The 57,671-nt window shown below is 38.6% G+C and carries 49 protein-coding genes, 11 tRNA genes and 1 other annotated feature (1 of these 61 running past the window's edge); of the genes, 11 read left to right on the top strand and 49 right to left on the bottom strand.

The annotated features are described in order from the left end of the window. Window positions 1-396: 396 nt before the first annotated feature. From clpB to rluD, 3 genes are all read right to left on the bottom strand, one after another. Window positions 397-2,970 carry an ATP-dependent chaperone ClpB gene (gene clpB, locus CBE70_RS05945; protein ID WP_100158627.1) on the bottom strand — a complete coding sequence of 858 codons (2,574 nt, stop codon included), beginning with the start codon at window positions 2,968-2,970 and terminating at the stop codon, window positions 397-399. Between the two features lie 146 nt (window positions 2,971-3,116). Continuing rightward, window positions 3,117-3,848 (bottom strand): purine nucleoside phosphorylase YfiH, encoded by a 732-nt coding sequence (yfiH, locus tag CBE70_RS05950; protein WP_100158628.1) that lies wholly within the window; start codon window positions 3,846-3,848, stop codon window positions 3,117-3,119. Then, a complete protein-coding gene (gene rluD / locus CBE70_RS05955; protein ID WP_075672439.1) occupies window positions 3,849-4,826 on the bottom strand; it encodes a 23S rRNA pseudouridine(1911/1915/1917) synthase RluD in 978 nt (325 codons plus the stop codon). It lies immediately after the preceding gene. Window positions 4,827-4,961: 135 nt separating this feature from the next. On the opposite strand from rluD, the gene bamD reads away from it, so the two are divergent. The 3 genes from bamD (at window position 4,962) to pheA (ending at window position 7,767) form a co-directional block, all read left to right on the top strand. After that, the gene (gene bamD, locus CBE70_RS05960) at window positions 4,962-5,696 is read left to right on the top strand and encodes an outer membrane protein assembly factor BamD (RefSeq protein WP_075672429.1); all 735 of its coding nucleotides are present in this window, start codon (window positions 4,962-4,964) and stop codon (window positions 5,694-5,696) included. 271 nt (window positions 5,697-5,967) lie between these two features. Beyond that, window positions 5,968-6,303 (top strand): ribosome-associated translation inhibitor RaiA, encoded by a 336-nt coding sequence (gene raiA, locus CBE70_RS05965; RefSeq protein WP_100158629.1) that lies wholly within the window; start codon window positions 5,968-5,970, stop codon window positions 6,301-6,303. Window positions 6,304-6,457: 154 nt separating this feature from the next. After that, window positions 6,458-6,574, top strand: a sequence feature (Phe leader region). A 35-nt stretch (window positions 6,575-6,609) separates the two neighbouring features. Further along, on the top strand, window positions 6,610-7,767 hold the full coding sequence (pheA, locus tag CBE70_RS05970; protein WP_100158630.1) for a bifunctional chorismate mutase/prephenate dehydratase: 1,158 nt from the start codon (window positions 6,610-6,612) through the stop codon (window positions 7,765-7,767). Window positions 7,768-7,839: 72 nt separating this feature from the next. Here the strand turns inward: pheA and CBE70_RS05975 are convergent, their stop codons facing one another. After that, window positions 7,840-9,180: an anaerobic C4-dicarboxylate transporter gene (locus tag CBE70_RS05975; protein WP_100158631.1), complete on the bottom strand. Its 1,341-nt coding sequence runs from the start codon at window positions 9,178-9,180 to the stop codon at window positions 7,840-7,842. Between the two features lie 412 nt (window positions 9,181-9,592). Between CBE70_RS05975 and CBE70_RS18365 the strand changes: the two genes are divergently transcribed. Beyond that, window positions 9,593-9,748 carry a hypothetical protein gene (locus CBE70_RS18365; RefSeq protein ID WP_198585698.1) on the top strand — a complete coding sequence of 52 codons (156 nt, stop codon included), beginning with the start codon at window positions 9,593-9,595 and terminating at the stop codon, window positions 9,746-9,748. 289 nt (window positions 9,749-10,037) lie between these two features. Here CBE70_RS18365 and tyrA read toward each other — a convergent pair whose 3' ends face one another. The 7 genes from tyrA to ffh form a co-directional block, all read right to left on the bottom strand. Continuing rightward, window positions 10,038-11,162 carry a bifunctional chorismate mutase/prephenate dehydrogenase gene (tyrA, locus tag CBE70_RS05980; RefSeq protein ID WP_100158632.1) on the bottom strand — a complete coding sequence of 375 codons (1,125 nt, stop codon included), beginning with the start codon at window positions 11,160-11,162 and terminating at the stop codon, window positions 10,038-10,040. Window positions 11,163-11,189: 27 nt separating this feature from the next. Then, window positions 11,190-12,284 carry a 3-deoxy-7-phosphoheptulonate synthase gene (locus CBE70_RS05985; RefSeq protein WP_100158633.1) on the bottom strand — a complete coding sequence of 365 codons (1,095 nt, stop codon included), beginning with the start codon at window positions 12,282-12,284 and terminating at the stop codon, window positions 11,190-11,192. A gap of 407 nt (window positions 12,285-12,691) precedes the next feature. Next, window positions 12,692-13,045 (bottom strand): 50S ribosomal protein L19, encoded by a 354-nt coding sequence (gene rplS, locus CBE70_RS05990; RefSeq protein WP_023580978.1) that lies wholly within the window; start codon window positions 13,043-13,045, stop codon window positions 12,692-12,694. A gap of 52 nt (window positions 13,046-13,097) precedes the next feature. Continuing rightward, window positions 13,098-13,850, bottom strand: a complete 753-nt coding sequence (trmD, locus tag CBE70_RS05995; RefSeq protein WP_006534750.1) for a tRNA (guanosine(37)-N1)-methyltransferase TrmD — start codon at window positions 13,848-13,850, stop codon at window positions 13,098-13,100. A gap of 38 nt (window positions 13,851-13,888) precedes the next feature. After that, a complete protein-coding gene (rimM, locus tag CBE70_RS06000; protein ID WP_100158634.1) occupies window positions 13,889-14,434 on the bottom strand; it encodes a ribosome maturation factor RimM in 546 nt (181 codons plus the stop codon). A gap of 18 nt (window positions 14,435-14,452) precedes the next feature. Next, a complete protein-coding gene (gene rpsP / locus CBE70_RS06005) occupies window positions 14,453-14,701 on the bottom strand; it encodes a 30S ribosomal protein S16 (protein ID WP_098943928.1) in 249 nt (82 codons plus the stop codon). Between the two features lie 137 nt (window positions 14,702-14,838). Continuing rightward, window positions 14,839-16,200 (bottom strand): signal recognition particle protein, encoded by a 1,362-nt coding sequence (gene ffh / locus CBE70_RS06010; RefSeq protein ID WP_023580979.1) that lies wholly within the window; start codon window positions 16,198-16,200, stop codon window positions 14,839-14,841. A gap of 173 nt (window positions 16,201-16,373) precedes the next feature. Between ffh and CBE70_RS06015 the strand changes: the two genes are divergently transcribed. Beyond that, entirely contained in the window at window positions 16,374-17,174 is an 801-nt protein-coding gene (locus CBE70_RS06015) for a cytochrome C assembly family protein (RefSeq protein WP_100158635.1), read from the top strand. Window positions 17,175-17,208: 34 nt separating this feature from the next. Further along, window positions 17,209-18,483: an HlyC/CorC family transporter gene (locus CBE70_RS06020; RefSeq protein ID WP_100158636.1), complete on the top strand. Its 1,275-nt coding sequence runs from the start codon at window positions 17,209-17,211 to the stop codon at window positions 18,481-18,483. 44 nt (window positions 18,484-18,527) lie between these two features. Here the strand turns inward: CBE70_RS06020 and CBE70_RS06025 are convergent, their stop codons facing one another. The 26 genes from CBE70_RS06025 to gpt all read right to left on the bottom strand — a co-directional run bounded on the left by CBE70_RS06025 (window position 18,528) and on the right by gpt (window position 38,474). Continuing rightward, complete coding sequence (locus CBE70_RS06025) at window positions 18,528-19,277, bottom strand: hypothetical protein (protein ID WP_100158637.1); 750 nt, start codon at window positions 19,275-19,277, stop codon at window positions 18,528-18,530. Window positions 19,278-19,470: 193 nt separating this feature from the next. Then, entirely contained in the window at window positions 19,471-19,986 is a 516-nt protein-coding gene (gene luxS / locus CBE70_RS06030) for an S-ribosylhomocysteine lyase (RefSeq protein WP_006534759.1), read from the bottom strand. A gap of 162 nt (window positions 19,987-20,148) precedes the next feature. Continuing rightward, a complete protein-coding gene (gene gshA, locus CBE70_RS06035; RefSeq protein WP_100158638.1) occupies window positions 20,149-21,729 on the bottom strand; it encodes a glutamate--cysteine ligase in 1,581 nt (526 codons plus the stop codon). Window positions 21,730-21,914: 185 nt separating this feature from the next. Next, window positions 21,915-21,991 (bottom strand) — tRNA-Arg (locus tag CBE70_RS06040). 51 nt (window positions 21,992-22,042) lie between these two features. Then, window positions 22,043-22,119 (bottom strand) — tRNA-Arg (locus tag CBE70_RS06045). Window positions 22,120-22,170: 51 nt separating this feature from the next. Beyond that, window positions 22,171-22,247, bottom strand: a tRNA-Arg gene (locus CBE70_RS06050). A gap of 51 nt (window positions 22,248-22,298) precedes the next feature. Next, window positions 22,299-22,375: transfer RNA gene (locus CBE70_RS06055), tRNA-Arg, on the bottom strand. A gap of 51 nt (window positions 22,376-22,426) precedes the next feature. Next, window positions 22,427-22,503: transfer RNA gene (locus CBE70_RS06060), tRNA-Arg, on the bottom strand. A gap of 51 nt (window positions 22,504-22,554) precedes the next feature. Then, window positions 22,555-22,631: transfer RNA gene (locus CBE70_RS06065), tRNA-Arg, on the bottom strand. A gap of 55 nt (window positions 22,632-22,686) precedes the next feature. Continuing rightward, window positions 22,687-22,763, bottom strand: a tRNA-Arg gene (locus tag CBE70_RS06070). A gap of 89 nt (window positions 22,764-22,852) precedes the next feature. Then, window positions 22,853-22,929 (bottom strand) — tRNA-Arg (locus CBE70_RS06075). A gap of 89 nt (window positions 22,930-23,018) precedes the next feature. Then, a tRNA-Arg gene (locus CBE70_RS06080) sits at window positions 23,019-23,095 on the bottom strand. Window positions 23,096-23,184: 89 nt separating this feature from the next. Beyond that, window positions 23,185-23,261: transfer RNA gene (locus tag CBE70_RS06085), tRNA-Arg, on the bottom strand. A gap of 9 nt (window positions 23,262-23,270) precedes the next feature. Further along, window positions 23,271-23,363, bottom strand: a tRNA-Ser gene (locus CBE70_RS06090). Window positions 23,364-23,829: 466 nt separating this feature from the next. Then, the gene (gene csrA, locus CBE70_RS06095) at window positions 23,830-24,018 is read right to left on the bottom strand and encodes a carbon storage regulator CsrA (RefSeq protein WP_004244778.1); all 189 of its coding nucleotides are present in this window, start codon (window positions 24,016-24,018) and stop codon (window positions 23,830-23,832) included. 221 nt (window positions 24,019-24,239) lie between these two features. Continuing rightward, window positions 24,240-26,867, bottom strand: a complete 2,628-nt coding sequence (gene alaS / locus CBE70_RS06100; RefSeq protein WP_100158639.1) for an alanine--tRNA ligase — start codon at window positions 26,865-26,867, stop codon at window positions 24,240-24,242. An 895-nt stretch (window positions 26,868-27,762) separates the two neighbouring features. Then, window positions 27,763-28,833 carry a recombinase RecA gene (gene recA / locus CBE70_RS06105; protein WP_099075159.1) on the bottom strand — a complete coding sequence of 357 codons (1,071 nt, stop codon included), beginning with the start codon at window positions 28,831-28,833 and terminating at the stop codon, window positions 27,763-27,765. 107 nt (window positions 28,834-28,940) lie between these two features. Next, on the bottom strand, window positions 28,941-29,447 hold the full coding sequence (gene pncC / locus CBE70_RS06110) for a nicotinamide-nucleotide amidase (protein ID WP_100158640.1): 507 nt from the start codon (window positions 29,445-29,447) through the stop codon (window positions 28,941-28,943). A gap of 36 nt (window positions 29,448-29,483) precedes the next feature. Next, on the bottom strand, window positions 29,484-30,683 hold the full coding sequence (gene lplT, locus CBE70_RS06115; RefSeq protein ID WP_100158641.1) for a lysophospholipid transporter LplT: 1,200 nt from the start codon (window positions 30,681-30,683) through the stop codon (window positions 29,484-29,486). After that, on the bottom strand, window positions 30,683-32,842 hold the full coding sequence (aas, locus tag CBE70_RS06120) for a bifunctional acyl-ACP--phospholipid O-acyltransferase/long-chain-fatty-acid--ACP ligase (RefSeq protein ID WP_100158642.1): 2,160 nt from the start codon (window positions 32,840-32,842) through the stop codon (window positions 30,683-30,685). The genes lplT and aas overlap by 1 nt, the downstream gene beginning before the upstream one ends. 103 nt (window positions 32,843-32,945) lie before the next feature. Beyond that, window positions 32,946-33,458, bottom strand: coding sequence for a shikimate kinase AroL (gene aroL / locus CBE70_RS06125; RefSeq protein ID WP_100158643.1), 513 nt, complete (start codon window positions 33,456-33,458; stop codon window positions 32,946-32,948). Window positions 33,459-33,603: 145 nt separating this feature from the next. After that, complete coding sequence (locus CBE70_RS06130; protein ID WP_100158644.1) at window positions 33,604-34,857, bottom strand: glutamate-5-semialdehyde dehydrogenase; 1,254 nt, start codon at window positions 34,855-34,857, stop codon at window positions 33,604-33,606. 11 nt (window positions 34,858-34,868) lie between these two features. After that, window positions 34,869-35,972, bottom strand: a complete 1,104-nt coding sequence (gene proB / locus CBE70_RS06135; protein ID WP_036911879.1) for a glutamate 5-kinase — start codon at window positions 35,970-35,972, stop codon at window positions 34,869-34,871. Window positions 35,973-36,087: 115 nt separating this feature from the next. Further along, window positions 36,088-36,489 carry a sigma factor-binding protein Crl gene (gene crl / locus CBE70_RS06140; protein WP_100158645.1) on the bottom strand — a complete coding sequence of 134 codons (402 nt, stop codon included), beginning with the start codon at window positions 36,487-36,489 and terminating at the stop codon, window positions 36,088-36,090. Window positions 36,490-36,560: 71 nt separating this feature from the next. Further along, window positions 36,561-37,811, bottom strand: a complete 1,251-nt coding sequence (gene frsA / locus CBE70_RS06145; protein WP_100158646.1) for an esterase FrsA — start codon at window positions 37,809-37,811, stop codon at window positions 36,561-36,563. A 201-nt stretch (window positions 37,812-38,012) separates the two neighbouring features. Beyond that, a complete protein-coding gene (gene gpt, locus CBE70_RS06150; RefSeq protein ID WP_006534780.1) occupies window positions 38,013-38,474 on the bottom strand; it encodes a xanthine phosphoribosyltransferase in 462 nt (153 codons plus the stop codon). Window positions 38,475-38,827: 353 nt separating this feature from the next. Between gpt and pepD the strand changes: the two genes are divergently transcribed. Together pepD and CBE70_RS06160 are read left to right on the top strand one after the other, a co-directional pair. Then, window positions 38,828-40,285: a beta-Ala-His dipeptidase gene (pepD, locus tag CBE70_RS06155; RefSeq protein WP_100158647.1), complete on the top strand. Its 1,458-nt coding sequence runs from the start codon at window positions 38,828-38,830 to the stop codon at window positions 40,283-40,285. A 295-nt stretch (window positions 40,286-40,580) separates the two neighbouring features. Beyond that, a complete protein-coding gene (locus CBE70_RS06160) occupies window positions 40,581-42,743 on the top strand; it encodes a TonB-dependent siderophore receptor (RefSeq protein ID WP_100158680.1) in 2,163 nt (720 codons plus the stop codon). Window positions 42,744-42,833: 90 nt separating this feature from the next. On the opposite strand, the gene dinB is transcribed toward CBE70_RS06160, so the two are convergent. Beyond that, entirely contained in the window at window positions 42,834-43,889 is a 1,056-nt protein-coding gene (gene dinB / locus CBE70_RS06165) for a DNA polymerase IV (protein WP_100158648.1), read from the bottom strand. A gap of 232 nt (window positions 43,890-44,121) precedes the next feature. Here dinB and CBE70_RS06170 point away from each other — a divergent pair, with 232 nt between their 5' ends. Then, on the top strand, window positions 44,122-44,994 hold the full coding sequence (locus CBE70_RS06170) for a glycerophosphodiester phosphodiesterase family protein (RefSeq protein ID WP_100158649.1): 873 nt from the start codon (window positions 44,122-44,124) through the stop codon (window positions 44,992-44,994). Window positions 44,995-45,086: 92 nt separating this feature from the next. On the opposite strand, the gene nqrM is transcribed toward CBE70_RS06170, so the two are convergent. The 8 genes from nqrM to CBE70_RS06210 all read right to left on the bottom strand — a co-directional run bounded on the left by nqrM (window position 45,087) and on the right by CBE70_RS06210 (window position 52,264). Beyond that, window positions 45,087-45,314: a (Na+)-NQR maturation NqrM gene (gene nqrM / locus CBE70_RS06175; RefSeq protein ID WP_023580998.1), complete on the bottom strand. Its 228-nt coding sequence runs from the start codon at window positions 45,312-45,314 to the stop codon at window positions 45,087-45,089. Between the two features lie 19 nt (window positions 45,315-45,333). Then, a complete protein-coding gene (locus CBE70_RS06180; RefSeq protein ID WP_100158650.1) occupies window positions 45,334-46,356 on the bottom strand; it encodes an FAD:protein FMN transferase in 1,023 nt (340 codons plus the stop codon). Between the two features lie 80 nt (window positions 46,357-46,436). Continuing rightward, window positions 46,437-47,663, bottom strand: a complete 1,227-nt coding sequence (gene nqrF, locus CBE70_RS06185; protein WP_100158651.1) for an NADH:ubiquinone reductase (Na(+)-transporting) subunit F — start codon at window positions 47,661-47,663, stop codon at window positions 46,437-46,439. Between the two features lie 16 nt (window positions 47,664-47,679). Next, on the bottom strand, window positions 47,680-48,276 hold the full coding sequence (gene nqrE / locus CBE70_RS06190) for an NADH:ubiquinone reductase (Na(+)-transporting) subunit E (RefSeq protein WP_006534792.1): 597 nt from the start codon (window positions 48,274-48,276) through the stop codon (window positions 47,680-47,682). A 5-nt stretch (window positions 48,277-48,281) separates the two neighbouring features. Further along, window positions 48,282-48,911, bottom strand: coding sequence for an NADH:ubiquinone reductase (Na(+)-transporting) subunit D (locus CBE70_RS06195; protein ID WP_023581002.1), 630 nt, complete (start codon window positions 48,909-48,911; stop codon window positions 48,282-48,284). Beyond that, window positions 48,904-49,689: a Na(+)-translocating NADH-quinone reductase subunit C gene (locus CBE70_RS06200; RefSeq protein ID WP_100158652.1), complete on the bottom strand. Its 786-nt coding sequence runs from the start codon at window positions 49,687-49,689 to the stop codon at window positions 48,904-48,906. The genes CBE70_RS06195 and CBE70_RS06200 overlap by 8 nt, the downstream gene beginning before the upstream one ends. Then, window positions 49,682-50,920 (bottom strand): NADH:ubiquinone reductase (Na(+)-transporting) subunit B, encoded by a 1,239-nt coding sequence (locus CBE70_RS06205; RefSeq protein ID WP_100158653.1) that lies wholly within the window; start codon window positions 50,918-50,920, stop codon window positions 49,682-49,684. Before CBE70_RS06205 ends, CBE70_RS06200 begins: the two co-directional genes overlap by 8 nt. 3 nt (window positions 50,921-50,923) lie before the next feature. Then, on the bottom strand, window positions 50,924-52,264 hold the full coding sequence (locus CBE70_RS06210) for a Na(+)-translocating NADH-quinone reductase subunit A (RefSeq protein ID WP_100158654.1): 1,341 nt from the start codon (window positions 52,262-52,264) through the stop codon (window positions 50,924-50,926). A gap of 415 nt (window positions 52,265-52,679) precedes the next feature. Between CBE70_RS06210 and CBE70_RS06215 the strand changes: the two genes are divergently transcribed. After that, window positions 52,680-53,447, top strand: a complete 768-nt coding sequence (locus CBE70_RS06215) for a L,D-transpeptidase family protein (protein ID WP_100158655.1) — start codon at window positions 52,680-52,682, stop codon at window positions 53,445-53,447. Here CBE70_RS06215 and CBE70_RS06220 read toward each other — a convergent pair. Further along, window positions 53,418-54,185: a class II glutamine amidotransferase gene (locus tag CBE70_RS06220; RefSeq protein ID WP_100158656.1), complete on the bottom strand. Its 768-nt coding sequence runs from the start codon at window positions 54,183-54,185 to the stop codon at window positions 53,418-53,420. The two genes, CBE70_RS06215 and CBE70_RS06220, sit on opposite strands and share 30 nt — an antisense overlap. A 52-nt stretch (window positions 54,186-54,237) precedes the next feature. Next, a complete protein-coding gene (gene lpcA / locus CBE70_RS06225; RefSeq protein ID WP_006534804.1) occupies window positions 54,238-54,816 on the bottom strand; it encodes a D-sedoheptulose 7-phosphate isomerase in 579 nt (192 codons plus the stop codon). Between the two features lie 238 nt (window positions 54,817-55,054). On the opposite strand from lpcA, the gene fadE reads away from it, so the two are divergent. Beyond that, complete coding sequence (gene fadE / locus CBE70_RS06230) at window positions 55,055-57,502, top strand: acyl-CoA dehydrogenase FadE (RefSeq protein ID WP_100158657.1); 2,448 nt, start codon at window positions 55,055-55,057, stop codon at window positions 57,500-57,502. A 115-nt stretch (window positions 57,503-57,617) separates the two neighbouring features. Here the strand turns inward: fadE and lysA are convergent, their stop codons facing one another. After that, a protein-coding gene (lysA, locus tag CBE70_RS06235; protein ID WP_100158658.1) for a diaminopimelate decarboxylase crosses the window boundary here: on the bottom strand, window positions 57,618-57,671 show its 3' portion. 1,188 nt of this gene lie beyond the right edge of the window; the window shows 54 of its 1,242 coding nt (coding positions 1,189-1,242); its start codon lies beyond the right edge, outside the window; its stop codon occupies window positions 57,618-57,620.

A 57,671-nucleotide genomic window follows, 5' to 3' on the forward strand; every position in this document is an offset into this window, starting at 1 on the left:
TCTGCGTTGTTGCGAGGAGGTGCATTCTACATCTTCCTCATTCAGTGTCAAGCGTTTATTTTCAAGGCTTTTCACTTTTTTCTTTGTTCTCTCGGCTAACTCACTTAGCGTGGTTTGCCGTGACAACGAGGGCGCATTATAGGGAGTTTTCTGAATGTGACAAGTATTATTTTAAAAAAAACCTCCGATAGCGCACTTAATAATCAAAGTAGCTTTTTTGGTGTAAATAATAGACAACCTCTGTATAAAAAAGTTTCAAATATAAAAACACCATTTGCAGATTATCTTCATTCTGCCCTACTAAAACACAAACCATAAAAAAAGAGGCTTATATAAGCCTCTTTTTCAGTTTCACGGCATCTCTTATTTATCATAATAAATAGAGAGGATACTCTATTACTGTTTTGCAATTATCTTATTGTCATCTAAATCTAAGATAATCTCTTTACCCGGTAATAATTTGCCAGACAAGATGTCTTGGGCTAATGGATTTTCAACCTCTTGCTGGATAGCCCGTTTTAATGGACGAGCACCATAAATTGGGTCAAATCCAACTTCGCTCAATTTCTCTAATGCAGCCCCAGTGATAGTAACGTGATAACCACGCTCTTCTAAACGCTGGTATAAACGGCGCAACTGAATTTGAGCAATCGCTGCAATGTTTTCTTTACCTAATGGGTGGAATACCACAACTTCATCAATACGGTTGATAAACTCTGGTCTGAAATGATGGCCAACAACATCCATCACAATAGTTTTCATTTCAGGATAATCAATTGTCCCGAAACGCTCTTGAATTAAATCAGACCCCAAGTTCGATGTCATAATCACAACTGTATTACGAAAATCGACTGTTCTACCTTGTCCATCTGTTAAACGACCATCATCCAATACTTGTAATAAGATATTGAATACGTCTGGATGCGCTTTTTCAACTTCATCTAATAAGATGACTGAATAAGGGCGACGGCGAACTGCTTCTGTTAAATATCCACCTTCTTCGTAACCAACATATCCTGGAGGCGCACCCACTAAACGAGAAACGGAGTGTTTTTCCATAAACTCAGACATATCGATACGAACCATTGCATCATCACTATCAAACAAGAAGTTCGCTAATGCTTTACACAACTCAGTCTTACCCACCCCCGTAGGTCCTAAGAATAAGAACGAACCTATTGGGCGATTAGGATCAGATAATCCAGCACGGCTACGACGGATAGCATTAGATACTGCACTTACAGCCTCAGCCTGGCCAATAACACGTCTATGTAGCTCTTGTTCCATTCTTAGCAGTTTTTCACGTTCCCCTTCTAACATTCTAGATACAGGAATACCTGTCCAACGAGCTAAGATTTCAGCAATTTCAGCATCAGTGACTTTATTACGTAACAGCTTCATATGCTTATCTTCAGCTTTATTAGCTTCAGCAAGCTGTTTTTCTAACGTCGGAATTTGTCCATATTGGATTTCTGACATTTTCGCCAAATCACCACTACGGCGAGCTTGTTCTAATGCGATACGAGCCTGCTCTAATTCAGATTTAATATGTTGAGTACCAGTAAGCTCTGCTTTTTCTGCTTTCCACTCTTCTTCTAAAGCAGAATACTCTTTCTCTTTTTCAGCAAGCTCTTCATTTAGCATCTCTAAACGCTTTTTACTTGCATCATCAGACTCTTTCTGCAGTGCTTGTTGTTCAAGTTTCAACTGAATAATACGTCTATCAAGCCTATCTAATGCTTCCGGTTTTGAATCCATCTGCATACGTAGGCTTGCACCTGCTTCATCAATTAAATCAATCGCTTTATCTGGCAACATACGATCAGAAATATAGCGATGAGATAAAGTCGCCGCAGCAACAATCGCAGGATCTGTAATTTGAACATGATGATGAAGTTCATAACGTTCTTTCAGACCACGTAAAATAGCGATAGTGTCTTCAACTGTTGGTTCAGCCACATACACTTTTTGGAAACGACGCTCTAATGCTGCATCTTTTTCAATATATTGACGATATTCGTCAAGTGTTGTTGCCCCCACACAGTGTAATTCACCACGAGCTAATGCAGGCTTTAACATATTTCCCGCATCCATAGCACCGTCAGCTTTACCTGCGCCAACCATCGTATGTAATTCATCAATAAACAGAATGACACTGCCTTCCTGCTTAGATAAATCATTTAAAACAGCTTTTAAACGTTCTTCAAATTCACCACGGTATTTAGCACCTGCTAATAACGAGCCCATATCTAAAGAAAGTACACGTTTATTCTTTAAACCTTCAGGGACTTCACCATTAACAATACGTTGAGCCAAACCTTCAACAATAGCCGTTTTACCTACACCCGGTTCACCAATAAGCACAGGGTTGTTTTTAGTACGGCGTTGTAGAACTTGAATGGTTCTTCTTATTTCTTCATCACGACCAATAACAGGATCGAGTTTGCCTTGTTCTGCTCTTTCCGTTAAATCCACAGTATATTTTTTCAATGCCTGACGTTGGTCTTCTGCATTTTGATCGTTCACTGTTTCTCCACCACGTATTTTTTCAATCGCTATCTCAAGACTTGCTTTATTCGCTCCGGCTGCTTTTAGCATGTCAGCAACTTGACCACCTGTTTCCATGGCAGCTAAAAGAAAGAGCTCTGACGAAATAAATTCGTCACCTTTTTTCTGTGCTAATTTATCGCACAAATTAAGGTGCTTAATTAAATCATTTGAGGGATGAACCTCTCCACCAGCACCTTCGACTTTAGGTAATCGAGACAAAGCATCATTAATTCGCTCATTAAATTGCGATGCATTAACACCTACAGATGTTAATAGAGGGCGAATTGAGCCACCTTGTTGATTAAATAACGCACTCAGTAAATGTATGGGTTCTATAAATTGATTATCGTTCCCAAGTGCCAATGACTGGGCGTCTGCGAGAGCTTGCTGGAATTTGTTGGTTAATTTATCCAGACGCATAACACCTCCAAGTAAAATTTAAAGTAAAATTCGTAACTGGAGAATAGATGAGGTCATTTTGACAATATTCAAGCTCAAAATAAAAATTTTGAGCAAAAATATTCATCAATATTTGTGATAAGTGAGAAAAAACGTTGAGAGGAAGTTTATTTAATCCAGATTAATGATGCCATTCGCCCAGTTACATGCTCTCGTCTATAAGAAAAGAAGCGCGATGGATCAGTTACAGTACAAAAATTGCCACCATAAATCTGGATTACTCCACTTTCCTGTAAGATTATTCTCGCTAACATATAAATATTAGCTAAGTATTTACCATTGTGGGGAATAAATGCGGTCTCAAAGGCAATATTTTTTTCTATAAACGCCAAACGGACTTCTGCACCAACCTCAAAAGCAGTTGGCCCAATAGCAGGTCCTAACCATGCCATAATTTGATCTTTAGGTGCTTTAAACTGCGCAAGTGTATTTTGTAATACACCGTGGCAAAGCCCTCGCCATCCACCATGAGCTGCGCCAACTTCTGTTCCATCAACAGTTGTAAAAAGGACTGGCAAACAATCTGCCGTCATAATCGCGCAAACTTTTTTCACAGTAGAGGTGTAAAGGGCATCACCTTGTATTTCATTATTTTTCTCAGTATTTAGCGTAACAACATGGGTGCCATGAACTTGTTCAAGCCATAGTGGCATTTCAGGCAGTTGAGCTTGCTGACAAAGTCTGCGTCTATTTTCTTCGACATCAGATAATTTATCACCGACATGAGTACCTAAATTGAGACTGTTATAAGGCGGCAGACTAATCCCCCCTTCCCTCAAGGTACTGCAAGACCCAATATTTTCAGGTTGTGGCCAATCTGGAAAAATCAATGAAGTCATTTACCAATCCATTTCATCTTTAAACTGTTCAACGTCAGCTTTTAGCACATCGATAAGCTTAACCATATCATCAGGCAATGGTGCATGCCATTCCATTTCAATGCCTGTTATTGGATGATAAAGACGTAGCATCGTTGCGTGTAGCGCTTGTCTATCAAATAAACGTAACGTTTCACGTAATTCATCTGAAGCCCCTTTTAAAGGACGAGGTCTTCCTGCATAAAGCTGATCACCAATTAAAGCATGGTGAATATGTGCCATATGAACACGAATTTGGTGAGTACGACCAGTTTCTAAACGTAAACGTAAACGCGTATGAGCACGGAAATGCTCCATAACTCGATAATGTGTTACTGCTGGTTTACCCATTGGGTGCACAGCCATATGTGTGCGTTTAGTTGGATGTCGAGAAATAGGTTCATTCACTAACCCTCCCGCAGTCATTCTTCCTGTTGCAACCGCTTCATACTCACGCGTGATTTCACGACGTTGTAAAGCTTCTACTAAATGCGTTTGAGCAGGAACTGTTTTTGCAACAACCATTAAACCTGTTGTATCTTTATCCAATCGATGGACAATACCTGCACGAGGTACATTAGCAATCTCTGGATAGCGATAAAGTAATGCGTTTAATACGGTGCCATCAGGGTTACCAGCACCAGGATGTACAACAAGATCTCTTGGCTTATTGATAACTAAAATATCATCATCTTCATAGACGATATTTAACGGAATATTCTGAGGCTCCCAACGAACTTCCTCTTCAATTAAGGCATCGACTTCAATTTTTTCACCGCCAAGCATTTTTTCTTTTGGCTTATTGATGATTTTATCGTTAACCTGCACTCTATTGTCTAAGATCCACTCTTTTATACGAGATCTTGAATAATCAGGGAACATTTCGGCCAAAGCTTGATCTAAGCGTTGACCCAGCTGTGAATCTGCGACTGTAGCATTAAGTCGTATTTGTTGAGACATAAATAATTTTCTATTAATTAAGTTAGTGTTTTGACGGCACAGCCGTTTCATTTAAAATGAGTTATAGTGTAACCGATTTCAGGGGAGCTTCACGGAGAGACTCCCCAAACCTATTCAGAGGATAATCAATACGTGATGAGACGCATTAAATACCTGGTGGCAGCGGCCACTGTAAGCCTGTTACTTGCTGGCTGTTCGAGTTCAGACAAAGACGCTACTGCCGATATGTCGCCTTCTGAGCTTTACTCAACCAGTCAGGAAAAATTGCTAGATGGCAATTATGGAGCGGCTATCAAACAATTAGAGTCTCTCGATAATCGCTATCCTTTTGGCCCTTACTCGCAACAAGTTCAACTCGATCTGATTTATGCTTATTATAAATCAGCGGAACTACCAATGGCGATTTCTGCAATCGACCGTTTTATGCGATTAAACCCAACCCATCCTAATATCGACTATGTTCTTTATATGCGTGGCTTAACGGCTCAAGCATTAGATGATAGTGCATTACAAGGATTCTTTGGTATTGATCGTTCAGACCGTGATCCTCAACATGCAATCGTGGCATTTAAAGATTTTAGTCAATTAGTTCGTTACTATCCAGACAGCCTTTATGTCGCCGATGCAACCAAACGTCTAGTCTTTCTTAAAAACCGTTTAGCGAAGTATGAGCTTTCTGTTGCGAAATTCTATACTAAACGAGGGGCTTATGTCGCGGTTATTAATAGAGTAGAGCAAATGATGCGCGATTATCCTGATACACAAGCTACTCGTGACGCGCTTGTTTATATGGAAAACGCTTATAAAGAATTAGGTCTGACACAAGAAGCAGAAAAAGTAGCTTCACTGATTGCAGCCAATCCAGCCTAACTAAAACATCACCATCAAAAACAGCAGCTTATCGCTGCTGTTTTTTTATTCTTTTCTAGCTAAATTGTCTTTACTTTTCATCAGCCCAACCTTCCTAATATGACTGAATAAATGCAACTTAACAAGCGGTCTTTTTCAGCTATTTATCATTTGTCACGTTTCTATTACTAGTTACACATACATCTAACAAAAAGTGATTTTGATCATGTTTTAAATTGTGTATCACGATATTCTGAAGTTATCGAAGACGGAGTAATAAAGAGGTAACTATATGATTATAAATATTACTAGCAAACAAATGGAAATTACCCCAGCACTACGTGAACACATTGAAAGCCGTCTAACTAAACTTAATAAATGGCAGGTGAATTTAATCAATCCTCATATTATTCTTACGAAAGATCCTAAAGGCTTTAGTGTTGATGCCAGCATTCATACACCAAATGGGCAATTGGTCGCTAATGCACAACACACTGATATGTATGTTGCAATTAATGAATTACTCGCAAAACTTGAACGTCAATTAAACAAAGTTCAGCATAAAAACGAATCTCGTCGGGCGAATAACAGCCTGAAAGAAGAGAATTTACTTGTCGATGAAATGTAAATAGTAAAGCAAGATTAAAAATTAGAATAAATCACTGACTCAAAACGCCTCTGCGCATCCTCGTGATGCGCTTTTTATTGTATTTTTCTTGACTCCTTTCACATCATCATGTTTGATAGCGATATGTTAAATAATTTACCAATCAATATAATGAAAAAACATTTACATTTGCCTTTCTTCTTTTTCTTTCTACTCTTTCATTAAGAGGCTTTGTCATTTTAGAAAGAAAAGTAAGAACGACAATAGCCTCCAGATTGGAGGCTTTTTTATTTATGATGGCATGACATAACGGTATAGGGCTTAAACATGGAAAAACTCGATTTATCAGCAATCAGAGATAAAATTACAATGTTAGATTCAGAATTACTAACGTTGTTAGCAAACAGACGCCAATTATCTGCTGATGTTGCTCAATTTAAATTGAATACACATCGCCCTATTAGAGATAAAAATCGTGAGCGTGAATTACTTGATTTATTAATTGAAAAAGGAAAAAACGTTGGGTTAGATGGTTTTTATATTAGTCGTATTTTTCAAATGATCATTGAAGACTCTGTATTAACGCAACAAGCCATTCTACAACAACATCTTAATGCAACACCCAATGAATCAGCCAGAATTGCTTATTTAGGCCCCAAAGGCTCTTATTCACATGTTGCTGCTCGTCAATATGCAGCCCGCCATTTTGATAGCTTCGTTGATTGCACTTGTCAGAAATTTGACGACATTTTTACGCTTGTCGATACAGGCCAAGCTGATTACGGTTTACTGCCAATTGAAAATACCAGTTCAGGGGCAATTAATGATGTTTACGATTTACTGCAAACAACATCAATCTCTATTGTTGGAGAAATTCGCATTCCTATTAATCATGCGCTTTTAACCAGTGTTGATAGCAGTACAGAAGAATTGCAAACTATTTATAGTCATCCTCAACCCTTCCAACAATGTAGCCATTATTTAAATCAGTATCCAAACTGGAAAATTGAATATTGCGAAAGTACAGCAGCCGCAATGGAAAAAGTGGCTCTTGCACAATCACCATCTGTTGCCGCTATTGGTAGTGAAGCCGGTGGTTCTCTTTATGGTTTAAAACCTTTAGCTAATAATTTAGCAAACCAGCAAATAAACGTAACACGCTTTATTGTTATTGCACGAAAAGCCATTGATGTTTCAGAGCAAGTACCCGCTAAAACAACCTTCTTAATGGCAACTGGGCAACAAGCAGGTGCATTAGTTGATGCATTAATGATTTTAAAAAAATACGATATTATTATGACGAAACTCGAGTCTCGTCCTATTAATGGCACTCCTTGGGAAGAGATGTTTTATATTGATGTTCAAGCAAATTTACGTGATATCAATATGCAAAAAGCCTTACACGATTTATCACAAACAACGCGTTCATTAAAAATACTAGGCTGTTACCCTTCAGAAAATGTTGTTCCTGTTGAAGTGAAATAACCTTGCTCAAAAAGAAAAGCCAGATAGCATATAACTATCTGGCTTTTTTTATGTTTTTAATTTTAAAATTAATTATAAGAAACCATACATCGCAGCGAATATCCAACCAAAGACGCAAGAAACAGTTACACCAATTAATCCCGGTAGAATAAAGCTGTGATTTATAACAAAACGCCCTATTCGAGTTGTGCCAGAACGGTCAAATTGAATTGCTGCTAAATCACTAGGATAAGTTGGCAGAATATAATAACCATAACAAGCTGGTGCAGATGCAATAATATAAGCAGGATCAACACCAATACCCAATGCTAAAGGAACAATGGCTGCTAAAGCTGCCGCTTGGGAGTTAACAAACTTAGATACCAATAATAAGACAACCGCATAAGCCCAAGGATATTCTCGTACTAGTTGTCCCAATGCTGCTTCTATTTCTTTCATATGTGCAGAGAACATTGTCTCTGCCATCCAAGCAATACCATACACAGCAACAATTGCTATCATCCCTGAACGAAATACTTCATTTTTAGAAATAAGAGAAGGGTTGGTTTTACAGATAATAATAATTGATGCACCAGCTAATAACATAAACATCTGAATAACGAGCACCATAGATAATGGTTTTCCATTAAATACAGGGCGTATTTCAGAGAAAGCACCTAATATTGCCACAACAGCAATTGCACCTAAGAAAATCCACATTGCTACCCAGTTTTTCATAGGGAGCTTTTTATCTAGAAGTGTTGCTGTATCACCATAAACATAATCATGGTTTTCAGGAACTGAAACAAATTCTTGGAAACGTTGGTCTTTATCTAAATCTTTTCCTCTAAACCAGCTAAAGATACCAATGGCTAAAATACCGATAAAAGTAGAAGGAATAGTAATTGCTAATAAATCTAAAAACTCAAGATGTTTACCATTAAAAGTCACATCACCGAGCATTGCGACTAATGTAACAACGGCAACGGAAACTGGACTGGCAATAATCCCCATTTGGGAGCCAATTGTACTTGCAGCCATTGGTCTTTCAGGGCGAATATTATTTTTAATCGACACGTCATAGATAATTGGCAATATGGTATAAACAACGTGTCCAGTACCACATAATATTGTCAGAGTACAAGTTACAAGTGGTGCAACAATAGAAATATATTTTGGATTTTTACGTAATAATTTTTCTGCTATTTGCAACATAACATCTAATCCACCAGATGCTTGTAATGTTGCTGAAGCAGAAACAACGGCAATAATAACTAACATTACATCAACTGGTGGTTTTCCCGGAGGAAGGTTAAAAATAAAAACTAAAATAACCAGACCTACACCACCTAATAGACCTAATGCAATTCCTCCCTTCCTAGCCCCATAAAATAGACACACTAATATAATGGCGAGTTGTATTAAAAAATCCATAAATTACCCCTTGAAAAACACGTCGAAATATAAATAAAAAATAATACAATTAAATTTTTAGCACTTATTGCAAAAAAAAGAGTTTATAAAATATAATTTACGATAATTGTTACACTCGTTTTTTTGATCATTGTTATAGTTTTCACAATACCTTTTAATTTCATTCAGTTTTAAGATCTCATCTACAAATAATTTTTAATAAAAAGACAATATTGAACATTAATTGTTATTTAATTAAACCCAGCAATAACAATTAAATAACAACAAATATAAAACAGATTAGTCTATTAATAATAATAGATATTTATCTCATTGTTTTTAAATGTATATTTATATCTTCCTACTTTTATTTCCTGAATAAAAATAGGTGATTTTTATCTATTATTAAATTCTAAAATAGCAGAGAACGAATATGAATACTTTTATCATACTGATTTTAAGTCTATTTTTTACTAATAACGTTGATGAAATTAAATCACAAGAGGGTTATTACACTTACTCATTAACACCTCAATCAGATTTGAACCGTTGCACAGTAAGTCCATGTCCTGATCCTAAAGATTATTAATTTGTAGCATATTGTTTATAAGGGATTTTTTATGAAAAAATATATCTATTAGTACTCTCATCTTTATTCACTAGTTATCTGAGCGCTCATATTTATGAAGATATAAAAGAAAATAAATTATCAACAAATGAATATTCTCAAAATAATAGCAATACCTCTGATCCTAGCGGTTGTGTTTGGCCACCTTGTGATGATGAGTGGTGATAAGCTAAACATGAGTTAATTAATAAAATAAAAAGGCCGAACAATTTACTTTATTGCTCGGCCTTTTATATAACAAATAATTTAACTAGATTCGGCTATCATTCGCTTTTTGTAATAAGACACCACTCTCTTTCATAAATTGAGAAGCATAATCACCAAACCAATCACTCACATTATTAAATGAATGAACAAACTCACTCTTTGCATTTATATCTAATAAGTCGATAGCTTGACCTAACGAGTGATGATATCGACGAATTAATTCAATATTCTCTTTCGATGACAAAATAATATCAGCATAAAGTTGAGGATCCTGAGCAAATAAGCGCCCTATCATTGCCAACTCTAAGCGATAAATAGGAGATGAGAGTCGCAGTAAACTGGCTAAATCAACTTTTTCTTTTGCTAAATGCTGACCATAAGCAAAAGTAGTAAAATGTCGAAGTGCTTGAATAAAGCTCATGTTTTTATCATGTTCTTCTGGCGTAATAGCCTCAATTCTTGCACCCCATACCATTAACTGCTCTAACAACCAGTCAAATGCTGTATGGTTTCGCCCTTCGCAGTACGCTATAACCTGTTTTGCTAAACTAGGCACATCAGGGCCAAACATTGGATGAAGACCTAACACTGGTCCATTATGTGCCTTTAACATCACTTCTAAAGGGGCTTTCTTGATCGAGGCTAAATCGACTAATAAGCAATCTTTAGGTAATGGAGGTAATTGTTCAATAACTTCAACGGTTAAATGAATAGGAACACTAATTATTACCATTCCTGCATTATCAAAAATAGCAGGTGATTTAGTTTGCCATTCATCAGCTTCTAAGCTTTCAACTTGATAGCCAGAGAGTGTAAATAAACGAGAAAATAGTTTACCCATTTTCCCATTTCCTCCCACAATAACGATTTTACCAAGTTGAGGATTAAGCGTTTTAAATCCCTTATCATTCTCTTTAGTATAGGATTCTCGCATTACTCGGCGTAATACATCTTCAATCAAATCTGGGGAAATTCCCATCATTTGTGCATCATTACGACGAGAAGCAAGCATGGCGGCTTCTCTATCAGGTGCATAAATTGGTAAGCCATGACGGTTTTTAACTTCTCCCACTTCAGCTACCAACTGCATTCTTTTTGCGAGTAAAGAAAGCAGTGATTTATCTACCTGATCAATTTGCTCACGCAAACCTTGTAATTCCTCAGCCATCTATGCTTGCCTCTTTTTTCTTTATGATTAACTAACTTTTTTTAATTGAGCTTCACGCTGAACCAAAATCGGGGAAAGTTGAGCATGTAAATTTCTTAACACTGACTCCGTTGTTTCCCAACTAATACACGCATCTGTTACTGAGACACCATATTTCATTTCACTACGAGATTGCTCTGACGATTGATTGCCTTCATTAATATGGCTTTCTAACATAATGCCAGTGATAGATTCATTACCTTTAGTGATTTGTTCAATTACAGAATCAACCACCGCCGTTTGACGACGGAAATCTTTATTAGAATTACCATGGCTACAATCAATCATTAATGATGGTTTTAATCCTGCTTTTACCATTTGAGCTTCACATTGAGCAACATCTTCTTCATGGTAGTTTGGTGTTTTGCCACCACGTAAAATGACATGACCATCAGGGTTACCTTGTGTTTGCAATAAACAAACCTGCCCTGATTGATTAATTCCCATAAACCGGTGTGGCATAGAAGCCGCTTTCATCGCGTTAATCGCAGTATCTAAATTACCATCTGTTCCATTTTTAAATCCAACTGGCATTGAAAGTCCTGATGCCATTTCACGGTGAGTCTGAGATTCTGTTGTTCTAGCTCCAATTGCAGACCAACTAAATAAATCACCTAAGTATTGTGGATTGTTAGGATCTAACGCTTCAGTCGCCAGTGGTAGACCTAATTGCACAAGTTCAGTCAATAGCTTACGGGCAATATGTAACCCTTTTTCCATCTCAAAGCTACCATCCATAAATGGATCACTGATTAAACCTTTCCAACCAACAGTTGTACGAGGTTTTTCAAAGTAGACACGCATCACAATATACAGACTATCACTTAATTCAGACGCTAAGACTTTCAGGCGTTTTGCGTAATCTAACGCAACATCGACATCATGAATGGAACAAGGCCCACATACCACGAGTAAGCGAGGATCACGACGTTGGACAATTTCAGAAATTGTTTGACGTGACTGAGCAATGGCATGCAGATCATTGCGACTCAATGGGTATTTTTGTTTTAACTCTTCTGGAGTAATTAAAACCAGCTCTTCGCTGATATTCACATTATTGAGTGCGTCTTTTTGCATGATCATAATCTTTACCTTTTTTGTATCTGTCATTGTGATTTTTGTGTGTCTGAAAGATAAGATAACATGCAATGTAAAGAAATCAATCCGTATTTTTAATAATTTTGACAATATTGTAATTTAATATTTACACTTGATATTTATTGCAAAAATAAACAATAAATAACAACTAGTTATAATAACAAGATGGAGTGTAAATAATGTGATAAAGATTAGATTAAAATACTATTTTGTAAGAATATGTTTACAGCTTATCTTTTAATGAATCTCGACATAAGAAGAATAAATAAGATAGGGTTATAGAGACAGAAAAGATAAAAACTAACAAACAATATTTTCAACATGAAGAGATATAAAAAAAGGTCAGCAAATGCTGACCTTTTAACAATAACTTTCGGATGTGCGAAAGCGTATTATTTAGCGTTAAGACGCTCTTTGATACGAGCAGCCTTACCTGAACGCTCACGCAGGTAGTACAGTTTAGCTTGACGAACCGCACCACGACGTTTCACAGTGATGCTATCTACGACTGGAGAGTGAGTTTGGAATACACGCTCAACACCTTCGCCATTAGAAATTTTACGAACAGTGAATGCAGAGTGCAGACCGCGGTTACGAATAGCGATAACCACGCCCTCGAATGCCTGCAGACGTTTTTTAGAACCTTCAACAACCCATACTTTAACTTCTAAAGTGTCACCAGGACGGAATGAAGGAACATCTTGCTTCATCTGTTCTTGTTCGATTTGTTTAATAATATTGCTCATAATAACTCTCTTACCCTAGGTAAACTGATATTAATGACATCTTGTGTCAGACTTACTCTGCTGTTCCTGACAGATGTTCCCGTTGGAACTCTGTTAACAGCACTCTTTGCTCGTCAGTCAGAGCTAGGCTTTCCAGAAGCTCAGGTCTTCTTAGCCAGGTTCGACCCAGTGATTGTTTCATGCGCCAGCGATTAATATGGGCATGGTTGCCTGACAGTAAAACTGCAGGAACTTCCATACCATCTAAAACCTCCGGACGAGTATAGTGAGGATGATCCAGTAAACCTTCAGCAAAAGAATCTTCTTTCGCAGAGGCTGCGTGTCCGAGAACACCCGGTACAAAGCGCGCTACTGCATCTATCATTATCATGGCAGGTAATTCCCCACCACTTAATACGTAATCACCAACAGACCACTCTTCATCGATTTCAGTCTGAATGACACGCTCGTCTATACCTTCATACCGACCACAAACCAGAATTAATTTCTCATTTGTTGCCAGTTCACAAACCCCTTGTTGATCGAGTTTGCGTCCCTGAGGTGATAAATAAATCACCTTTGCTCCATCACCTGCCGCAGCTTTTGCTTGATGAATGGCTTCCCTTAAAGGTTGAACCATCATCAACATACCGGGACCACCGCCATAAGGACGATCATCAACGGTATTGTGTCTGTCGTATGTAAAATCTCGGGGATTCCAACATTCTACATTGAGCAGACCATGCTTCACTGCCCGACCAGTCACCCCGTACTCGGTTATAGAGCGGAACATTTCTGGAAATAGGCTAATTACCCCAATCCACATTTTTGTGTCCCACTATTGAGAACCGTTAACCGGATAATCTAAAAACCAGGATCCCAATCAACGATAATTTTTCTCGCTGAGAGATCGACTTTCTTGATAACCTGCCCATCAAGAAACGGAACTAACCGTTCCCCGATACCGAACGCATCTTTCAGATTCGCTTTAATCACCATGACATCATTTGAGCCAGTTTCCATCATGTCTGTAACGACACCTAGATCGTAGCCTTTATCCGTTTCTACATGGCAACCCATCAGATCTTTCCAGTAATATTCACCTTCAAGTTCTGGAAGTTGCGAAGCATTCACGACAATTTCAAAATTAGTCAGGAAATTGGCCGCATCTCTGTCATCAATACCTTTTAGCTTGACAATAATATCTTGGTTGTGATGTTTCCAACTTTCAATTTCAATGGTTTCCCACTGTCCATGACGCTGAATAAACCACGGTTGATATTCAAAAATGTTTTCGGCGTGTTCGGTGGAGGAAAAAACTCTGAGCCAACCACGGATCCCGTAAGGTGAGCCCAACTTACCCATAACAATAGGTTCTACAGGCTCTTTTAAGGTTTTTTGTTCGCTCATTGTTACCACCGCGACAGATTAAGCGCTTTTCTTCGCTGATTTGATCAGGGCAGCAACACGTTCTGAAACAGTTGCGCCTTGAGCAACCCAGTGTTCAACACGGTCTACGTCTAAACGTAATTCTTCTGCATTACCGGTTGCCAGTGGGTTATAAAAACCTACACGTTCAATGAAACGACCATCACGCGCATTGCGGCTATCGGTTACTACTACTTGGTAAAACGGACGCTTTTTTGCGCCGCCACGAGCTAAACGAATTGTTACCATAACATCCTCATTAGTTAATAAAACAACCAGACGCCATCGAGGAACGGAGTCCGGTTGTCATATAAAAAGCCCGAAAAGTTTACTCACTTTGGCGAAAAAAGCAATCCAAAGCACGTTTTTTTTCAGGCTTTTTGATTTTATCGGCCTGGAAATCCAGGTGGCATCATACCTTTCATGCTACGCATCATCTTAGCCATGCCACCTTTTTTCATTTTTTTCATCATACGTTGCATATCATCAAACTGTTTTAATAAACGGTTGACGTCTTGCACTTGTGTTCCTGAGCCCGCTGCAATACGGCGTTTTCTGGAACCTTTGATGATTTCTGGTTTTTGGCGTTCTTTTTTAGTCATGGAATTAATAATCGCTTCCATTTTCACTAAAATTGAATCATCCATTTGTGATTTTACTGCATCTGGCACCTGAGACATACCCGGCATTTTGCTTAACATACTCGCCATGCCGCCCATGTTCTTCATCTGCTTTAATTGATCTAAGAAATCATTTAGATCAAAGCCATCACCTTTTTTAAGTTTTGTAGCTAGCTTTTCAGCTTGTGCTCTATCAACTTTGCTTTCAATGTCTTCAATTAAAGACAGAACATCACCCATGCCTAAAATACGAGAGGCAATACGATCTGGGTGGAAAGGTTCTAAGGCTTCTGTTTTTTCCCCAACACCGAGGAATTTAATTGGCTTACCGGTGATATGGCGAATTGATAATGCCGCACCACCACGCGCATCACCATCAACTTTGGTTAATACAACCCCTGTTAATGGCAATGCTTCATTAAATGCTTTTGCTGTATTTGCCGCATCTTGACCCGTCATGGCGTCAACAACAAACAGGGTTTCAACTGGATTAATGGCTTTATGGAGAAGTTGGATCTCTTCCATCATACCTTCATCTACGTGCAAACGACCTGCTGTATCCACCAGCAATACATCATAGAATTGAAGTTGCGCATGTTTTAATGCATTACTTGCAATTGTGACTGGATTTTCTTGAACAGTAGAAGGGAAGAAATCAATGCCAACCGTTTCGGCTAACGTTTCAAGCTGTTTAATCGCTGCTGGGCGATAAACGTCAGCAGAAACAACAAGAACTTTTTTCTTCTTTTTCTCTTTTAAGAATTTACCTAGTTTTGCGACACTGGTTGTTTTACCGGCACCTTGTAAACCTGCCATTAACACAACAGCCGGCGGTTGTGCTGATAGATCAAGGTCGGTATTCACTTCCCCCATCGCATTGACGAGTTCATTTTGAACAATCTTTACAAATTCCTGACCCGGTGTCAGGCTTTTGTTAACTTCATGCCCTACTGCGCTCTCTTTGACGCGCGCAATAAAATCACGAACCACAGGTAAGGCAACGTCAGCTTCTAATAAAGCCATACGTACTTCACGCAGTGTCTCTTTAATGTTTTCTTCGGTCAGTCTTCCTCGACCGCTTATATTGCGCAATGTGCGCGATAGTCTGTCACTTAAATTCTCAAACATTATCTTAGCTCAGTGTTAAAGTTGGGCTTATCGGTCATGTATGCCACCGATTATATCACGATGACTCGCGGATCTCTGCATAGAGATTTAAGCTTAATGACTTCAATAGTTGGAGCCGTATGCTCCTAGCGCTATACTAGGAAGTTATTCAAACAATATATGTAAGCGAAACTATGCCCGTTATATCAATCTCTATCGTCGCTGTCTGCGCTTATTTACTCAGTCTGGTGCTGTTTTTGCCCGGTCTGTTACGAAAAGAGCAGAATGGATACCGTGGATTAGCTCTACTATTTGCGGTAATTGCACTTGTTGCCCATGCTATTTCATTAAAATTTTTAATTTTCCGTCCTCACAGCGGACAGAATCTTTCACTCACCAATCTAGGTGCGATTGTTAGCTTAATGGTCTGCATTATCATGACGATTGTAGCTTCTCGTGGCCGTGCATGGTTCTTACTGCCTATTGTTTATTGTTTTGCAATAGTCAATCTTGTTATTGCAGCACTGATGCCGGGTGAATTTGTTACACATCTTGAAAGTAGCACATCACTCTTTATTCATATTGGGCTGGCTTTATTAAGCTATGCCACACTGTTAATCGCCGCTTTATATGCATTACAACTTAGTTGGCTCGACTATCAACTAAAAAATAAGAAACTAAAATTCTCACCTCAAATGCCACCATTAATGTCAATTGAGCGTAAAATGTTTCATATCACACAAGTGGGTGTGGTATTACTGACACTAACCTTATGTACAGGTTTGGTGTATATGGATAATATTTTTGGTAAAGAAAATATCCATAAATCTATTTTCTCTATCATAGCTTGGTTTGTTTACATTATTTTATTATGGGGACATTTCCGAGAAGGATGGAGAGGAAAGAAAGTCATTATCTTTAATTTGATTGGCGCTATTATTTTGACATTAGCTTTTTTTGGTAATCGTTTATTACAAGAGTTAGTGCTTAATTAATTTTCTATTTTCGGGTAGCAAAAGGATCTCAATTTTGGAGCATGTGTCGACAACTACGCTCATTATCATACTTGTATGTATGATTATTGCCTCAGCTTATTTTTCTGGGACTGAAACCAGTATGATGACGATTAATCGCTATCGCCTTCGTCATGCTGCGAAACAAGGAAATCGCTCTGCAAAACGTGTGGAAAAATTATTACAACGTCCTGACAGATTGATTAGTTTAGTATTGATTGGCAATAATCTGATTAATATTGTTGCGTCTGCACTAGCGACCATTGTTGGTATGCGTTTATATGGTGATGCAGGTGTAGCAATAGCCACGGGTGTGCTGACCTTTATTATCCTTATTTTTGCCGAAGTGCTTCCAAAATCAATCGCGGCACTTTATCCAGAGCGTGTTGCTTATCCAAGTAGTGTTATTCTTTCTCCTTTGCAAAAACTGATGCTGCCTATTGTTTGGTTTTTTAATAAAATCACATTAATACTCATGCGCATTTTTGGTATCAAATCCCCAGTAATACAGGGAAATGCAGTCTCAAAAGAAGAGTTAAGAACTATCGTTAATGAATCTAAGTCAAAGCTTTCGCAAAGAAATCAGAATATGTTGCTGTCGATTTTAGATTTAGAAAAAGTGACGATTGGCGATATCATGGTGCCAAGAAATGAGATTTTTGGTATCGACGTCAATGACGAATGGAAATCTATCATAAGACAGTTAACTCATTCTCCACATGGTCGAATTGTGCTTTATCGCGACACTCTTGACGATGCAATTGGTATGTTGCGAGTGCGAGAAGCTTATCGTTTAATGACAGAGAAAAAAGAATTTACCAAACAAATTCTGATGAAAGCTGCCGATAAAATCTACTTTATTCCAGAAAGCACGCCATTAAACCTACAACTCGTCAACTTCCAACGTAATAATGAAAAAGCGGGTGTTGTGGTTGATGAATATGGTGAAATTCAAGGTTTAGTGACCGTTGAAGATATTCTTGAAGAGATTGTTGGTGACTTTACTACCTCAATGTCCCCATCTTTAGCTGAAGAAGTTATTCCTCAAAAAGACGGTTCATTATTAGTCGATGGCACAACAAATATCCGAGATATCAATAAAGCTTTTGGTTGGCATTTACCTGAAGATGAAGCTCGAACGATCAACGGTGTCATTATTGAAGAGCTGGGTGACTTACCTGTTGAAGGTAATAAAATAAAAGTGAGTGACTACGAATTTGAAATACTTGAAGTTCAGGATAACGTCATTAAAAAGGCATTAATTCGCCACCTTTCAATCCCACATCATTAGTGAATACAAAATAAGCGCCTTCTAAGGCGCTTATTTTTTGCTGTTTATCCTAGTTCAAATCGTAATTTGCTATTACGAAAATCAAACTCTCTGGCGGGTTTCATATAGAAAGGTTCTATCGCTTGCTCTTGTATTAATTTTGCTGGTTTTAATTGTTGATAATCAGAATAGAAACCATGATTTTTGACCCACATAACTAAGTTTAATGCAGGCTGATAAGAATAATCAGCACCATACTCTTCACGCCTACAAATAAAACACGCAGTTTCTCCTTTATTCAAAGTAAGAGAAAGGGACTTGCGTGGAAAGTTAGTAATAAGCGCCTCGTCGCCGTTTATCGCTTCAATATTAAAATGATGAGGTGCCAAGCTACGAATATTTTCATATTTTAACTGTGAATTTTCACCGCTATAACTGTTTGTTTTAATTTCATCTTGTTGAAAATACCAGCGATATTGCTCTTCTTCTTTTTCTTTATAAAGATAATCACCACTTATTTTCATTATGGTGTTTGTTTGTGGTTTAGTGATTTTGGCAAATAATTCATGATTGAGTTCAGACGATAGCAATAATAAATCAGGCTTGATAATAAGCTCTGGTTCGCACTGAGTGCGTTTAACATACTTTTTGTGGACTCGTTCCAAGTAACGATATTCAAGTGCTTTAGAACGTCCTTGATAGAAAAAGGCATCTTTAGGAAATTGAGTACGTAATGTGCCTTTACCTACAAAATAAAATTCTCGAACAAAAAACTCTAACACTAATTTAGGTGATGAGAATTTGTGATTTTCCATAACAGAAGTGTACTCCGTGTATTAAGCATAATTTTAATCCATTATTGTGCTAACAATATAAGAAGATAAGAAAATAAAACAATGGAATAGAGAAAAGAAAAATAATAAAGGAGATAAAAATAAAAAAGAGACAATAAATCAGGATGCGAATTTCCTGATCTATTATCCCCTAATGTTATAAATTAGCTGTAGTTTAGATATGTAGCTCTTTTAAAGTCTCTTCAGGCAGTGCTAATTCATCGTTATGATTAATGCCAATACTATGAGATAAAATATCTCGTGCGATATCTTGTGCTTCTGTCAGTGAATGCATTTCATAGGTACCACATTGGTACACATTCAGTTCTGGGATATGGTTTTGATCTTTTACTTTCAAAACATCTTCCATTGCAGCTTTCCATGCATTAGCTACACGTTGCTCTTCAGGTTGTCCAATTAAGCTCATGTAGAAGCCTGTACGGCATCCCATTGGGGAAATATCAATTATCTCAACACCATTACCATTAAGATGGTTACGCATAAACCCAGCGAACAGATGCTCTAGAGTATGAATTCCTTTCTCAGGCATGGCTTTTTTATTTGGCACAGTAAAACGTAAATCAAATACCGTGATGGTATCACCTGATGGCGTTTTCATTGTTTTAGCAACGCGTACAGCAGGTGCTGACATACGTGTATGGTCAACAGTAAAGCTATCCAATAAAGGCATAAAAAACCTCCTAAGAAAAATTTAAATATTTTTAAGAAAAAATGAAACTTTCTGCAAGTAGCCAGGTCTTAGTAATGAATACGCGCAAATTGTTATCATCCCTATTTCTCTATAGAATTTTTTAGCCACACAAATCTTAGTGTGGCTTTTTTCTATCTAAGTTTAGGAAGCCACGTTATCGGTGTTTGTACCCGCATGGATCTTCAAATACTCATCAAAAGAAATGGTATCACTCTTTTCTAACTCTTCTTGACGTTTTATGGATGAAATTCTCTCATGATCAAAAGCTTCATCGGTTAACGTTTCATAAGGTGTTTTAATTAATTCTTGGTAATATTCTTCAGCTAAAGACAAGCCGAAACCACCAATGCCTTGCGTTTTAATTTTATCTAAAAGTCTGCCAGAGAAGGTTAATTCAGGATTATCGAACATTTCTTCTAACTTAACGCAAACTTCCATATATTTAGTGCCTGAACAGCAATCAAGAACATTAGCAACACGTTCTAAATCAGCAAATAAGGCTTTACCAACTTGCGCTAGTGGCTCTTTTCTTTCGCCACAACCCATTCCAATAACTTGACCTGGTTTACGCCCTTCTAGAATAACGTTATTCCAATTTGAACGGCAGCACGCTAATTCAGAGGCACTCATTTCTGGAGCATCCGCTAATACACACCAGATCAGGAATAAATCAAGGAAGCGAATTTGAGTTTCGTCAACACCAATTGGCGTAAATGGATTGATATCAAGTGAACGAACTTCGATATATTCAATACCACCACGTAGTAACGCATCAGAAGGTGATTCATCCCCTTTAACTACACGTTTAGGACGAATAGGTGCATAGAGTTCATTTTCGATCTGCAACACATTGGTGTTTAACTGAATATATTCACCGTCTTTCTTAACACCTAATTTAGCAAACTCTTCAGAAGGCTTATGAATCGCTTTTTTCAGCCCTTTGACATAAGTTTCAAGATGATTAAAGGTAATATCTAAATCGCTTTGAGATTTATTGGTATACCCTAAATCACTTAAACGTAATGAAGTTGCGTAAGGTAAATACTTCGCCCCTTTAGGCGTGTTTTCAAATGGCAGATTTGTTTCTCTTCCTTTTAAGAAAGATCCACAAATTGCTGGTGATGCACCAAAGAAGAATGGAATGATCCAGCCAAAGCGATAGTAGTTACGAATAAGACGTAGGTAACCATCAGAAATCGCCTCTTTCCCACTCTCTTCATCTTTTACATTTGCCCATGCTTGCCAAAATTCGATAGGCAGTGAGAAGTTATAATGCACACCTGAAATAGTTTGCATTAACGCGCCATAACGATTTTTAAGCCCTTCACGGTAGAGTGTTTTAAAACGCCCAACATTAGATGTGCCAAATTGAGCCAGCGTAATCTTATCTTCCGCTTCAATAAAACAAGGCATACTCATAGGCCACATACGTTCATTATCTAAGTGACGCGCTGTATAGCGATGTAAATCACCTAAAAAATGCAAGGTATGTGCAATGTTGTCATCAACAGGTGTAATAAACTCTAATAAAGACTCTGCAAAATCAGTTGTGATCCATTTATGAGTTAATGATTTACCTAATGAAATAGGATGCTCTGTTGATGCTAAATTGCCTTCTGGCGTAACTCTTAAAGTTTCACGCTCTATACCACGGTGGATGCCACATAAAACTTTAGGGTGTGCTTCCAACCAAGAAAGCGCTTTTGATACGTCCGGGATCAAAGGTGACCTCCCGCGTTGATTGATGTTAGTAAATAGATAGGAGTTACTTTATCGCAAAGTCACTAAATTGTCGCTGATTAGATGATGTTAGCATTGTTAGTTGGTGCTAAACAAAGACGTTATATTATGAGAAATAATAGAATGGTAGAAAGCAAAAAGCCCCGCAATAAGCGAGGCTTTTAATATGGTGCATCCTGGAGGATTCGAACCTCCGACCGCTCGGTTCGTAGCCGAGTACTCTATCCAGCTGAGCTAAGGATGCGGGTCTGACGTTTTTGCTAGAAATAATTACACTAAGATATCTAATAAAAGATGGTGCATCCTGGAGGATTCGAACCTCCGACCGCTCGGTTCGTAGCCGAGTACTCTATCCAGCTGAGCTAAGGATGCGGGTCTGACGTTTTTGCTAGAAATAATTACACTAAGATATCTAATAAAAGATGGTGCATCCTGGAGGATTCGAACCTCCGACCGCTCGGTTCGTAGCCGAGTACTCTATCCAGCTGAGCTAAGGATGCGTCTCTGACGTTTTTGCTAGAAATAATTACACTAAGATATCTAATAAAAGATGGTGCATCCTGGAGGATTCGAACCTCCGACCGCTCGGTTCGTAGCCGAGTACTCTATCCAGCTGAGCTAAGGATGCGTCTCTGACGTTTTTGCTAGAAATAATTACACTAAGATATCTAATAAAAGATGGTGCATCCTGGAGGATTCGAACCTCCGACCGCTCGGTTCGTAGCCGAGTACTCTATCCAGCTGAGCTAAGGATGCGTCTCTGACGTTTTTGCTAGAAATAATTACACTAAGATATCTAATAAAAGATGGTGCATCCTGGAGGATTCGAACCTCCGACCGCTCGGTTCGTAGCCGAGTACTCTATCCAGCTGAGCTAAGGATGCGTCGTAGTTACTTTTCTAGCTGCTCATATTGCAATTAGCAATCTGAGTAATGAGATGGTGCATCCTGGAGGATTCGAACCTCCGACCGCTCGGTTCGTAGCCGAGTACTCTATCCAGCTGAGCTAAGGATGCGCCGTTTTAATACTTTACGCTTTTAATGCAAATTATTCACCATTTGCACCAAAATAAAAACCCCATACATTAATCATGGGGTTGGAATATGGTGCATCCTGGAGGATTCGAACCTCCGACCGCTCGGTTCGTAGCCGAGTACTCTATCCAGCTGAGCTAAGGATGCGCCGTTTTAATACTTTACGCTTTTAATGCAAATTATTCACCATTTGCACCAAAATAAAAACCCCATACATTAATCATGGGGTTGGAATATGGTGCATCCTGGAGGATTCGAACCTCCGACCGCTCGGTTCGTAGCCGAGTACTCTATCCAGCTGAGCTAAGGATGCGCCGTTTTAATACTTTACGCTTTTAATGCAAATTATTCACCATTTGCACCAAAATAAAAACCCCATACATTAATCATGGGGTTGGAATATGGTGCATCCTGGAGGATTCGAACCTCCGACCGCTCGGTTCGTAGCCGAGTACTCTATCCAGCTGAGCTAAGGATGCAAATCTAAATGGCGGTGAGAGAGGGATTCGAACCCTCGATGCAGCTTTTGACCGCATACTCCCTTAGCAGGGGAGCGCCTTCAGCCTCTCGGCCATCTCACCATATTTAGAACCACTCGAAGAAGTTCTTACTGAACATCTCGTCTCTGTGTGGCGCACATATTACTTTCTCAGCCTAAGAAGTCAAACAATTTTTCTCAACTTTTTACGAATATACGTTTGTTTGAACACTTCACAAACAAACTGATGCGTTTATCATCAAGATTGGCTAAAAAAGTTCTAAACACAATGATATCGCTGATGAAAAATCATTCAAGTATTTTATTCTCTTAGTAAATAAATTCATTCACACATCAAATAATTGTGAAGCGAATGATTAGAGGTAAAAAGACTTTCAATTCTGTCAATCAGAATAAACGGATAGTGCAATAATAAATACAGCTCAAGGAGAGCAAAGATAGGAACAAAGAAGGGGATCTAAAGTCTTATAAAGAGAAAAGCGCCCAAACCCGGCAAAAGTGTGGACGCTTACGAATGAATTGTAACTGACTAAAAAATGGGAATTGATTTAGTAGTTATCAGTAGGCTGAGTTTTCTCGGCCTGAATTCGTTGATAGATCTCTTCACGATGGACTGATACTTCTTTGGGTGCGTTTACGCCAATCCGTACCTGATTACCTTTAACCCCTAAAACGGTTACGGTCACATCATCGCCTATCATAAGCGTTTCACCAACTCGACGAGTTAGAATAAGCATTCTTTGCTCCTTGAAAATTTACAAGAGTCGGGTCTCTAGAATTTCCCGGCCATTATCCATCATACATTGTCAATTCGTATAATCATTATTTATCACAAGTGACTCATACTTCATAACAAAATATAAATTTAGTGATTGATTATTTAACGGATTATCAATATCTCTATAAGGCGTTATCCCTATACAAACAGGGATAGCGCCTTTTTTCAGGTTGTTACCGCTTACAGATGCGATTCAACCCACTCGTCAACACTAGCTAAAGCTGCAGGTAAAGCTTCAACGTCAGTACCACCAGCTTGAGCCATATCAGGGCGACCGCCACCTTTACCGCCAATTTGCTGTGCTACAAAACTAATTAACTCACCAGCTTTAACTTTAGCAGTTAAATCTTTAGTGACCCCAACAATTAAGCTCACTTTACCATCAGAAATAGTAGAAAGCACAATAATTGCAGAACCTAATTGATTTTTTAAATCATCAACCATTGTTCTTAACATTTTTGGCTCAACACCATTAAGCTCACGAACTAAAAGTTTGATACCTTTCACGTTTTTAGCTTGGCTACCTAAAGAGGAACTCTCTTGGGCTGCTTGCTGATCTTTTAGTTGTTGGAGTTCTTTTTCTAATAAACGATGTTTTTCTTGGACTGTTTTGATTCTTTCAACCAAGTTTGTGCCATCACTTTTTAGAACTTGTGCAACAAGAGAGATAAGATCTGATTGTTCATGAATACTCTCAATTGCTGCAATACCTGTAATCGCCTCAATACGACGAATACCAGCTGCAGTACCTGACTCACTGACAATACGGAATAAACCAATATCACCCGTTCTAGAAGCGTGAGTACCACCGCAAAGCTCAGTAGAGAAGTCACCCATTGTTAAAACACGAACTCGTTCGTCGTATTTTTCACCAAAGAGTGCCATTGCACCTTTTTCTTTCGCATCTTCTAGATCCATTAACTCAGTAACAACTGGTGAGTTAAGACGGATTTGCGCATTTACAATATCTTCAATTTCTCGTAATTGTTCTGGTTTAACCGCTTCAAAATGAGAAAAGTCAAAACGCAGATATTTATCGTTAACTAAAGAACCTTTTTGCGTAACATGCGTACCCAGAACTTGGCGCAATGCTGCGTGTAATAAGTGCGTCGCAGAGTGATTTAAACGAATAGCGTCACGACGAGCAATATCGATAGTGGCATTGATTTTATGGTTAACAATAAATGACCCTACGTTAACTTTACCAATATGACCAATAGCTTTACCGTATTTTTGCGTATCTGTGACTTCAAACAGGCTATTTTTACCAGTTAGAACACCTTTATCACCAACTTGACCACCAGACTCTGCATAAAATGCGGTTTTATTTAAGAAGATAATACCTTCTTCACCCGCTTTTAATTCAGTGACCGATTGTCCGTTATGGAAAATAGCGGTAATTGTACCCTGCTGTTCATCATGCTCATAACCAGAGAACTCGCTGCGGCTATCTACTTTGATTAAACTATTATAGTCAGTGCCGAAACCGCTGGATTCACGAGCGCGTTTACGTTGCTCTTCCATCGCGACTTCAAAGCCTTTTTCATCAACTTTGATATTTCTTTCGCGACAAACATCAGCAGTTAAATCAAGAGGGAAACCATAAGTATCATAAAGACGGAAAGCGGTTTCACCCGGAAGAACATCATCTGTTAATTGAGCAAGCTCTTCATCTAATAATTGCAGACCACGTTCTAACGTGCGAGCAAACTGCTCTTCTTCTGTTTTTAGTACTTTTTCAACGATGGCTTGTTGACGTTTTAACTCATCACCCGCTTCTGCCATTACTTCAATTAATGGAGCAACTAGCTTATAGAAGAAGGTATCTTTTGCGCCAAGCATATAACCATGACGTACTGCACGACGAATAATACGACGTAACACGTAGCCACGACCTTCATTAGAAGGAATAACACCGTCGCAAATAAGGAATGAACAGGAACGAATATGATCGGCAATAACACGTAATGATTTATTACTTAAATCAGAAGCATGAGTTACTTTCGCGACTGATTCAATTAATGAACGGAATAAATCAATATCATAGTTAGAGTTTACATGCTGTAAAACAGCGGTAATACGCTCTAATCCCATACCAGTATCAACAGAAGGTTTTGGTAATGGGTCCATTGTACCGTCTGACTTACGGTTAAATTGCATGAAGACGATGTTCCAGATCTCAATATAGCGATCGCCGTCTTCTTCTGGTGAGCCTGGAGGTCCGCCCCAAATGTGGTCACCATGATCATAAAATATTTCAGTACAAGGTCCACAAGGGCCTGTATCACCCATTTGCCAGAAGTTATCTGATGCAAATGGTGCACCTTTGTTATCACCAATACGGATTATTCTTTCTGCTGGAATACCAATTTCTTTATTCCAAATATCATAAGCTTCATCATCTGTGGCATATACCGTTACCCAAAGTCTTTCTTTAGGTAAGTTGAACCACTCTTTGCTTGTTAATAATTCCCAAGCAAAATTGATTGCATCATGTTTGAAATAGTCACCAAAACTGAAATTACCTAGCATTTCAAAAAAGGTATGGTGACGAGCGGTATAACCCACATTTTCTAAATCGTTATGTTTACCACCAGCGCGCACACAGCGTTGCGCGGTTGTCGCTCGGGAATAAGGTCTATTATCCAATCCAAGAAATACATCTTTGAATTGGTTCATCCCTGCGTTTGTAAACAGCAATGTTGGATCGTTATTTGGAACCAAAGAACTGCTAGGTACTATTTGATGTCCTTTAGTATGAAAAAAGTCGAGAAACGCCTGACGGATCTCAGCGGTGCTTTTGCTCATAATTATCCCGAAATCAAGCTGGAAAAACAGAAATTAGAAATCTAGTTAGAGGAGGTTTATTGTTACCTCTACTTAGCCAACGAATACATAAGTAGGGATAAGATAGAATTTCTTCTGTCAGAAGTAAAACCCCCGATAAACTTATTCGTGTTGACATTGTAAATCGTCTAGTTTTTTTCTGAAAGTGGGATTGTTATCTGAGAATGGGACTTTTCTCTATTTAAGAGCAATTATCTTGGGAAATGTTAGCAACTTAAAGTATTTTCATTTTGTAATTATTAAAAAGTATTTGTTATTACTGATTTTTTATAGGATTACTCTCTATACGTTTATTTTATCTGAATAATCTATTTCTCTCATAGCAATTAGTAATAAACACATAAGCATTATTACTTAAATTAGATATTAAGAGCACGATAACTTACTAAAATAAAAGCGCTTATCAGTATAAAATTCAACTTACATCTCAACGAACCTTTAAATACAATTTAAATTAGATCCAAATATATTGAAGATATTTATCTTTATATGTCAATTATTTATTATCTGGTGCAACCAGATTATCGTAATGATTCTTATTTAGATTATTTATTGCCAAGGATATATCATCAAAATTTCACTATATAAATTTTCATACAACTATAAAAAACAGGTTAGTAAAAAATATCGTTATATTAAATAAAGTAGTGTTAAAGGCTATTTTTTAAGGACAGAAAACAAAATAAGACTAATTTTAACTCTCTTTTGAATAAAAAATACGACATATAGCAAAAAGGAAGCCGTTTTAGAGCTTCCTTTTTAAGTGAGTTAAATCACATTAATTGACTAGTGGTTTACAACTAAGATAATCGTAATATGTTTTAATACACATTCAATTTAGACATTGGCAAGAAAATTATTCTTCTGTTTCTTCAATATCTGCAGCATTATCACTATCGTTAGTAAAATCAGCGGCGCTAGTAAATTCACCAGCATGATTTAATAACATTTCACGTAGTTTAGTGTTTAACTCATCATACATTTCAGGGTGTTCTTTCAGGTAAGTTGTTGCATTGGCTTTACCTTGACCAATTTTCTCACCATTGTAGCTGTACCATGCGCCAGCTTTCTCTACCAATTTATGTTTAACACCTAAATCAATCAGCTCGCCAAAGGTATTGATACCTTCGCCATACATAATTTGGAATTCAGCTTGTTTAAATGGTGCTGCAATTTTGTTTTTCACCACTTTAACGCGTGTTTCACTACCAACAACTTCATCACCGTTTTTAACAGAACCGATACGACGAATATCTAAGCGAACAGATGCGTAGAATTTAAGTGCATTACCGCCTGTTGTGGTTTCTGGGTTACCAAACATAACACCGATTTTCATACGAATTTGGTTGATGAAAATAAGCAATGTGTTGGAGTTTTTCAGGTTACCCGCTAATTTACGCATAGCTTGGCTCATCATACGAGCAGCTAAACCAACGTGTGAATCGCCAATTTCACCTTCAATTTCTGCTTTTGGTGTCAAGGCAGCAACGGAGTCCACAACGATAACATCAACAGCACCAGAACGAGATAAAGCATCACAAATTTCTAAGGCTTGTTCACCCGTATCAGGCTGAGAACACAGCAGATTATCAATATCTACGCCTAGTTTTTTAGCATAGATAGGATCTAAAGCATGCTCAGCATCGATGAATGCACAAATTTTGCCTTCACGTTGAGCAGCTGCGATAACTTGAAGTGTTAACGTTGTTTTACCAGAAGATTCTGGGCCATAGATTTCAACAATACGGCCACGTGGTAAACCACCAGCACCTAAAGCAACGTCTAATGATAAAGAACCCGTAGAGATGGTTTCAACGTTCATGGAACGATCTTCGCCCAGACGCATGATAGACCCTTTACCAAATTGCTTTTCAATTTGACCAAGTGCTGCGGCCAATGCTTTTTGTTTGTTTTCATCAATAGCCATGTTATCTCCCTCTGGGCAGTGAAGCATAAATATGGGTCACTACCATTAAAACGTATATGATTTTGCTTGTTGAAATTCATTATACTGTATAATCATACAGTATCAAGTTAATTATTAATAATTTCTTTAAGGATTGATTTTAAAGAAAAAATAACAGATTCAGCTCTTACTTGCTCTCGTGAACCACTGAATATACAGTGTTTTGCCGTTGTTTGAATACCTGTTGGTGTTTTCATTGCAAAACCAAACCAAACTAAACCAACGGGTTTTTCTTCACTACCACCACCGGGACCGGCAATACCGCTAACAGACACTGCAAAATCTGCATTAGCTGTTATCAGCGCTCCTTTAGCCATTTGAAGAACAACTTCCTCACTCACTGCGCCGTATTTAAGCAAAGTTTGTTCATCAACGCCTATCATTTCATGCTTCGCTTCATTGCTATATGTTACGAAGCCACGGTGATAATATTCAGAACTTCCTGAAATATCAGTGATAACTTTCGCAATCCATCCGCCAGTACAAGATTCAGCTGTTGTTATCGTACTCTTCTTTTCAAGTAACGCTTTACCCACCTCAATGCTTAGGCGGGTCATTTCATCGTAATTTATCATTAAGGTTCATCTAACCTCTATTCTAAATCTCACTGTTTAAGATTTCTTTCTGGTGCAATCCCATAACCATAGACCACCAATTGCTAGGGCAAAAATAGCACCAAACCCAATTCCGATAGCAACGACAGAGACACCAATGCTCGTCACCAGTGAGAACAATCCCAGCATTAATAGCATTGCCGTATTTTCACCTAAGTTTTGTACAGCAATAGCATTACCAGCACCTACACTGTGCTTTCCTTTGTCTTGTAATAGCGCATTCAATGGCACGACAAAGAAACCACCAAAAACGCCGATGATGATAAGAATTAGGTAAGATGGAATAATTGAGGTTTGTAATGAGAAATAAACAACACCAAGGCCAATTAAAATACCGGCAGGCATACAGCGACGTACTGTTTTCAATGTCACAAATTTAGCGGCTAATCCAGCACCAACCACAATACCAATAGCGACCATCGCATTTAATATAGTAGGTGTCGTATTATCAGTCATACCTAGAGCAATAGGTACCCACTGAACAAGTAAAAAACGCAATGTGACACCTGCGCCCCAAAACATGCTGGTTCCCACTAAAGAAAAGCGGCTTTCTTTATCAGTCCATAAAGTACGTGTAGCTTCAAGAAACTGTGTGAACATTTTTTTAATGTTCCAACCACGACCAATTTGAGCAGCTGATAATTTAGGTATACCAAAGTTAACAAATACAGCTAAAGCATACATTGCCGCACAAACACCCAATGCAAAAACAATGCTCCAATCTGAGAGTAAACCACCAATAACTGAGCCCAGTAAAATAGCCGCAATAGTAGAGGCTTCCATTAAGCTATTTGCTTTAACTAAACGTTCACCATCTGTTAATTCACCTAAAATGCCATATTTAGCAGGAGAATAAACAGCAGCACCAATTCCCACTAAGGCATAACCAAGGAAAGGATCTGAGCCGACACAGATAAGAAATGCGCCTACAAATTTTAAAAGGTTACCACTGAGCATTACCCTACCTTTAGGATTACGATCAGCAAACTGCCCTACAAAAGGTGCTAAAAGAATAAAAGCCAGCACAAAGACCATTTGTAAAACAGGTTGGCTCCACTCAGGGTAAAGCGCCGATTTAAACAGAGCAAGGATCGCAAACAATAATGCATTGTCAGCAAAAGCAGAAAGAAATTGCGATATCAATACCGCTTTCATTCCTCTACTCATTAAAGGAGGCTGGCTAATATTCTCTGACATTAGTTATTTTCCTGTTCAGCAAGTTTTTTCAATGAGACAAAATCCGTTTTCCCACTTCCTAAAACAGGAATTTCTTTGATAAAACGAATATCCTTTGGTACAGCAATTTCAGCAACACCTTCCGATTTTGCTAATGCTGACAGCGTACTACGATCTAATTGCTTATCGGTTGTGAACAGAACTAATGATTCGCCTCTGCGTTTATCACTTATTGTCACAACAGCGTGCTCACCTTTAGATGCTTTACGTGCAAGTTGCTCAACACCTTCAAGAGAAACCATTTCACCCGCAATTTTTGCAAAACGTTTTACACGCCCTTTAATAGTACAAAAACCTTCGCTATCAATAGCAACAATATCACCGGTGTCGTACCAACCTTCTTCGTCAATACCTTCAGCATTGGTTGCGACAGGGATTTCTAATTTTTCTGGTGATTCTACACGTAAGTACCCCATCATTACGTTAGGGCCACGAAGTTGTAATCTACCGCCTTCGTTAATACCATTCATTGGAATTAAACGCCCTTCCATACCAGGTAATAAACGCCCTACTGTATGAGATTTAGCACTCATAGGCACATTAATTGACACAACAGGTGCGCATTCTGTTACGCCATAACCTTCTAAAATACGAATACCGAATTTCTCTTGCCATAAAACACGAGTTGATTCAGAGAGCTTTTCAGCCCCAGCAACCACATATCTAACTCTGGCAAAATCATAAGGGTGGGCAAATTTTCCGTAGTTTCCTAAAAAGGTTGATGTACCAAATAACACAGTACAGTTTTGGTCATAGACTAATTCAGGTACGACTCGATAGTGTAACGGACTTGGATAAAGGAAAACGCGCGCACCCAAACAAATTGGAGTTAGCAAGCAAGCTGTTAAACCAAATGCATGGAATAACGGCAATGCTGACATAAATTTGTCTTTCGGTGAAAAATCAGCAATAGCGCGAATTTGATCAACGTTAGCCAATAAACTTGAATGGCTGTGAACAACACCTTTAGGTGTCCCTTCAGAGCCTGATGTAAATAGAATAACGGCTGCATCATGTGCATCTTGCGGCAACATCGCTTTTTGAGGCGTAATGAGATGTTTGAGGATCCAGCGTTTATCTTCACTGGTGACAGTATCTTTTAAATCCTCAAGATAAATCCAATTAGCTTCTGGGGTTTGCTCAGGAATATGTAATAAATTCCCTTTCTCTAAAAACTGGCGTGATGTAAAGATGGTCTTAATTGATGCGGCTTTCATCGCATTTTGTACACCTAAACTACCTGCCGTGTAGTTAAGCATTGCCACAACACGCTGACGCATTGTTGCACCTAATAGTGCAGCCGCAGTTACTGTTGTATTTGGAAGCAGTAAACCTATACGCTCTTTCGGTTCAGTGTAGCGCTCAATCAATCGACTGATCCCTAACGTCTTTTTCAGTAATCCTTGATAAGAGTCTTCTTTTAGGTTGATATCAGAAATTAGTGGGCTAAATCGACCATATTGAGACATTGCTTGTAAAAATGCTTCATACAGCGTGATATTAGGACGTGTTTGCATGATGGCTTCCATCATGATGTCACGCATGGCTTCACCCGCTAATCGGCGACGCTCAGAAGATTTTTCAGCTTTTGGCATCGGTAAATCAACAGCAGGAAGCACCTTGATAGTGATTTTAGGAAAGAATTGAGACTTTACTCGCAAGCTTTTACGTACTCGTGAAAAATAGCTGAATTCAGCCCCTTCAATTCTAACAGGAACAACTTTAGCACCTGATTTGGCGGCAATAAAAGCAGCACCTTCATAAATTTTCATCAAACCATTTGTTACTGTGATCCTTCCTTCTGGGAAAATCACAACCGGACGACCTTTATCCACTTCTTTAACTAATTGACGCACGGCCATTGGATTAGCGGGATCTAAAGGTACGATATCGGCATAACGACCTAACCATCTTGTCGTTTTTGCAGAAGCAACAGAGGTATAAACAGCAAACACAGGATTAATAGGCAGGAATAAACGTAATAATATACCATCAATAAAAGAAGTATGATTTGGCGTAATTATACATTTTTCATATTGTGAAAACTGATTAACAAGTCCTTCAATTCTTATTCTAAATAAGAATTTAAATAGTGTTTTAAAAAACGCTATCAACATCATATCCATATCTCATTTTGCTATAATTAGCCTTACTATAAATAGGATGTGATGAAAATAAAATAGATGTTCCCTGTTTTATCCTTTATATCAGACGACTTCTTAATTATTTCGCGAGTTTTGCGAGAATTGCCTCAATAATTTCATTTATAGGTAATCCCGCATCGACAATGATATCAGCACATTGCAAATATAAAGGTTCACGTTTAGCCAAAACGTCATTCATTTCTGCAACTAACGTTTTACCCGTCAAGCTCGGTCTTTGTGCTTCATTCGGATCTTGGGACAAGCGCTCAACTAAAGTTTTAAGAGATGCCTGTAAATAAATAATAACACCTGAAGATTTCATATAAGCACGATTTTGATCTGCTAAAATCATACCGCCACCTGTTGAGATAACTTGATTAGGCTGGCTAACTTGGACTAGTGCTTCTGATTCAGTTTGACGAAAAAAATCCCAACCTTTTTCTTGAACCATATAAGCTATAGTTTGTTGATATTTTTGAGTTATCCAATCATCCGTATCAATAAACTTATAATTTAAAGTGAGGGAAAGTGCTTTGCCTACTGTTGTTTTTCCTGCACCTCTAGGTCCGATAAGGTAAATTATACTATCCATAAAATGCACTATCTCCATAGTGTGTTCCCTTTTAGGGGTGTAATTAAAAATTTACATACTGTAAAGTATAAAATATCATACCTGATGTAACAAAAAAATAAAGCCACACTTTAGAAAAGTATGGCTTATTTAATCATCTTAACAGTTAGCTACGAATTGTATTATCGCCGTAACCAATCCATTTATAGGTCGTTAAGGCATCTAATCCCATTGGACCTCTAGCATGTAATTTCTGTGTACTAACAGCAACCTCAGCACCTAAACCGAATTGTCCACCATCAGTAAAACGTGTACTTGCATTAACATATACCGCAGCAGAATCAACTTGGCGAACAAAGCGATCAGCATTAGAAATAGATTGCGTTAAAATAGCGTCAGAGTGTGCAGTACCATAATGGCGAATATGGCTAATTGCCTCAGTTAACCCACTCACTACTTCTACGTTTAAATCAAGTGATAACCATTCATCGCAATAATCTGCATCTTTCACATCAACAACAGTAGCTCCACCTTTTTTCAGCCCTATTAATGCCTTTTCACTTGAATGCAAAGTCACCTTTTGAGCAGCCATCGCATCACTTAACTGTGGCAAAAATAGATCTGCAATCTTTTCGTGTACTAAGAGCGTTTCTAAAGAGTTACACGCGCTTGGACGTTGTACTTTTGCATTTACAATAACTGTTAATGCTTTTTCTAAATCCGCACTTTCATCAACAAAAGTATGACAAACGCCGATACCACCGGTGATCACAGGAATGGTTGATTGTTCACGGCAAAGTTTATGCAATCCCGCGCCACCTCGTGGAATAAGCATATCAATATACTCATCCATTTTTAGCATTTTAGCGACTAACTCACGATCAGGCTTATCAATTGCCTGAATAGCACCAGCAGGAATACCACATTTTTCTAATGCTTGTTGAATAACAGCAACAACCGCTTGATTAGTATGATGGGTTTCTTTTCCACCACGAAGAATAGCCGCATTACCTGTTTTCAAGCATAAAGAAGCTACATCAATTGTGACATTAGGGCGAGCTTCATAAATAACACCCACAACGCCCAACGGCACACGACGACGCTCTAAACGTAAACCGCTATCTAACATGCGTCCATCAATAACTTGACCCACAGGATCTTCTAAACGGCACACTTGTCGTACATCATCTGCAATTGCTTTTAAACGTGCAGAATTTAGTAATAAACGATCAAGCATAGCGGCGTTAATGTTGGATCCGCGAGCCGCTTGCATATCTTTTTCATTTGCTGCAAGAATTGAAGCTTCTTGTTGTTCTAATAAATCAGCCATAACTAATAATGCCTGATTTTTTTGCTCTGTTGATAGTTGAGCTAAATGCCAAGATGCCTCTCTTGCAGATTTACCCATTTGTTCTAACATCAGAAGGCTCCTTAGCTAACAATCATATCATCACGATGCACGGCAACACTGCCATACTCGTAACCTAAAATTTGACTAATTTCTTGTGAATGGTGTCCTGCAATTAGACGCAGTGCATCACTATTATAGTGTGCAACACCATGAGCGAGATCTTTACCTTGTAAACTTTGGATACGGATAACACATCCACGAGAGAAATCGCCTTTAATTTCTTTGATACCTTTTGGTAAAAGGGAGCTACCTTTTTCTTTAATTGCGTTTTCAGCCCCTTCATCAACCACAATTACACCCGCTATTGGCGCACCAAAGATCCACCGCTTACGCGCTTCTAATGGGCTTTGTAAGCCATGAAATAGCGTTCCAACAGGTTCATCATTGATAACTTTAGCAATAACTTCAGGTTGTACGCCTGCGGCGATGACAACATCAATACCCGCGCGTCCTGCAACAGTTGCTGCTTGCAGTTTTGTTGCCATACCGCCCGTACCTAAGCCTGATACGCTATCACCTGCCATTTGACGCAACTCATCATTGATATCAAAAACCTCAGGGATCAATTTAGCATCTGGATTACTACGAGGATCAGCCGTATAAAGCCCTTCAATATCCGTCAGCAATAACAGTTTATCTGCACCGCCTAAAATAGCAGCTAATGCTGATAAATTATCGTTATCACCCACTTTAATTTCCGCGGTAGCAACAGCATCATTTTCATTGATAACGGGGATAATATGGTTATCTAACAGTGCATGTAATGTATCACGCGCATTTAAGAAACGTTCTCTATCTTCAATATCAGCACGCGTTAATAGCATTTGGCCAATATGAATACCATAGATGGCAAATAACTGTTTCCATACTTGAATTAAAGCACTTTGCCCCACAGCGGCAAGCAACTGTTTTGAAGCAATAGTTGCAGGCAAATCAGGATAATTCAAATACTCACGCCCAGCTGCAATTGCACCTGAAGTGACAATTATAATCCGATGCCCTTTTTCGTGTTGTTTAGCACATTGGCGAACCAGCTCAACAATATGAGACTGATCCAGACGTCGTGAACCACCAGTAAGTACACTTGTCCCTAATTTAACAACCAGCGTTTGGCTGCTACTCATAACATTTACCATTCTTGTTGATTATTTAAAAAGATAATACACAGTTTTATCAGGAGAGAAGCGTTATGCCAACTGACATAACGCAAAATCTATGAAAAGTTGCCCTAACACAAAATTAGGGCTGAATGGGAAGAGGAAATTTGTTCATTTTTTCATCTGGAATGAGTGTCATCTCTAATTCACTCACCGCGAGTTGAAGAAATTCATGAAAACGAATAAGTGTTTCATTGATTGACTCAACAACATCATTCTTACTTATGTTCTGATGGAGCCAATCACCATTTTTATCGAATAGCCCAATTTGATAATGATAAATGAGCTGTTCATTATTACGTTCTAATTCCATCCACCAGCCCCAAAACTCTCGTTTTTCCGGCGCGACTTTTTTATTTACACAAACTGCTAAACAGTCAAAAAAGAACTGGCTCTCTTGGCATTGTTGCTCTCGGATATATGGGCCGATTTTAGCAAAACGCTTTAATAACTTACCTCGGGTAGGGTTCAAAGATGAAGTCATAAATTCAGTCTCCTTAGAAACTCTACTGTTATATAATCTAATATAATTAGCAAGTTATTGTTCAAAATTAATTATATTAATTTATCATAGATCCAATCTGCGCTTTTTTGTAACGCAAGCTCTAAACCTTCGTAAAGCGGCTTGTCATTAATAGTAAGAATGTCGCCATCCATAGAGGAGCGCGCAATTAGTTGCGAATCCTCTTTAGGGCTCATTTCATCACCTTTCCAATAAACACCCATCATAGGAACAGGCATACGTCGCCCAATCAACCCTTGGTTTTTCAGGGAATAACTGCTCAATGATAATCGAAGATTATTCTCATCAATATTCCATAACCCTAAGCGACTTGCTAACACATCAAGGTACATCACAGGAATTTTTTTCTGCAATTCAGCTTGAGTAAAGAAAGTGTGGATCAAAGGGCCCAAGGCAACAACACCTTTAATCAATTTTGGGTAGATATAAGCTAAACGTACAGCAATATTACCGCCAAAGCGAAAGCCCATCACACCGACACGAGTATGATCAATCCAAGGCACTTCAGAAAGTTGTTTTAGAACTTCACCTTGTAATTGGCATGTATCTTCCGTTAGTTTTTGTTTTACTGAATAACCAATTGCAGGCATATCCAGCGTTAGCATTGCAATACCTTTAGGGGAAAGGTAATCACGGAAAAAGCTGACATAATCGCTTTGTAGACCATCTAACCCGCCACAAAATAACACGGTGGGATAAGGGCCTCTGCAATCTTTAGGTAAATGCAGAAAACCCGTTGTCGTTCCTTTTCCCTCTAATTTAAATGTCAATTTTTTGACTTCAAAAGAGGAGAATTTCGTCGCATTCTCAAAGGCTTTCATCGACAAAATAACTGCTTGATCCGCTAAGAAATCACCATTAATAAAGGGATATGCAGCAATGCTATAAAGATGTGCGGCTTGTAACCAACAATCTGCTGCGGCGTCACCAGACTCTTCTCGTAATGCTTTTTGTTGCCAGATCATCGCTTGATGTGACCACTCAAATGACCAACCTCCTTTACGATACCCTACAACAGTATCAATAAATTTATCGTCACTACGAGGGGCATCCTGTATCGCAATTCGACTTAACACCTCTTCTATTTCAATAGGAGAAATTCCGCGCCAAATCCAAAGCAAACGTTGAATAGTCCGATACCAATTTTGCTGGCTCGTACCATTAAGCACGGTATAGGTATTAATATTCGATTTTGGATGGGTGTACTGAATCAACGTTGAGGTTTCAGCGTGTTTTGCTCGTGGTTTAAATAAAGTTTCAGAAAGATTCGTATTGTTTGCCATATCACTCTTCAAATCAGTGGATATCGTAAAAAGGGGCTTAAAAGTCTGGTTTTATCATAGCATGAAAACGACTTGAACAATGTGTATCACGACAAGCAATCGCACGAAGACATCATGAAGAGGGAGATAAAAAAGCTTAAAAACAAAAATCCCCGCCTAAGCGAGGATCTCAATTAAAACAGCAAACTGAATGCTATCAACTTATTTTTGATCGCAAACTGGTGGAATAAAGGCAACACCCATATCCCAAGGCTGTTCAATCCATGTATTTTGCGGAATATCAACCACAAAATCATCCACTAAAGGACGCCCTTCTGGTTTTGCAAAGATAGTAACAAAATGCGCTTTTGGATACATCTCACGGATAACTTTAGCCGTACCACCAGTATCGACTAAATCGTCAACAACGATAAAGCCTTCACCATCACCTTCTGCTTTTTTTAAGATTTTGAGGTCACGCTGATGATCATGGTCATAGCTAGAAATACAGACTGTATCCACATGACGGATACCTAATTCACGAGCAAGTAATGCAGCAGGGACTAATCCCCCACGGCTGACAGCAATAATGCCTGTCCACTGTTCGACTGGTAATAAACGTTGCGCCAATTGACGGGCATGTATTTGCAACATATCCCACGTTACAACATATTTTTCGCTCATAATATTGTGATCCTAGCTACTTAGATTTCGAGAGAAGCTTTTTTGCGGAAAAAAAGGTTGCGCGAGATTATAGTGATTTGAGCACCTAAAAACCAGAGAAAACGTGAAAACAGGTGAGATTATCCTTATTTTTTTCTGTAATGTCTTTTTCTGATTAAAAAATGAACCATATAAAAAATGAATACAAAATAGAGATCTAATTTCTTAGATAGAGATGTGAATAGAATGACGCATTCATCAGAAGAAAGTGATATTCTCAACTATATCGGCGTATAACGCTCAGAATAATAAAGCTAACCCTTAAAAAAGCGGTAGGCTATCAATAACACAGATGCTGTTAGAGGAGATCCATCGTGTCTGAACTATCTACTCTATCCCCACAACCACTATGGGATATTTTTGCAAAAATTTGTTCGATTCCACATCCATCACATCATGAAGAAGCCTTAGCTTCCCATATTCTTTCTTGGGCAAGTGAAAAAGGTCTTTTTGTACAGCGCGATGCAGTTGGCAATATTTTAATTCGTAAACCAGCAACCAAAGGCATGGAAGATCGTAAAGCCGTTGTTTTACAAGCACACTTAGATATGGTGCCACAAAAAAACAACGATACTGTTCACGACTTCACTAAAGATCCGATTCAACCTTACATTGACGGCGAATGGATCAAAGCGAAAGGCACAACACTAGGTGCTGATAATGGCGTAGGTATGGCATCTGCATTGGCTGTTTTAGCTGACGACACCGTTAAGCACGGCCCATTAGAAGTACTGCTAACTATGACTGAAGAAACAGGCATGGATGGTGCGTTTGGTTTACAACCAGGTTGGTTACAAGCTGATATTCTTATCAACACAGACTCTGAAGAAGAAGGCGAAATCTACATGGGTTGTGCGGGTGGTATTGATGTTAAAACCACAGTAAGCCTTTCTTACGATGCAATCCCAGCTGGCCACGTTGTTAAACAACTGGTTCTAAAAGGATTAAATGGTGGTCACTCTGGTGGTGATATCCATTTGGGTTTAGGTAACGCCAATAAATTATTAGCGCGTTTCTTAGCGGGTCATGCAGAAGAATTATCACTGAAATTAATTGATTTCCACGGTGGTACACTGCGTAATGCTATTCCTCGTGAAGCAAACATTGTTTTTGCAATTCCAGCGGATAAAGCAAGCCAACTAGATGCAGTAAAAGCAAAATTTGAAGCGCTGTTAAAAACTGAATTAGCTATTGCTGAAAAAAATCTGAAAGTTGAATTAGTTGATACAACAACAGATAAAAAAGTTTTCACAACAGATTGCCAAGAACGCTTAATCAATCTACTTAATGCAATGCCAAATGGCGTTATTCGTATGAGTGACGACGTTGAAGGTGTTGTTGAAACTTCATTAAACGTAGGTGTTGTTAGCATTGTTGACGATAAAGTAGAGATCCTATGCTTAATTCGTTCTCTGATTGATAGCGGTAAAACTTATGTTGTTAGCATGCTGACAGCATTAGCAAAACTGGCTAAAGCAGATATCGAAACCAAAGGCGGTTACCCTGGTTGGAAACCAGATGCAGGCTCTCCTGTTATGCATTTAGTTCGTGACACTTACCAACAACTGTTTGATAAAGTGCCAAACATCATGGTTATCCACGCAGGTCTTGAGTGTGGTCTGTTCAAAAAACCTTACCCAGATATGGACATGGTTTCTATTGGACCAACAATCCGTGGTGCTCACTCACCAGACGAACGCGTTCACATTAAGAGCGTCGGTCAATACTGGCAATTATTAACTGCGATTTTAAAAGCAATCCCTGCTAAATAATCTCGCTTTAGTGTTAATAATGAAACCCGCTTAATTGGCGGGTTTTTTTGTGGCTAAACCATCACAAAAAATAATTTATCCCTCCCAATTACATCTTATTTACCTTAAAGATCATAATTTATTCCTCATATAGCCAATTTCATAATTGCTTATTCCATTATGGAATAAAAAATAAATCTTAATAAATTAAACTTATAGAATGCTAATCATTATCATTAGCATTAATATTTTCGGAGTGATATTTTCATGGCTTCTGCATTTAAAGTTAAATAATAAAAAACCAAAGGGTTCTATTGTGTCTAATAAAAATTGCGTTACTAGCGTTTTTCTCGCCTTACCTCTAAGTTTGCTCTCTGTTCAAATTCATGCAGCAGTCAATAAAAATGTACCTGAAAAGATAATTGTTACGGCATCTCCATCACAAGATCCTCAAGCACCTGTTTCCGGTTTTGTAGCAACAAAAACATTATCAACAAACAAAACACCCACTGAAATTGAAAAAACACCGCAATCCATTAGCGTGATCACCCGTGATCAAATGGACGCTCAAGATGTCAGTTCAGTTTCTCAGGCGTTACGTTATACACCCGGAGTTTTCACAGAATATCGCGGAAGTTCTAATCGTAATGATGAGGTTTTTATTCGTGGATACAGTTACGCACCACGTTTTCTTGACGGTCTAAGCTATGGAATGGGAGCTTCATCGTCAACTGGCGCAATTGATCCATGGTTATTAGAGCGTGTTGAAGTTGTTAGAGGGCCTGCATCTGTTCTTTATGGCCAAGTAAACCCAGGTGGCCTTGTTGCAATGACCAGTAAAAGACCAACTGCATCCCCTATTCGTCACATTCAAGTACGTGCAGGCAATGATAAATTAGCAGAAACCGCTTTTGATTTTGCAGGGGCATTAAGTGATGATAATCGTGTGCTTTATCGTCTAAACGGTATTGCAAAAACACAACACACCCAGATAAAAAACTATAAAGAAGAACGTTTTGCACTTGCTCCTGCTATTACTTTCTTGCCTAATGAACAAACTCGCTTAACGCTATTAAGCTTTATTCAACAAGAGCCTGAAGCGGGATATCGTAATTTTTTACCTGCCTATGGTACAGTTAAAAGCACGCCAGCTGGTACTATTCCCTTTAATTTTGATGTCAACAATCCCGATTACCATAAATCATGGCGTCAACAATATGGTATAGGCTATGAATTCGAACACGAATTTAATGACTCACTAAAAATTGTACAAAATGCTCGATATAGCCATATTAATCAAAAATATAAATATCTTGTATTTGGATCTTTAAGAAAAGATAACCCTTATGTCCTTGAACGCCGAGCGCAACAAGAGCAACGCGAAACAGATACTTTAGGTATAGATACTCGTTTACAAGCCGACTTTACTACTGCAAAACTTAATCATACTATGATTGCTGGCATTGATTATCAGTGGAGTAAAGATCAAGATAATTTACTCCGTGCTATGGGGCCTGAATACGATCTTGATTGGCGTGATCCTAATTATCACTATCCAATTGATATGAGCTTACAAAAACCCGCAACCGATCAGCTACAAAAACGTGATCAAATCGGGTTGTATCTACAAGATCAGATCCAATGGAAAAATTGGATCTTACTTGCAGGTTTACGCCAAGATTGGGCTCAAGTTAGAACTCATGATTTCTTAGCTAAAAGCTACGATCAGCAAGATGATCATAAGTTAACGGGTCGCGCCGGACTTTTATATTCTTTTGATAATGGTATTTCTCCTTATATTAGTTACAGCACCTCGTTTGAACCTAATTTACAAACTCGCCGCGCACCAGGAAGTGCCCCTTTTGAACCTAGCGAAGGTCGTCAATTAGAAGCTGGTATTAAATACCTCACACCAAATGAACAAACATTGGCAACACTCTCTATTTATCAATTACAACAACGCAATGTGACCAACTACAATGCTGAAAAAGCGTATTTTGAACCGGTGGGTGAAATTAGAAGTCGTGGTATTGAAGCGCAAATTAATAGCCAATTAACTGAAAATATTTCATTTATCAGCAGTTATGCTTATACCGATACCGAAGTAAGAAAAACCATTATTGCAGGAACACAAGGAAAAGAACTCCCTAGAGTACCTAAGCATATGGCATCACTTTGGGGTCAATATGATGAAACATCTGGGTTATTTAATGGGGCTAAAGCCGGTGTGGGTGTGAGATATGTGGGTGTATCTCAAGGCGATACCAAAAATACAATCAGTGTACCAGCTGTTACTCTTTATGATGCAATGATTGGATATTCATTAGGTGAGCTATCACCTTCTTTAAAAGGTGCTGAAATTCAACTTAATATGAATAATATTGCGAATAAACACTATGTTGCATCTTGTGCTGGTGATACTGCATGCTTTTATGGGATCGGCAGAACTATGACAGCAACAATGAATTATCGCTGGTAATACCATATAGATTAACTAAATAAATTAACTACATAAATTAACTGCATTAACCATAGCCTGCCTGTTGATCGGCTATGGTTTTTTTAATTTTTATAGTGCTAAAAGAAGTTGTCGTTCTATTTGTGGATCTTGTAAGGTGACATGAAATCCGATTAGTCGCACACCTCGACCATTTCGGCGCTCATGCCATGCTTGGTAGGCAATATTTATTAAATCGGCTTTTTCTAAAATAGGATGAGTATGCTCTTGTGTCGTTAATTGAAAATCATCAAATTTTAGTTTAACACCTTGCCTTGCTATCCTTAAATCGGGTTTCACTTTTGTGAGTCGCCTTTCTAATTCGCTATATAACCCATCAAGTAATGCCAAGCAATCATCCCAAGAATTAATATCTGAGGCAAAAGTACGTTCAACTCCAACTGATTTTCTAAGTCTATCAGGGTTAATTTCACGCTCATCGATGCCATGACTGCGTTCCCATAAATTTTGACCAAACTTCCCAAACACTTTTACCAAAGAAATAATATCAGTACGACGAATATCAGCACACGTTTCTAAGCCCATTTCTTGCAAGCGAGCAAATGTCACCTTACCTACACCCGGTATTTTATTTAGCGGTAATTTTAAAATAAAATCATCGACTTGCTCAGGTGTAATAACAAATTGCCCATTGGGTTTGTTGATATCAGAGGCAATTTTTGCGAGAAATTTAATCGGTGCAATACCTGCGGATGCAGTGAGATTTAACTCATCAAAAATTTGTTGGCGAATTTCTTGAGCCATCAACGTTGCTGAGCCTTGACAATGCTTACTGTCAGATACATCAAGGTAAGCTTCATCAAGTGAAAGAGGTTCAATAAGGTGGGTATAACGAGAAAAGATTTGGCGGATCTTCGCTGATGTCTCTTTATAAAGAGCCATTCTGCCGGGTAAAACTTTTAAGTGAGGACATAACTTCAACGCTGTTGCCGTTGACATAGCACTACGGACGCCAAAACGACGGGCAGGATAATTCGCTGTGCAGATGACACCTCGGCTAGAAGCATTGCCTCCAACCGCAATTGGGATCTCTTTTAGTGCTGGATTATCTCGCATTTCAATCGCAGCATAAAAACAATCCATATCAACATGAATAATTTTACGCATACAATCACCTCACTTTATTTACTGTTTAAATATACAGTAAATAAATATTAACTACAATTTTTATTCCTTCTCATCTCCCTCTATTGAGGTGTATTTCTCATAAAATCTGAATTAGTCTGTTTATTTATAGAATTGTCACAAAGTGATGATAGATTGTTTTAGCTCTTTGATTAATTACATTAATTTTAAATATTGTTTTGTAACTACATATAAAACAAGGAAATAATTTTTCATGATCAAATTATTCATCACTATTTCTCTCTTTTTTTATTCTGTAATTCTTATGGCATCTCCTAAAATTATCGCACATCGTGGTGGCACAGCTGATGCCCCTGAAAATACTGAAATTGCTATAAAAACAGCTCTCTCTAATCAAGCTGATGCAATTTGGATCACTATTCAATTATCAAAAGATAATATTCCTGTTCTTTATCGTCCTAGTGATTTAAAAAGCTTAACGAATGGGCAAGGTAGTATTTCTGACTTTACTGCACAGCAACTCAAGCAATGGGATGCGGGATATAAATTTGGTGAAGCACAACAGTTTCCGTATCGAAATAAAGGTGTCACTATTCCGACATTGGATGAAATATTAACTCAATTCCCTACAACACAGTTTTATCTTGATTTAAAATCACCAGATGCTGATCCAGCAATCCAAGGTGAAGCATTAACCACTGTACTTCGTAATCATAACGCACTAGATAGAACCCGCGTTTATTCTACAAATACCGCATTTCTTGATGTCTTACCGACTAATGTACAACGTTTTGAAAGCCGTGATATCACTCGTGATATTTTGGCTAATATCACAATGAGCCATGTTTGCTTACTACCTGAAAATTTAGATATTACTCGCTGGTATGGGCTTGAACTTCACCGCAAAGTAGAAGTCGTTGAGAAATACACATTAGGTGAAGCACGCTCAGCATCTATTCTGAGTTGGGATAAAGATGCTATGTCTTGTTTTCGTGCTGGTGGTAATGCTCATATTGTTCTTTTTGGGATCAATACAGAGAAAGATTATATTCAAGCCACAGAACTAGGTGCTGATGCAGTTATGGTTGATTCACCCGCAAATATGAAAGCATTTAGAAAAGAGTAAGTGCCTTAGCTTTTAGCTTTGCTTCTTTAGAAAGAAATAAAAAAGAGTGATGTAAACATATACACCACTCTTTTTTTATTTTTATATCTTACTTAAAGAATTCTATTTTTATTAAGCAATTCTTCTCTTGCTGCATCTTTTGCCATACGTTTTTTACGTGCATCACAAGGTTCGGGGCAATCACACTCTTTTTCTATGCCCATAGCACCTAAACCGCCACAGCTACCTTGAAGGCTTTTACGTTTTACAATATAGCCTAATGCCATACCAAAGAAGGCAATCAAGAATAAGATGAAGGCAAATAGAAATATTTTTAACATAACCTTCTCTCCTTAAATTCTACTTTTTCAAGAATGGGGCGAATGCTTTACTATAACGCTCTTCAAACCCATTTTCAGTTTTCACTATCATAAAGACAGGAATATTTAGCTCGTTTGCTACTGCTAACCCTTTCTCAGGTCCTAAAACATTCAATCCTGTCGAAAGACCATCAGCACTCATGCAAGTTGGCACAATCACAGTGATAGAAACGAGGTTATGTTTAATAGGATGACCTGTGGTTGGGTCAATAGTATGAGAAAAACGGACACCATTTTCTTCAAAATAATTACGATAATCACCAGAAGTGGCTATTGAGTTATCACCCGGTTCAATAATTAACTGAACACTCTGTTTTGTGCCGTCATTCGCCGGTTTTTCAATCGCTATACGCCAAAGCTTGTCATTACCATTCACGCCTTGGGTTCTCACTTCACCACCAATATCAACCATATAGTTAGTGATATTCTGTGAAATTAAATATTCAGCCACAGCATCAACACCATAGCCTTTAGCAATTGAAGAGAGATCAACATAAAGTTCAGGGATCTTCTTAATTAATGTATTACCTTCAACAGCAAGGTAATCAATTCCAATCCACTGTTTACGTTTTTCTAATTCATCTTCAGAAGGTTGATGCGTAAATCGGCCTTCAGGGCCAAATCCCCATAAATTAACTAGCGGCCCAACGGTCACATCCAAAGCACCATCAGTTATTTTATTAATACGGATAGCTTCACTGACTACTTTAGCTGTCGCGGGTGAAACAGGAAATGGGGTATTAATTTCACGGCTTTGATTGAAACGACTGAGTTCAGAATGAGGACGATATGTTGACATTTGATCGTTAACTTCTTCAAGGATACGATCAATCTCTGTTTGTAAGACGTTTTGTGGAGGTGAATTACTGTCAGGAACATATTTAATCGAGTAATAAGTTCCCATGGTTTCACCTTCAAATACCTGCTGCTTTTCACCACATGCAGATAATAGAACTAATGCAGACAGCATCACTATCCAATTTATCATCTTTCTTTTTAACATAACTCTCTCTTCTGATCATGAGCGCCCACATAAGTGGGCGCTTGTCATTTCATTCATTTATGCTTTATCGGAAGTTAGGATCAACCCCCAAAGTCATCCAGCATAATGTTTTCATCTTCAACGCCTAAATCTTTGAGCATTTTAATAACTGCTGCGTTCATCACTGGCGGTCCACACATATAGAATTCACAATCTTCTGGTGCTGGATGATTTTTGAGGTAGTTCTCAAACAACACATTGTGAATAAATCCAGTATAGCCAGTCCAATTATCTTCAGGCAATGCATCTGAAAGCGCGACATTCCATGTGAAGTTTTCATTTTCTTTTGCAAGCATATCGAAATCTTCGGTGTAGAACATTTCACGAACAGAACGCGCACCATACCAGAAGCTGATTTTACGTTTAGAATGTAAGCGTTTTAATTGGTCGAAGATATGTGAGCGCATTGGCGCCATACCCGCACCACCACCAATAAAGATCATCTCAGCATCGGTTTTCTTAGCAAAGAATTCACCAAATGGCCCTGAAATTGTCACCTTATCACCTGGTTTTAATGACCAAATATACGATGACATAATTCCTGGTGGTACATCAGGATTACGTGGTGGAGGTGTTGCAATACGCACGTTTAACATGATGATGCCATGCTCTTCAGGGTAATTTGCCATTGAATAAGCACGTACTGTGGTTTCTTTAACATCAGAAACATAACGGAACAAATTAAATTTATCCCAATCTTCACGATACTCTTCTGGTACATCAAAATCTTCATAACGTACCGTATGAGGAGGACATTCGATTTGAATAAATCCACCAGCACGGAAAGGTACAACCTCACCTTCAGGGATTTTTAACACTAATTCTTTAATGAAAGTGGCTTTATTATCATTTGAGATAACTTCACATTCCCACTTTTTAACACCAAAGATTTCTTCCGGTAATTCTAATTTCAGGTTGTTTTTTACGTTTACCTGACACGCTAAACGACAACCTTCTTTAGCTTCACGTTTGTTAATATGTGAAAGTTCTGTTGGTAAAATATCACCACCACCTTCCAGCACCTTAACGCGACACTGGCCACAAGAGCCACCGCCACCGCAAGCTGATGAAATAAAAATACCTTCGTTTGATAATACGTTAAGTAATTTATCACCTGCTGGTGCATCAAAACTTTTGTCTGGGTCTCCATTGACCTCAACTGAAATATCCCCTGTATTGACCAGTTTTGATTTTGCAAACAAAATCAACGCTGTTAATACCAATACAATCAGGGTAAACATCACGACACCTAGAATAATTATATCCATGAGTTCTTCTCACCCTTTATAGCTGAACACCAGAGAAGGACATGAAACCTAATGCCATCAACCCTGTGGTGACAAAAGTAACGCCTAACCCTTTCATACCTGCCGGTACATCCGCGTACTTCATTTTCTCACGGATAGAAGCCAGTAATACGATGGCTAACATCCAACCAATCCCAGAGCCGAAACCATAAACAATAGATTCACTAAAGTTATAGTCACGTTGTGCCATAAATGACACACCACCGAAAATGGCGCAGTTAACGGTAATAAGTGGCAAGAAGATCCCTAGTGCGTTATACAGCGCAGGGAAATAACGGTCTAAAATCATTTCTAGGATTTGTACCAGTGCCGCAATCACACCAATGAAAGTGATAAAGTTTAAGAAACTTAAATCAACACCTTCCATTAATGCATTATCACGTAACACATAGTTGTAAACCAAGTTATTCAACGGTACAGAAAGACCTAGAACAACGGTAACAGCGATACCTAATCCAAAAGCTGTTTTTACGTTTTTAGAAACGGCGAGAAATGTACACATCCCTAAGAAGAATGCGAGCGCCATATTCTCAATAAAAACAGCACGAACAAACAGGCTTATATAATGTTCCATGGCGATTAGTCCTCTTCAACCTGTGCAGGTTTTAATGTACGTAATCCCCAAATTAGCAAGCCAATGATAAAGAATGCACTTGGAGCTAACAGGAATAAACCATTAGGCTGATACCAGCCACCATTCTGAATAGATTCCATCACGGTAATGCCGAATAATTTACCTGAACCAAAGAGCTCACGTAAAAAACCAACAAGGATCAAGATAACGCCATATCCTAAGCCGTTACCAATACCATCCATAAAGCTTTCAATAGGAGGTGCTTTCATCGCATAAGCTTCAGCACGCCCCATTACAATACAGTTAGTAATGATAAGACCAACGAAAACAGAAAGTTGCTTAGAAATTTCATACGCATAAGCTTGTAGTATTTGGTCAACAACGATAACTAATGAAGCAATAATCGCCATCTGAACAATAATACGAACACTACTTGGTATGTAATTACGGATCAGTGAGATAAAAAAGTTTGAAAATGCAGTAACTAAAGTTACCGCAATTGTCATCACTAATGCGGTTTCAAGTTTTGTTGTTACCGCCAATGCAGAACACACACCTAACACCTGTAAGGCAATCGGGTTGTTATCTAACAATGGCCCAAGTAAAACTCGTTTAATTTCTTTTGTATCAGCCATTGATCTCTCCTTCACGAACTTTTTTCAGGAATGGACCGAAACCTTTTTCACCTAACCAGAAATCGAACATATGCTGGATACCATTTGAGGTCAATGTTGCGCCTGAAAGCCCATCAATACCATAAGGACTGTCAGATGCGCCACTGCGCACAATCTTAATAGCAGGTACGCCTTCTTCATTCAGTAAACGCTTACCTTTCCATTGTGCTTTCCATTGTGGATTATCAACTTCACCACCTAAGCCCGGAGTTTCACCATGAGCATAATAGGTAATACCCTTAGATGTCACACCATCAATATCTACAGCGACGAAAGCGTACATGACAGACCATAAACCTGAACCATATACAGGTAGCACAACTTCTGTTGTTTTACCTTGAGCATCAAGAACGAAGTAAACTTCAGCGGTATTGGCACGGCGACGAATTTTCGCAATATCTTCAGCTGGTGATAACGCAATAGATGTTTCATCACTACGTAATTCAGCATTTAAATCAAAATTGCCCTTACTATCAGTCAGTTCTCCTGTCTGAAAATTAACAATTTTTGCTTTAATTCGAGTGTCATACACTTTCAGTACATCTGTCGCACTCATTTTAGGTACGAGCAGACCCGCAACATCAAGAATATTACGTTGTTTATCAAGAAGTTTTTGTTCTTCTTGTTTAGATTTCAGTCCAACAGCGGCTCCTGCTACTACCACGGAACACACAAGACATAGAATAAATACAACGAGGAACGTTCTTGCGACGCTATCTTTGTTTTTCTCTTTAGCCACGAGCTTGTCTCCGCTTAATATTCGCCTGAACAACCACGTAATCGAACAGTGGTGCAAATAAGTTTGCGAATAAGATTGCCAGCATCATACCTTCTGGGTAAGCCGGATTGACGACACGAATAAGCACAGCCATTACGCCAATCAAAATACCGTAAGCCCATTTACCTTTATCAGTAAACGATGCGGATACTGGATCTGTTGCCATAAACATCATACCGAAAGCAAAACCACCTAATACTAAGTGCCAGTGCCAAGGCATTGAGAAGAGAGGATTGGTATCTGAACCGATAAAATTAAATAAGTATGACATTGCAATCATGCCCACCATTACCCCAGCAACAATACGCCATGAAGCAATACGAGCAAAAAGAATGACAGCACCGCCGATTAAAATCATCAGTGTTGAAACTTCACCGATCGATCCTGGAATATATCCAAGGAAAGCATCCATCCAAGAGATAGGTTGTTGAGTGACGGTATTTAATAATGCACTTTCACCCGATACAGACCATTGTGATAATGGTGTCGCACCAGAGAAGCCATCAGCCGCAGTCCAAACCAAATCACCTGAAATTTGAGCAGGATAGGCAAAGAACAGGAATGCACGACCTGCTAATGCAGGGTTTAAGAAGTTACGCCCTGTACCACCAAAGATTTCTTTCGCGATAACAACACCAAACGTAATACCTAATGCAGCCTGCCAAAGTGGTAATGTTGGCGGCACTATCAAGGCAAATAAGATTGATGTAACAAAGAAGCCTTCGTTAATTTCATGGCCACGAATAAAGGCAAAAAGAACTTCCCAAAATCCACCAACAGCAAAAACAACAAGATAAATAGGTAAAAAGTAAGTTGCACCAAGTAGCATCTTACTTGCCCATCCGGCATCTGTTGTTAATGATGCGCCGAGGTATTCAGCAAGGCGATAGTGCCAATCTGAAGCAATGATTTGCTGTAATTCTGCACCGCTATATAACTGATTAAGCGCAGGGATCGCTTGATGACCGACATTATACATTCCCCAAAACATTGCTGGGAAAACGGCCAACCAAACTAAGATCATCATACGTTTTAGATCAATAGTGTCACGAACATGCCCACCATTACGCGTAACAGTACCTGGCGTATAAAATACCGTGGTAACTGCTTCATAAAGTACGTACCATTTTGCTAATTTGCCACCGGGCTCAAAATGGTGCTCTACTTTTTCAAATAAATTTTTCAAACCCATGAGTTACCCTTCCTGCTCAATTTTGGTCAATACTTGGCGCAGTGCTGGGCCATACTCATATTTGCTTGGGCAAACATAAGTACATAATCCCAAATCTTCTTCATCCAGTTCCAAACAACCTAATGCTTGAGAACTGTCAGTATCACCTACAACTAAATCACGTAATAAATGCGTTGCCATAATGTCTAACGGCATCACACGCTCATAGTTACCAATTGGTACCATTGAACGTTCGCCACCATTCATTGTGGTAGTAAATGCAAAGCGTTTATTTTTTAAGAAGTGACCGATAGTTGTACGAGTGATAGAAAATTTATCGCTACCCGGCATCCCCCAACCAAATAACTCTTTATCACGACCTTCACGCAATACAGAAACTTGGTTATGGAAACGACCTAAATAGTGATGAGCCTCATCAGATTTCCATCCCCATAATACAGAGCCAGAAATAATTCGGTTTTCACCATCAACTAATTGATCTTTAGTTAACTCATAGAGATCAGCCCCTAAACGAGTACGCACTAAACGAGGTGCTTTTACTTGAGGGCCTGCTAATGCAACAACACGCTCTGTATATAAGGAACCTGTTGTAAACAAATAACCAATAGCAATGACATCTTGGTAATTTAAATGCCAAACCATTTTCTTAGCACTCACCGGTTCTAAGAAATGGATATGCGTACCAACTAATCCTGCTGGATGTGGGCCTGCAAATTGGTTATAGCTAATTTGTCCGTCATTTAATTTTGTAGGTGATTTTTCACCATGACAAACATAGACTTTGCCTTCAGTTAAACGAGTTAAAACAACAAGGCCATCATTAAATGCCTTCTCATTTTGCTCAATAATAACCATAGGATCTGCTGCAAGCGGATTTGTATCCATTGCAGAGACAAAAATGGCGACAGGCGTTGTGCCTAAATGTGGGGTACGGCTATAAGGACGAGTCCTTAATGCAGTCCACATTCCCGAATTAACGAGGTTAGTTTCAACTTGTTCGCGGGTCAGGTCTGAGAGCGTTGAGCTATCATAACGGTTAAAGGTGATTTCTTCGTCGCCATCAATTTCGATAACGATAGATTGGAACACACGACGTTCGCCGCGGTTAATTGCAACGACTTTACCACAAGCTGGGCTGGTGAAAACAACACCGGCATTCTTTTTATCTTCAAAAAGAATTTGCCCTTTTTTTACATGCTCACCTTCCGAAACCATCATAGAAGGACGCATACCGACATATTCTTCACCTAGCAATGCTACGCGTCGAATCGCGGGTCCGTCTTCTATCACTTGGGCAGGCGCTCCTGCAATTGGGAGGTCGAGTCCTTTTTTAATTTTAATCATAAGATTTGCACAAGTTTATCAGTTAAACCCTAAGCTACAAATTCACCCCGAAAATGTAGCGACTCTGTAATAAAAACATCTTAAGGTGTTTTTGAACCCTAAGTTATTTATCTCCGATAATTGTTACTATTTTCTCTTATTCTGCCGAACTGAATTTTATCATCTCAGCCTAAACCTGTCTGACTATTCGAGTGATTTAGCTCAAGCAAATGGGAATATTATTTTGACTGAAACGTTAACAACTCGTATAAACCGAATTAAAATATCATCTTTTTCGACGAGCGATTAAATTTCATACAGAATATTTTGTAAAAGAAAAGAAACCATATCAGATTTTAATTTACAAATTTATTGCTTCATAGCAATCTACGATCTACTTTATCAACAAATTTTAAGCTATTTTTCTGATAAAACTATGACCAGTCACGCAAAACAACTAATCAGTTTTTTAACATTAATGTTAATTTCTTTATTAGTTAACGCTGAAAACAGTTCAAGTTTTCTAATGAAACCTGTTAAAAAAAGTACAGGTCAGCCTATCTATATTCAGATTTTCAAAGAAGAAAGCTTACTTGAACTTTATACGGAAAAATTAGATGGGCAATTAGAAAAAGTACGTACTTATCCCATTTGTAGCTATTCCGGAGGTCTTGGACCTAAAAAGTTTCAAGGTGATTTAAAAAGCCCAGAGGGCTTTTATCAGGTTAATTTCTCACAATTAAATCCGAATAGTCGATTTTACCGAGCTATCAACCTAGGATTTCCTAATCAGTATGATAAATCAAAAGGATACACTGGCGATTTTTTAATGATCCACGGAGCTTGTAAATCAGTTGGTTGCTATGCAATGACCGATTCTGTGATGGACGAAATTTACCAGTATGCTGAATTGGCGCTACAAGGAGGTCAATCTACGATTAATATTCATATTTTTCCATTTAAAATGACCGCTGAAAATATGAAAAAACACCAGTATTCAAAAGATATGGATTTCTGGCAACAGCTTATGCCTGCCTACCAATATGTTGAAGAACGCAAACAAATCCCATCTGTTACCGTTCAAGATGGGCGTTATTTCGTTAATAGCACTTTGACTTCACCTAACAGTGTAGACCCTGCTCTTAACTTATCACAAAATAGTGATAGTAAATGGTTACAAAATACGCACACCACGATCAAATAAAACAAACTCACCAGCGGGAATACGCTGCCAAGATTCATTTCCAGTCAATGGTAATGTTGAAATAACAGAAACCACATCATCTGATTGTGTGTGTTGTTGGAAATCGATTTCTACATCTTGATCAAGTAATTTGGCTTTGCCGAAAGGCGCTTTACGTGTGATCCAATGTAAATTGGTTGAACAATATGCCATTACAAATCGACCATCTGACAACAACATATTAAAAACCCCTTTTTGCTTTAATTGAGAGGCTAAAACAGCGATAAAACGAAATACAGCAGGCCAATTCACAGGGGTTCGTTTATAACGATTTTCGAGCTGATTTAATATCCAGCAAAAAGCTTTTTCACTATCCGTCTGCCCTATGGCTCTAAAACGCCCCGTATCAAGAGATTGATAACCTTTTAGTTGACCATTATGTGCATAAGTCCAATTTTTTCCCCATAATTCACGGGTAAAAGGATGGGTGTTTTCTAAAGAGACATTACCTCGATTCGCTTGGCGAATATGAGCGATCACAGCCTCTGATTTAATTGGGTACTCTTGAACAAAGCGAGCGACTGGCGAAATTGCGCTGGCTTGAGGATCTTTAAATGTACGACATCCCAATCCTTCGTAGAAAGTAATTCCCCATCCATCTTTATGAGGTCCTGTCTTACCACCTCTTGGAATTAATCCACTTAGACTGAAATTAATATCTGTCGGTACATTTGCACTCATGCCTAACAACTCACACATCGCTCACTCCTTCTTGCCGATGTTTTTGCTAATTTATAGCAATATCAACAAATTATTTTTCCATTTCTTTTTCAATTAATTGGATCAGAATATGGATAACTTTAATATGAATTTCTTGAATACGATCAGCGTAACCAAAATGAGGTACGCGAATTTCAATATCTGCTGTACCGTCCATTTTTCCGCCATCTTTACCCGTTAGCGTAATGACTTTCATGCCTTTCTCACGCGCAGCACTAATTGCTTTGATGATATTGCCTGAGTTGCCTGAGGTTGAAATACCCAGCAGAACGTCACCTTCTTTACCTACAGCTTCAACATAACGAGAGAAGATATATTCATAACCAAAATCATTACTTACACATGAGATATGGCTTACATCTGAAATAGCAATGGCTGGATAACCAGGGCGATTTTCACGATAACGTCCAGTCAACTCTTCTGCAAAATGCATTGCATCACAATGAGAGCCACCATTACCGCAAGATAATACCTTACCGCCTGCTTTAAAAGAATCTGCTAATAACACCGCAGCTTTTTGGATAGCTTCAATATTTGCATCATCTTGAAGAAAGCGAGAAAGAGTATCTGCTGCTTCTGTTAATTCACCACGGATAAGATCTTGGTACATAGGATTTTTACTCCAAAAAGGGTAATCGAAATTTTCTGTTTCTCAGTGTAACGGATTAAATGTCATGAAAGAAGATACCTATTATCGACAAATGCTAACTTCTCTCATTTACGAATAATTTGTGAGCTATATTGTAATTAGAATGTAAATATATTGATAAAAGTTAGTGACTGGATTAGATCTAAATAACAAACAACAGGTCTGACCTCTGATCTCTTGCTAAATACAGGAGTTTATTATGACACTACTCAGTATCGTATTTTTCATTGTTCTTATTGGCTTACTTAGTTATCGCAAATTCGGTATCGCGGTAAGTAGCCTTACGCTTATTGCTTATACATTAGTAATGGGTGTCGCCAATATTTGGAGTTACTGGTTACTCCTTCCCGTTGCATTGGTTTTATTACCCTTCGCTATTCCTTCTATTCGTAGAGCCTATATCTCAGTACCTGCACTGAAAGCATTTCAAAAAGTTATGCCTTCTATGTCTAAAACAGAACAAGAAGCTATTGATGCAGGTACAACATGGTGGGAAGGTGAGCTTTTTCGTGGCGCTCCCGACTGGAAACAACTTCATAATTACCCTAAACCACAGCTAACAGCTGAAGAGCAAGCTTTCCTTGATGGTCCAGTCGAAGAAGTTTGTCGCATGACAAATGACTTTGAAATCACTCATGAATTAGCTGATCTACCTCCTGAAATTTGGCAATACCTTAAAGATAATCGCTTCTTTGCGATGATCATTAAAAAAGAGTATGGCGGGTTAGAATTTTCAGCCTACGCTCAATCACGCGTATTGCAAAAGCTGTCAGGGGTGTCTGGTATTTTAGCCATCACCGTTGGTGTACCTAACTCTTTAGGCCCCGGTGAGCTATTGCAACACTACGGTACTGATGAACAGAAAAATCGCTATTTACCGGGTTTAGCCAAAGGGGATGAAATTCCTTGTTTCGCCTTAACAAGCCCTGAAGCGGGTTCCGATGCAGGGGCTATTCCTGACAGTGGTGTTGTCTGTATGGGTGAATGGCAAGGTGAGCAAGTACTTGGTCTTCGTTTAACATGGAATAAACGCTATATCACGCTTGCCCCTATCGCGACAGTATTAGGATTAGCATTTAAATTACGCGATCCTGACCATCTATTAAGTAATGACGAAAATCCAGGCATTACCTGCGCGCTAATTCCAACTGATGTCAAAGGTGTTGAAATCGGTCATCGTCATTTTCCATTGAATGTACCATTTATGAATGGGCCGACTCGTGGTAAAGATGTTTTTGTTCCTATCGATTACATCATTGGTGGACCAAAAATGGCAGGCCAAGGTTGGAGAATGCTGGTGGAATGTCTCTCTGTGGGTCGAGGCATTACTCTACCTTCAAACTCTACCGGTGGGTTAAAAAGTGTGGCAATGGCAACAGGCGCTTATTCTCGTATCCGTCGTCAGTTCAAAATCCCAATTGGCAAAATGGAAGGTATTGAAGAGCCATTAGCACGTCTTGCTGGTAACGCCTATCTGTTAGATTCTGCGGCAACTTTAATTACTACGGGTATTATGCTGGGAGAAAAACCAGCCGTATTATCAGCTATCGTAAAATATCATTGTACTCACCGAGCACAACGTGGCGTTATTGATGCAATGGATATCGTGGGTGGTAAAGGGATCAGCCTTGGGCCATCAAACTTTGTCGCGCGTTCTTATCAAGGCTCTCCAATTGCCATCACTGTTGAAGGTGCCAATATTTTAACTCGTAGTATGATCATTTATGGTCAAGGTGCTATCCGTTGCCATCCTTATGTATTAGATGAAATTGCAGCAGCACGAGACAATAACCTACATGATTTTGACCGCGCTTTATTTGGTCATATCGGTCATGTGGCAAGTAATACCTTACGTAGTTTGTGGTTAGGTATCACTAATGGTCGATTAAGTAATTCCCCTACTAATGATGAAACCCGTCGTTATTATCAACAAATTAACCGTCTAAGTGCCAATATGGCGCTATTGTCTGATGTTTCAATGGGAGTTTTAGGTGGAAGCTTAAAACGTCGTGAGCGTATTTCAGCGCGTTTAGGTGACATATTAAGTCATATCTTCCTCGCTTCTGCCGCTCTTAAGCGTTATGAAGATGAAGGTCGCCATACCGCAGATTTACCTCTGGTACATTGGAGCGTAAAAGAGTGTTTATACCAAGCTGAAAATGCAATTGATGAACTGCTACGCAATTTTCCAAGCCGTGTTATCGCAGGCACGATGCGTGCAATTATCTTCCCTCTGGGTAAAGCTCAAAAATTACCATCAGATAAATTAGATAGCAAAGTAGCACAACTTATCCAACAACCTTCTGAAACTCGTGATCGCATTGGTAGAGGTCAGTACTTAACACCAAGCGAGCATAATCCACATGGTTTAATGGAAGAAGCACTACTGGATATCTTAGCTGCTGAGCCTATTTTCGACCGCATTTGTCGCCTCTATGAGAAAAAGTTTAGCTTTACTCAATTAGATAAATTAGCGGAGAAAGCACTAGCTGATAAACGAGTAACTCAAGAAGAAGCCGATATATTACGTAAAGCAGAGCAGAGTCGCTTACGGAGTATCAATGTTGATGAGTTTGACTTTGATGCATTGGCGGTACCTGCAAAAAAGCCGAAAGCTGACAAAGTCAAAACAGACAAAGCAGCTTAACAACAGATAACCGATATAAAGGAAAATATTTTTCCTGATAAAACACAAACACCTCATCACTTTTAATGATGAGGTGTTTTACCAAGATCTACTCATTAAGATCAAAAAAGATGAATTAGAGATCTAACTCTAATGCTAATAACTCTTCTATTGTTTGACGACGACGAAT

This window comes from Proteus columbae (assembly GCF_002777965.1).
Lineage (GTDB): Bacteria > Pseudomonadota > Gammaproteobacteria > Enterobacterales > Enterobacteriaceae > Proteus > Proteus columbae.

Bases quoted from the DNA above. Each gene is read 5' to 3' on its own strand.
- clpB (WP_100158627.1), bottom strand. From the start codon at position 2,970: ATGCGTCTGGATAAATTAACCAACAAATTCCAGCAAGCTCTCGCAGAC.
- yfiH (WP_100158628.1), bottom strand. From the start codon at position 3,848: ATGACTTCATTGATTTTTCCAGATTGGCCACAACCTGAAAATATTGGG.
- rluD (WP_075672439.1), bottom strand. From the start codon at position 4,826: ATGTCTCAACAAATACGACTTAATGCTACAGTCGCAGATTCACAGCTG.
- bamD (WP_075672429.1), top strand. From the start codon at position 4,962: ATGAGACGCATTAAATACCTGGTGGCAGCGGCCACTGTAAGCCTGTTA.
- raiA (WP_100158629.1), top strand. From the start codon at position 5,968: ATGATTATAAATATTACTAGCAAACAAATGGAAATTACCCCAGCACTA.
- pheA (WP_100158630.1), top strand. From the start codon at position 6,610: ATGGAAAAACTCGATTTATCAGCAATCAGAGATAAAATTACAATGTTA.
- CBE70_RS05975 (WP_100158631.1), bottom strand. From the start codon at position 9,180: ATGGATTTTTTAATACAACTCGCCATTATATTAGTGTGTCTATTTTAT.
- CBE70_RS18365 (WP_198585698.1), top strand. From the start codon at position 9,593: ATGAATACTTTTATCATACTGATTTTAAGTCTATTTTTTACTAATAAC.
- tyrA (WP_100158632.1), bottom strand. From the start codon at position 11,162: ATGGCTGAGGAATTACAAGGTTTGCGTGAGCAAATTGATCAGGTAGAT.
- CBE70_RS05985 (WP_100158633.1), bottom strand. From the start codon at position 12,284: ATGATCATGCAAAAAGACGCACTCAATAATGTGAATATCAGCGAAGAG.
- rplS (WP_023580978.1), bottom strand. From the start codon at position 13,045: ATGAGCAATATTATTAAACAAATCGAACAAGAACAGATGAAGCAAGAT.
- trmD (WP_006534750.1), bottom strand. From the start codon at position 13,850: ATGTGGATTGGGGTAATTAGCCTATTTCCAGAAATGTTCCGCTCTATA.
- rimM (WP_100158634.1), bottom strand. From the start codon at position 14,434: ATGAGCGAACAAAAAACCTTAAAAGAGCCTGTAGAACCTATTGTTATG.
- rpsP (WP_098943928.1), bottom strand. From the start codon at position 14,701: ATGGTAACAATTCGTTTAGCTCGTGGCGGCGCAAAAAAGCGTCCGTTT.
- ffh (WP_023580979.1), bottom strand. From the start codon at position 16,200: ATGTTTGAGAATTTAAGTGACAGACTATCGCGCACATTGCGCAATATA.
- CBE70_RS06015 (WP_100158635.1), top strand. From the start codon at position 16,374: ATGCCCGTTATATCAATCTCTATCGTCGCTGTCTGCGCTTATTTACTC.
- CBE70_RS06025 (WP_100158637.1), bottom strand. From the start codon at position 19,277: ATGGAAAATCACAAATTCTCATCACCTAAATTAGTGTTAGAGTTTTTT.
- luxS (WP_006534759.1), bottom strand. From the start codon at position 19,986: ATGCCTTTATTGGATAGCTTTACTGTTGACCATACACGTATGTCAGCA.
- csrA (WP_004244778.1), bottom strand. From the start codon at position 24,018: ATGCTTATTCTAACTCGTCGAGTTGGTGAAACGCTTATGATAGGCGAT.
- alaS (WP_100158639.1), bottom strand. From the start codon at position 26,867: ATGAGCAAAAGCACCGCTGAGATCCGTCAGGCGTTTCTCGACTTTTTT.
- recA (WP_099075159.1), bottom strand. From the start codon at position 28,833: ATGGCTATTGATGAAAACAAACAAAAAGCATTGGCCGCAGCACTTGGT.
- pncC (WP_100158640.1), bottom strand. From the start codon at position 29,447: ATGATAAATTACGATGAAATGACCCGCCTAAGCATTGAGGTGGGTAAA.
- lplT (WP_100158641.1), bottom strand. From the start codon at position 30,683: ATGTCAGAGAATATTAGCCAGCCTCCTTTAATGAGTAGAGGAATGAAA.
- aas (WP_100158642.1), bottom strand. From the start codon at position 32,842: ATGATGTTGATAGCGTTTTTTAAAACACTATTTAAATTCTTATTTAGA.
- aroL (WP_100158643.1), bottom strand. From the start codon at position 33,458: ATGGATAGTATAATTTACCTTATCGGACCTAGAGGTGCAGGAAAAACA.
- CBE70_RS06130 (WP_100158644.1), bottom strand. From the start codon at position 34,857: ATGTTAGAACAAATGGGTAAATCTGCAAGAGAGGCATCTTGGCATTTA.
- proB (WP_036911879.1), bottom strand. From the start codon at position 35,972: ATGAGTAGCAGCCAAACGCTGGTTGTTAAATTAGGGACAAGTGTACTT.
- crl (WP_100158645.1), bottom strand. From the start codon at position 36,489: ATGACTTCATCTTTGAACCCTACCCGAGGTAAGTTATTAAAGCGTTTT.
- frsA (WP_100158646.1), bottom strand. From the start codon at position 37,811: ATGGCAAACAATACGAATCTTTCTGAAACTTTATTTAAACCACGAGCA.
- gpt (WP_006534780.1), bottom strand. From the start codon at position 38,474: ATGAGCGAAAAATATGTTGTAACGTGGGATATGTTGCAAATACATGCC.
- dinB (WP_100158648.1), bottom strand. From the start codon at position 43,889: ATGCGTAAAATTATTCATGTTGATATGGATTGTTTTTATGCTGCGATT.
- CBE70_RS06170 (WP_100158649.1), top strand. From the start codon at position 44,122: ATGATCAAATTATTCATCACTATTTCTCTCTTTTTTTATTCTGTAATT.
- nqrM (WP_023580998.1), bottom strand. From the start codon at position 45,314: ATGTTAAAAATATTTCTATTTGCCTTCATCTTATTCTTGATTGCCTTC.
- CBE70_RS06180 (WP_100158650.1), bottom strand. From the start codon at position 46,356: ATGTTAAAAAGAAAGATGATAAATTGGATAGTGATGCTGTCTGCATTA.
- nqrF (WP_100158651.1), bottom strand. From the start codon at position 47,663: ATGGATATAATTATTCTAGGTGTCGTGATGTTTACCCTGATTGTATTG.
- nqrE (WP_006534792.1), bottom strand. From the start codon at position 48,276: ATGGAACATTATATAAGCCTGTTTGTTCGTGCTGTTTTTATTGAGAAT.
- CBE70_RS06195 (WP_023581002.1), bottom strand. From the start codon at position 48,911: ATGGCTGATACAAAAGAAATTAAACGAGTTTTACTTGGGCCATTGTTA.
- CBE70_RS06205 (WP_100158653.1), bottom strand. From the start codon at position 50,920: ATGGGTTTGAAAAATTTATTTGAAAAAGTAGAGCACCATTTTGAGCCC.
- CBE70_RS06210 (WP_100158654.1), bottom strand. From the start codon at position 52,264: ATGATTAAAATTAAAAAAGGACTCGACCTCCCAATTGCAGGAGCGCCT.
- CBE70_RS06215 (WP_100158655.1), top strand. From the start codon at position 52,680: ATGACCAGTCACGCAAAACAACTAATCAGTTTTTTAACATTAATGTTA.
- CBE70_RS06220 (WP_100158656.1), bottom strand. From the start codon at position 54,185: ATGTGTGAGTTGTTAGGCATGAGTGCAAATGTACCGACAGATATTAAT.
- lpcA (WP_006534804.1), bottom strand. From the start codon at position 54,816: ATGTACCAAGATCTTATCCGTGGTGAATTAACAGAAGCAGCAGATACT.
- fadE (WP_100158657.1), top strand. From the start codon at position 55,055: ATGACACTACTCAGTATCGTATTTTTCATTGTTCTTATTGGCTTACTT.